This window comes from Variovorax beijingensis, assembly GCF_007828835.1.
GTDB classification, from domain to species: domain Bacteria; phylum Pseudomonadota; class Gammaproteobacteria; order Burkholderiales; family Burkholderiaceae_C; genus Variovorax; species Variovorax beijingensis_A.
Genome location: NZ_VIVL01000012.1, coordinates 108,483 through 157,958, shown reverse-complemented (window position 1 = coordinate 157,958; position 49,476 = coordinate 108,483). Strand labels below are relative to the sequence as shown.

Annotated in this window: 46 protein-coding genes and 1 other annotated feature (1 of these 47 cut by a window edge); of the genes, 22 read left to right on the top strand and 24 right to left on the bottom strand. The window is 67.3% G+C overall.

Annotation, left to right across the window (positions count from 1 at the left end; genetic code table 11):
• The first annotated feature begins 131 nt into the window (after positions 1–131).
• The gene (locus FB547_RS27880) at positions 132–998 is read left to right on the top strand and encodes an IS3 family transposase (protein ID WP_145746872.1); all 867 of its coding nucleotides are present in this window, start codon (positions 132–134) and stop codon (positions 996–998) included.
• Positions 411–503 (top strand) — a sequence feature (AL1L pseudoknot). (Overlaps the previous gene by 93 nt.)
• Here the strand turns inward: FB547_RS27880 and FB547_RS33400 are convergent.
• Positions 965–1,111 (bottom strand): hypothetical protein, encoded by a 147-nt coding sequence (locus FB547_RS33400; protein WP_186454263.1) that lies wholly within the window; start codon positions 1,109–1,111, stop codon positions 965–967. The two genes, FB547_RS27880 and FB547_RS33400, sit on opposite strands and share 34 nt — an antisense overlap.
• 189 nt (positions 1,112–1,300) lie before the next feature.
• Between FB547_RS33400 and FB547_RS33695 the strand changes: the two genes are divergently transcribed.
• Positions 1,301–1,606: an SDR family NAD(P)-dependent oxidoreductase gene (locus tag FB547_RS33695; RefSeq protein ID WP_261380422.1), complete on the top strand. Its 306-nt coding sequence runs from the start codon at positions 1,301–1,303 to the stop codon at positions 1,604–1,606.
• A gap of 16 nt (positions 1,607–1,622) precedes the next feature.
• On the opposite strand, the gene FB547_RS27865 is transcribed toward FB547_RS33695, so the two are convergent.
• The gene (locus tag FB547_RS27865) at positions 1,623–2,891 is read right to left on the bottom strand and encodes a hypothetical protein (RefSeq protein ID WP_145746871.1); all 1,269 of its coding nucleotides are present in this window, start codon (positions 2,889–2,891) and stop codon (positions 1,623–1,625) included.
• A gap of 142 nt (positions 2,892–3,033) precedes the next feature.
• A complete protein-coding gene (locus tag FB547_RS27860; protein ID WP_145746870.1) occupies positions 3,034–5,256 on the bottom strand; it encodes a LamG-like jellyroll fold domain-containing protein in 2,223 nt (740 codons plus the stop codon).
• Between the two features lie 318 nt (positions 5,257–5,574).
• Here FB547_RS27860 and FB547_RS27855 point away from each other — a divergent pair, with 318 nt between their 5' ends.
• The 11 genes from FB547_RS27855 (at position 5,575) to FB547_RS27800 (ending at position 15,886) form a co-directional block, all read left to right on the top strand.
• Entirely contained in the window at positions 5,575–6,078 is a 504-nt protein-coding gene (locus tag FB547_RS27855) for a MarR family winged helix-turn-helix transcriptional regulator (RefSeq protein ID WP_261380419.1), read from the top strand.
• Positions 6,079–6,087: 9 nt separating this feature from the next.
• Positions 6,088–6,957 carry a sterol desaturase family protein gene (locus tag FB547_RS27850; protein WP_145746882.1) on the top strand — a complete coding sequence of 290 codons (870 nt, stop codon included), beginning with the start codon at positions 6,088–6,090 and terminating at the stop codon, positions 6,955–6,957.
• A gap of 338 nt (positions 6,958–7,295) precedes the next feature.
• Positions 7,296–8,210, top strand: coding sequence for a LysR family transcriptional regulator (locus FB547_RS27840; RefSeq protein WP_145746869.1), 915 nt, complete (start codon positions 7,296–7,298; stop codon positions 8,208–8,210).
• Positions 8,211–8,369: 159 nt separating this feature from the next.
• The gene (locus tag FB547_RS27835) at positions 8,370–9,743 is read left to right on the top strand and encodes an SLC13 family permease (RefSeq protein WP_145746868.1); all 1,374 of its coding nucleotides are present in this window, start codon (positions 8,370–8,372) and stop codon (positions 9,741–9,743) included.
• A 45-nt stretch (positions 9,744–9,788) separates the two neighbouring features.
• Positions 9,789–11,471 carry a malonate decarboxylase subunit alpha gene (mdcA, locus tag FB547_RS27830; RefSeq protein ID WP_145746867.1) on the top strand — a complete coding sequence of 561 codons (1,683 nt, stop codon included), beginning with the start codon at positions 9,789–9,791 and terminating at the stop codon, positions 11,469–11,471.
• 14 nt (positions 11,472–11,485) lie between these two features.
• Positions 11,486–11,818 (top strand): malonate decarboxylase acyl carrier protein, encoded by a 333-nt coding sequence (mdcC, locus tag FB547_RS27825; protein WP_145746866.1) that lies wholly within the window; start codon positions 11,486–11,488, stop codon positions 11,816–11,818.
• Positions 11,815–12,696 (top strand): biotin-independent malonate decarboxylase subunit beta, encoded by an 882-nt coding sequence (locus FB547_RS27820; protein ID WP_145746865.1) that lies wholly within the window; start codon positions 11,815–11,817, stop codon positions 12,694–12,696. The genes mdcC and FB547_RS27820 overlap by 4 nt, the downstream gene beginning before the upstream one ends.
• Positions 12,697–12,710: 14 nt before the next feature.
• Positions 12,711–13,412 (top strand): biotin-independent malonate decarboxylase subunit gamma, encoded by a 702-nt coding sequence (gene mdcE, locus FB547_RS27815; RefSeq protein WP_145746864.1) that lies wholly within the window; start codon positions 12,711–12,713, stop codon positions 13,410–13,412.
• A 16-nt stretch (positions 13,413–13,428) separates the two neighbouring features.
• Entirely contained in the window at positions 13,429–14,121 is a 693-nt protein-coding gene (mdcG, locus tag FB547_RS27810; protein WP_145746863.1) for a malonate decarboxylase holo-[acyl-carrier-protein] synthase, read from the top strand.
• Positions 14,118–14,981 (top strand): triphosphoribosyl-dephospho-CoA synthase MdcB, encoded by an 864-nt coding sequence (mdcB, locus tag FB547_RS27805; RefSeq protein WP_145746862.1) that lies wholly within the window; start codon positions 14,118–14,120, stop codon positions 14,979–14,981. Before mdcG ends, mdcB begins: the two co-directional genes overlap by 4 nt.
• Complete coding sequence (locus FB547_RS27800) at positions 14,978–15,886, top strand: acyltransferase domain-containing protein (RefSeq protein WP_145746861.1); 909 nt, start codon at positions 14,978–14,980, stop codon at positions 15,884–15,886. Before mdcB ends, FB547_RS27800 begins: the two co-directional genes overlap by 4 nt.
• Before the next feature lie 83 nt (positions 15,887–15,969).
• Here FB547_RS27800 and FB547_RS27795 read toward each other — a convergent pair whose 3' ends face one another.
• The 5 genes from FB547_RS27795 to FB547_RS27775 form a co-directional block, all read right to left on the bottom strand.
• A complete protein-coding gene (locus tag FB547_RS27795) occupies positions 15,970–16,899 on the bottom strand; it encodes a LysR family transcriptional regulator (protein ID WP_145746860.1) in 930 nt (309 codons plus the stop codon).
• Positions 16,900–16,933: 34 nt separating this feature from the next.
• Entirely contained in the window at positions 16,934–17,746 is an 813-nt protein-coding gene (locus FB547_RS27790) for an oxidoreductase (protein ID WP_145746859.1), read from the bottom strand.
• Between the two features lie 39 nt (positions 17,747–17,785).
• Positions 17,786–20,863 carry an efflux RND transporter permease subunit gene (locus FB547_RS27785; RefSeq protein ID WP_145746858.1) on the bottom strand — a complete coding sequence of 1,026 codons (3,078 nt, stop codon included), beginning with the start codon at positions 20,861–20,863 and terminating at the stop codon, positions 17,786–17,788.
• Entirely contained in the window at positions 20,860–21,975 is a 1,116-nt protein-coding gene (locus FB547_RS27780; protein WP_145746857.1) for an efflux RND transporter periplasmic adaptor subunit, read from the bottom strand. The genes FB547_RS27785 and FB547_RS27780 overlap by 4 nt, the downstream gene beginning before the upstream one ends.
• Positions 21,976–22,058: 83 nt before the next feature.
• The gene (locus FB547_RS27775; protein ID WP_145746856.1) at positions 22,059–22,676 is read right to left on the bottom strand and encodes a TetR/AcrR family transcriptional regulator; all 618 of its coding nucleotides are present in this window, start codon (positions 22,674–22,676) and stop codon (positions 22,059–22,061) included.
• A gap of 104 nt (positions 22,677–22,780) precedes the next feature.
• Between FB547_RS27775 and FB547_RS27770 the strand changes: the two genes are divergently transcribed.
• On the top strand, positions 22,781–24,250 hold the full coding sequence (locus tag FB547_RS27770; protein WP_145746855.1) for an efflux transporter outer membrane subunit: 1,470 nt from the start codon (positions 22,781–22,783) through the stop codon (positions 24,248–24,250).
• Between the two features lie 6 nt (positions 24,251–24,256).
• Here FB547_RS27770 and FB547_RS27765 read toward each other — a convergent pair whose 3' ends face one another.
• Together FB547_RS27765 and FB547_RS27760 are read right to left on the bottom strand one after the other, a co-directional pair.
• Entirely contained in the window at positions 24,257–24,769 is a 513-nt protein-coding gene (locus FB547_RS27765; RefSeq protein ID WP_261380417.1) for a MarR family winged helix-turn-helix transcriptional regulator, read from the bottom strand.
• Positions 24,770–24,781: 12 nt separating this feature from the next.
• Positions 24,782–25,372 carry a TetR/AcrR family transcriptional regulator gene (locus tag FB547_RS27760; protein ID WP_145746854.1) on the bottom strand — a complete coding sequence of 197 codons (591 nt, stop codon included), beginning with the start codon at positions 25,370–25,372 and terminating at the stop codon, positions 24,782–24,784.
• 300 nt (positions 25,373–25,672) lie between these two features.
• Between FB547_RS27760 and FB547_RS27755 the strand changes: the two genes are divergently transcribed.
• Positions 25,673–26,857 (top strand): acetyl-CoA C-acyltransferase, encoded by a 1,185-nt coding sequence (locus tag FB547_RS27755; protein WP_145746853.1) that lies wholly within the window; start codon positions 25,673–25,675, stop codon positions 26,855–26,857.
• 17 nt (positions 26,858–26,874) lie between these two features.
• Complete coding sequence (locus FB547_RS27750) at positions 26,875–28,653, top strand: acyl-CoA dehydrogenase C-terminal domain-containing protein (RefSeq protein ID WP_145746852.1); 1,779 nt, start codon at positions 26,875–26,877, stop codon at positions 28,651–28,653.
• A 49-nt stretch (positions 28,654–28,702) separates the two neighbouring features.
• Here the strand turns inward: FB547_RS27750 and FB547_RS27745 are convergent, their stop codons facing one another.
• Both FB547_RS27745 and FB547_RS27740 read right to left on the bottom strand, forming a co-directional pair.
• Entirely contained in the window at positions 28,703–29,689 is a 987-nt protein-coding gene (locus FB547_RS27745) for an NAD(P)H-dependent flavin oxidoreductase (RefSeq protein ID WP_145746851.1), read from the bottom strand.
• 7 nt (positions 29,690–29,696) lie between these two features.
• A complete protein-coding gene (locus FB547_RS27740; RefSeq protein ID WP_145746850.1) occupies positions 29,697–30,437 on the bottom strand; it encodes an SDR family oxidoreductase in 741 nt (246 codons plus the stop codon).
• A gap of 160 nt (positions 30,438–30,597) precedes the next feature.
• Here FB547_RS27740 and FB547_RS27735 point away from each other — a divergent pair, with 160 nt between their 5' ends.
• Both FB547_RS27735 and FB547_RS27730 read left to right on the top strand, forming a co-directional pair.
• A complete protein-coding gene (locus FB547_RS27735) occupies positions 30,598–31,188 on the top strand; it encodes a 2-hydroxychromene-2-carboxylate isomerase (RefSeq protein ID WP_145746849.1) in 591 nt (196 codons plus the stop codon).
• Between the two features lie 25 nt (positions 31,189–31,213).
• Positions 31,214–32,854, top strand: coding sequence for an AMP-binding protein (locus tag FB547_RS27730; protein ID WP_145746848.1), 1,641 nt, complete (start codon positions 31,214–31,216; stop codon positions 32,852–32,854).
• Positions 32,855–32,870: 16 nt separating this feature from the next.
• On the opposite strand, the gene FB547_RS27725 is transcribed toward FB547_RS27730, so the two are convergent.
• Together FB547_RS27725 and FB547_RS27720 are read right to left on the bottom strand one after the other, a co-directional pair.
• The gene (locus FB547_RS27725) at positions 32,871–33,581 is read right to left on the bottom strand and encodes a gamma-glutamylcyclotransferase (protein WP_145746847.1); all 711 of its coding nucleotides are present in this window, start codon (positions 33,579–33,581) and stop codon (positions 32,871–32,873) included.
• Positions 33,582–33,668: 87 nt separating this feature from the next.
• Positions 33,669–34,583, bottom strand: coding sequence for a LysR family transcriptional regulator (locus FB547_RS27720; RefSeq protein ID WP_145746846.1), 915 nt, complete (start codon positions 34,581–34,583; stop codon positions 33,669–33,671).
• Positions 34,584–34,711: 128 nt separating this feature from the next.
• Between FB547_RS27720 and FB547_RS27715 the strand changes: the two genes are divergently transcribed.
• Genes FB547_RS27715 through FB547_RS27700 form a run of 4 tightly spaced genes read left to right on the top strand, consistent with a single transcriptional unit; the run spans position 34,712 to position 37,997 of the window.
• The gene (locus FB547_RS27715; RefSeq protein ID WP_145746845.1) at positions 34,712–35,977 is read left to right on the top strand and encodes an aromatic ring-hydroxylating dioxygenase subunit alpha; all 1,266 of its coding nucleotides are present in this window, start codon (positions 34,712–34,714) and stop codon (positions 35,975–35,977) included.
• 1 nt (position 35,978) lies between these two features.
• Positions 35,979–36,449, top strand: coding sequence for an aromatic-ring-hydroxylating dioxygenase subunit beta (locus FB547_RS27710; protein WP_145746844.1), 471 nt, complete (start codon positions 35,979–35,981; stop codon positions 36,447–36,449).
• 8 nt (positions 36,450–36,457) lie between these two features.
• Positions 36,458–36,775: a non-heme iron oxygenase ferredoxin subunit gene (locus FB547_RS27705; protein WP_145746843.1), complete on the top strand. Its 318-nt coding sequence runs from the start codon at positions 36,458–36,460 to the stop codon at positions 36,773–36,775.
• Between the two features lie 4 nt (positions 36,776–36,779).
• On the top strand, positions 36,780–37,997 hold the full coding sequence (locus tag FB547_RS27700) for an NAD(P)/FAD-dependent oxidoreductase (protein WP_145746842.1): 1,218 nt from the start codon (positions 36,780–36,782) through the stop codon (positions 37,995–37,997).
• 57 nt (positions 37,998–38,054) lie between these two features.
• On the opposite strand, the gene FB547_RS27695 is transcribed toward FB547_RS27700, so the two are convergent.
• The 10 genes from FB547_RS27695 to FB547_RS27650 form a co-directional block, all read right to left on the bottom strand.
• Entirely contained in the window at positions 38,055–39,422 is a 1,368-nt protein-coding gene (locus FB547_RS27695) for a sigma-54-dependent transcriptional regulator (protein ID WP_145746841.1), read from the bottom strand.
• Positions 39,419–41,254, bottom strand: a complete 1,836-nt coding sequence (locus FB547_RS27690; protein WP_145746840.1) for an ATP-binding protein — start codon at positions 41,252–41,254, stop codon at positions 39,419–39,421. The genes FB547_RS27695 and FB547_RS27690 overlap by 4 nt, the downstream gene beginning before the upstream one ends.
• Before the next feature lie 110 nt (positions 41,255–41,364).
• Positions 41,365–42,120: an acetoacetyl-CoA reductase gene (gene phbB / locus FB547_RS27685; RefSeq protein ID WP_145746839.1), complete on the bottom strand. Its 756-nt coding sequence runs from the start codon at positions 42,118–42,120 to the stop codon at positions 41,365–41,367.
• Positions 42,121–42,189: 69 nt separating this feature from the next.
• Positions 42,190–43,575 (bottom strand): dicarboxylate/amino acid:cation symporter, encoded by a 1,386-nt coding sequence (locus FB547_RS27680; protein ID WP_261380421.1) that lies wholly within the window; start codon positions 43,573–43,575, stop codon positions 42,190–42,192.
• 400 nt (positions 43,576–43,975) lie between these two features.
• Positions 43,976–45,013 (bottom strand): L-idonate 5-dehydrogenase, encoded by a 1,038-nt coding sequence (locus FB547_RS27675; protein ID WP_145746837.1) that lies wholly within the window; start codon positions 45,011–45,013, stop codon positions 43,976–43,978.
• A 21-nt stretch (positions 45,014–45,034) separates the two neighbouring features.
• Entirely contained in the window at positions 45,035–46,315 is a 1,281-nt protein-coding gene (locus FB547_RS27670; protein WP_145746836.1) for a TRAP transporter large permease, read from the bottom strand.
• Positions 46,312–46,893 carry a TRAP transporter small permease gene (locus tag FB547_RS27665; RefSeq protein ID WP_145746835.1) on the bottom strand — a complete coding sequence of 194 codons (582 nt, stop codon included), beginning with the start codon at positions 46,891–46,893 and terminating at the stop codon, positions 46,312–46,314. Before FB547_RS27665 ends, FB547_RS27670 begins: the two co-directional genes overlap by 4 nt.
• Before the next feature lie 35 nt (positions 46,894–46,928).
• A complete protein-coding gene (locus FB547_RS27660) occupies positions 46,929–47,957 on the bottom strand; it encodes a TRAP transporter substrate-binding protein (RefSeq protein ID WP_145746834.1) in 1,029 nt (342 codons plus the stop codon).
• 49 nt (positions 47,958–48,006) lie between these two features.
• Positions 48,007–49,155: a galactonate dehydratase gene (gene dgoD / locus FB547_RS27655; protein ID WP_145746833.1), complete on the bottom strand. Its 1,149-nt coding sequence runs from the start codon at positions 49,153–49,155 to the stop codon at positions 48,007–48,009.
• Positions 49,156–49,163: 8 nt separating this feature from the next.
• A protein-coding gene (locus FB547_RS27650) for an enolase C-terminal domain-like protein (RefSeq protein WP_145746832.1) crosses the window boundary here: on the bottom strand, positions 49,164–49,476 show its 3' end. The gene runs 935 nt beyond the window's last position; only the last 313 of its 1,248 coding nucleotides appear in the window; its start codon lies beyond the right edge, outside the window; it ends in the stop codon at positions 49,164–49,166.

The window sequence follows — 49,476 nt, the reverse complement described above, 5'->3', positions numbered from 1 at the left end:
TCGGATTGCAGGGACTCAGCCCGGTCGACTACCGGCTGAGAAGCACCGCCTGATCGGCGGAATCGTGACCGTCCAACTTCTGGGGGTCAGTTCAATCTTGTGGAGGCTCAACACTCTGAGAGGATTGAGCCATGAAGGAGTCGAACAAGTTCTCACCCGGGGTGCGTGAGCGCGCGGTGAGGATGGTGCAAGAGCACCGTGGGGAGTACCCGTCGCTGTGGGCGGCGATCGAGTCGATTGCACCGAAGATCGGCTGTGTGCCGCAGACGCTGATCGAATGGGTCAGGCGCGACGAGGTCGACAACGGCGTTCGAGAGGGCATGACGACCAGCGAGGCCCAGCGGATGAAGGGACTCGAACGCGAGGTCAAGGAACTGCGCCGAGCCAACGAGATACCTGAAGCTGGCGAGCGCGTTTTTCGCCCAGGCGGAGCTCGACCGCCGGCTGAAGTCCTGAGGGATTTCATCGACAAGCATCGTGCCACCTTCGGGGGCGGGCTACCGGCGGCACGCGGCGCTGCGACCTGGCAGGGCTGGCTGTACGTCGCCTTCGTGATCGATGTGTTCGCCCGACGCATCGTGGGCTGGCGGGTCAGCAGTTCAATGCGCACGGACTTCGTGCTCGATGCGTTGGAGCAAGCGCTGTACGACCGTCAACCCGAACGCGACGGCAGCTTGATTTGTCACTCGGATCGCGGGTCGCAATACGTCAGCATCCGGTACACCGAACGGCTGGGCGAGGCTGGCATTGAGCCATCAGTAGGCAGCAAAGGCAATTCCTATGACAACGCCCTGGCCGAGACGATCAACGGCCTCTACAAGGCCGATCTGATCCATCGCCGGGCACCGTGGAAGACCAAGGAGGCGGTGGAGTTCGCGACGCTCGAATGGGTGTCCTGGTTCAACCACCATCGCCTGCTCGAACCCATCGGCTACATCCCGCCCGCAGAAGCTGAGGCAAACTATTACCGGCAACTCGCCTCGGTCCGGTCGGTGTAGCCGCACACCACGAACTCCTGGCGCTGCTTGCACTTGAGCTTGAGCCAGGTCTCCGATCGCCTGGACACGTAGGGCGCGTCCAAGCGCTTGGCGATCACGTCCTCGAGGTTCATCTGGCAAGCCGAGCTGAGGATGGGGACCGGGTCGGATTCGAAATCGGCGCTGTACCGGATGTGTTCCGTCTTCTGCGTGAAGTCCGCTTGGCGCTTCGTACGCTGCGCGCGGCAGCTCGCCACATGAAGCCGCGCCGGCAGGGACGCATCGCCGCGACCACGTCGATCGCGGGGCTGCGCTCGGAGTAGCTGTGGGGGTATGCCTACGTCACGTCCAAGGCAGCGGCAAACAACTTATTCAGGCAGGCCGCCATCGAGCTGGCGCCCCACAACGTGCTGGTGAACGCCATTGCGCGCGGCCCCTTCGCCGCGAACATCAGCGGCGGCCGACTGCACGTTCCGGAGTCAGCCGAGCGGATGCGCACCCACGTCCCCCTGGGCCGGGTGGCCCAGGTCGACGAGGTCAAGGGACCGGCGCTGCTGCTGGCCTCGCCCGCTTCCAGCTGCATGACCGGCGCGATCATCCCGGTCGATGGCGGGGCCACCGCGCGGTAGCGAAGACAGCAGGCCGCTATTTCAGTGCGGCGCCGCCGCGCGCGAGGTACTGTGCCGACAGCCGCGCGAACTGGCCGCCATCCGTGGCAATGGAGGTCTGGTGGCTGCCGCCTGCGCTGAAGATGATCGCGAAGGTTTGCATGTCGCCGTACTCCTGCGTGTTGCGCAGCATGTAGTCGACGTGGTTGTCGCGGTAGTGCTGGTCGGTGCCGCCGGGCGTGTCCGAAGGCACGCCCATCGGCGTCTGCCACCACAGGATCGGCAGGCCGTTGCCCAGCGCCGCGCGGTAGTCCGAATACTGCTTCTGCGAATCGTGGAAGTTCGGGCTGGTCTTGTTGCTCGCGTCCCAGTAGAACGGAGCGCTTCCGTTCTGGCATTCGGCAGGCCGCGATGCAGCTTCCCTGCAGCCCGCGTCGCGGTCGCTGGTCTGGGCGACGATGAAGTCGGCCTGATTCGCGCCGGCCGTGCGCATCTGAGCAGCGATCTCCGCAGGGGTGCCGTTCCAGAAGGCAGGAGGGAACCCGAGCAGCGCCTTGGGCGCGACCTTCCTGCCCATCTGAACGAAACACTGGCCAAGGCCCGCGACGGTGTTCGGCAGTGTGCTGCATTCCGGCTGGCCGCTCACGGCAGCGGCCATCTTCGTCAGATCGCGACCGGGTGCCTGCGACGCGGCGAATCCCCAGAAGTCCGGCTCCAGATTGATCAGAACGGGCGTGCCCAGCTCCGCAATGCGCTGGTACATCAACCGGACCTGGCCCCAGTACTTGTCCATGAAGGTCTTGTCGCTGATGCCGCTCAGGTTGCCCTCGCCGTTCGCCGTCATCTGGTAGAGCGTGAACATGGGAACCGCACCGTAGGCCTGGGCGGCCTGCGCGGTGAAGGTGACGTAGGCCCCATCGGGACTGTTCCACGTGGGCCAGGAACCCGGCCCGACACCCACCAGATAGCGCTCGACGATGTCGGGTTGGATGTCCTGGCTCTTCATGTCGTCGATGGAAGTGGCGCCCAGGCCGAGCAGCACCCGGGCGGGCTTGCCGAGCCTGCTGGCCAAGGCGACCGTGGCCGCGACGGGCGCGGTGCCGCCCCCGCCCTGGATGCCACCGCCGCCTTGAACATCACCACCACCCGAAGCGCCGCCGGTGCCTTGGCCGCCACTGCTCGGGCCGGCATTGGAGGAAGCGCCGCTGCCGGACTGGCCGGTCGGGCTCCCCACCAGCGCAAGGCCGGCCCCACCGCCGCCCCCACCTCCTCCGCCGCCGCAGCCGAAAAGCAGCAGCGAAGTCATCAGTGCGGAAACGCATCGTCGAGAAGCAAAGTTCATGAGAAAAGTCTGTTTGGATCGAAGAAAGCCCCGGCGCGTCCTGGAAGGCGCACGCGGGTCGGTTGAAGGTCAGGGTCGGTTGCGCCGCGCAGCTATCCGTCGGCCGTCAGCGCGCGAGGTTCGCGATGAAGGCCGCGTCCTGCGCACCGCCGTAGATGCGGAAGTCCTGCATGCGGCCCTTGAAGAACGGATCGCCGCCGTACTGCGAACGGCCCAACCAGGTCTGCGTGGTGCGGCCCAGCTGGAAGGGATTGATCCAGATGCCGTTCCCGGTGGCGACCTGCGCGCCATCCATGTAGAGCGTGCCCACGGTGCCCGAGAGCGTGAACGCCACGTGCACCCAACGCCCCGTGGGCAACAGGCCGGTGGTCACAGACTCCTCGTTCCAGAACTGATTGCGCGAGGCCGAAAAACGCAGCTGGTCCTTGCCATCGCGCGGGATCAGCGACATGTAGGCCACGTCGTTGGAGCCGAAGTCGAAGATGCGCGTATTGACGGCTGTCGCATCCCAATAGACCCACACCGCGATCGTGAAATCGCCCAGGGACGACACGGCCCCGTCGGGCAGCGCAACGTGACCGCTGCGGCCGTCGAGCTGCACAGCACTTCCGCCGGCGCGTCCTTCGCCCCAGCTCGTACCGCCCTTCAACTGCGCATGCAGGCCGTGGCCGCTGGCGTCATTGGCATCGCCGTTGAGCGGCAGGTGCAGCCACAGCTCGCCGGGCACGGCCACGCGCAGGGTGTCCGCGCCGGCGAGTTGGCCCGTGTCGGTCACGGCGTCGATCCGGTAGTACCAGGTGCCCTGGGCCGGGGCATCGGTGTAGGTGCGCGGGTCGGTGACTGTCGAAAGGGTCGTGAACAGACCGTCGGGCGAAGCCGCTCGCTGCACGAGGTAGTGGGAGGCGCCTGCGCTGCCCCACCAGGACAGCTGCACCTTCCCATCGTTGAGCAATGCACTCAGTCCGCTGGGCTTTGCGGCGGGGACCGGATCGCGCGCATAGAGCAGCGTGCCCAGCCCCGGCTGGTCGCCGCCATCGGCTCGCTCCGGCCGTACCTTGTCGACGACTGCCTTGGTCCATGGTGCCGATAGGCCCTTGCGGTTCACGTAGTGGTTGTAGATGAGTTCCCAGCAAGGCCGCAGGCTGCCCGTGCCCGCCGCCTGGGTGCCCGTTCCGAAGACGCCCGTGTAAGGAGCGAACGGCATCGTGAACAGGGCGTTGCCGCTGGCGTCCGCCAGGTTCGTCTTGGCGACATACTCCGCGCCGGCCAGCAGCCGGTTGTTCCAGTATCCGTAGAGATCCTCGCCCTGGTTCCAGGCCATCTCGCACAGTGCACCGGCCAGGGAGATGCCAAGGGTCGAATGGCCCTGGTCGCGATGGCTTTCCTGCCATTGCCCCAGATAACCGGGATGCACGTAGTAGACGTTGTTGGCGCTCGCGCCGTTGCCCCGGCCGGTCTTGTAGTAGCTGATCGCCTCGGCGGTCAGATCGGGCCGGTCGCAGAACACGCCGATCGCGTAGACGGAGCAGATGTTGCACAGGTCCCAGTTGGCCCAGTAGTGGGTGACCTTTCTTGTCTCGGTTCCGTTGTGATTGACCAGGAAGTCGTGGCACAACGGATAGAACACCTTCAGCAGCATGTCCTGAAAGCGGGCGAGGTCCTCCTTCGCCCATCCGGAATAGGTCCGCATCAGTTCCGCGGCGTTGGCCCACTGGAAGCCATAGAGCCCCGAGGCGAGGAAGACGTTCGAATTGCCGTCGAGCTTGGTCAGGGTCGAAGACCAGGCGTTGAGGAACTCCACCGACTTCTTCGCATAGTTCTCGTCGTTCGTGATCTTCCAGCGCAGCGCGAGATGGAGCGCGCGCTGCATATCCACGATCATCACGCCGAAGTTCTGGCCGTCCACGCCACGGATCACCGTCGCCAGCGGGAACGGCCTGGTGTCGAGGTTGGCCCGCCCGCCATTGAGCAGCATGCCCCAGCCACCAACCCACGGCTGCGCGCTGGCTGCGAGCTTGTCACGGATGCGCTGCAGGTCGGTCTCCGTGACGAGCAGGCCCGGATGCGCAATCTTGCGTGCTTCCGGCGCGGGGGGCGTCGTCTCGGGCGTCGAGGCTGCAGGGTTGTCTGCGGCACCGGGAGCCGCACCCGATGTCTGCTGTTGCGGCGTCTGCTGCGCGGCGGCGCCACCCATGGGCGAGAAGCTGCTGCCCCCGCTTCCTCCACCGCAAGCCGTCGTTCCCAGTGCCAGGGCACTTGCAGTACCGATAAAGAAAGTGCGGCGATCCAGCAGCGAGGCGCTCTTGTCGTCGTTCGTGGGATGTGTCATCTATCTTGAATGTGCAAAGAAGAGACTCTGCAATCTGCGTGCCACTCGCCCTGATCGCTCGATACGGAGAAATTCGGTAAAACCGATGGATGCATTGCACGTGCTGCAAGGGAAACGCACCGGCAAGAAGTGACAATCGTTGTCACCCGAGGCGTCCGGCGAAGCCATCGAATGTCAGCAGCCTTGCGATCCCATGCGGGATCGAGAGGAACCACCGACGCATCGACATGCGCGCGCCGGACGCAGGCCCGCACGCTGGCCCGTGCGTTGACATTTTAGTAAGACTGTTCTTACAATAAATCTAGTAAGCAACGTCTTATGAAAACCATGGCAAAAAATCGAAATGACGCTCAGGCATGTGCCAGCCAACTGCGGCGTGCTGTCACCCTGCTCTCACGCCCCTTGCGGCCCAAGCTTCAAACTGAGGGCATTGGCGCGGCCAAATTGAGTGTGATCGGTCAGCTCCGCCTTGCAGGCCCCATGACACCTACTGAACTAGCCATGCGAGAGGGCGTCAAGGTCCAATCCTTAACCCGTCTGCTGGCTGAATTGGAGGCCGAAAACTGGGTGAAACGCGAACCGCATGCCACCGACGGCCGGCAATCGGTACTCACGCTGACCAGATCGGGTTTGACATTGCTGGGCAGCGCTGCCAAACGCGTGGAGATTTCACTGGCACAGGTCATTGCCTCCGAACTGACGTCCACGGAGTGCGCGCAGTTGCAAAGTGCTTGCGTACTGCTGGAGCGGATTGCACAGGCTCTTCCGACAGTTGCTGCCGACCCAACCGCTGCCAACGCACGGCCAATCGATCAGGAGTAAGCCATGAGCATGAACAAATTCCTGGTCTTGGTGGTGCTCCCCATTCTTGTGCTGGCCTCGCTGCTGGAAGCCGCCGTTCTGGCGCGCAGGCAAGGCTACGACTGGAAAGCCCTGGGCGTTTCTCTGACCAATGTGGTGGCGCGCCATGTGTTCGCCATTGCGATTCCGTTCTCCCTGGCCGCCCCCGTTTTCGATTGGGCGTGGACTCATCGCTTGACCACTGTCACGATCGATTCGTGGCAGGCGATCGCCGTGTTGTTCCTGGGTCAGGAGTTTTGCTACTACTGGTACCACCGCGCCTCGCACCGTGTGCGCTGGTTTTGGGCCAGCCACTCGGTGCACCACACACCCAACCAATTGACCCTGGCAGCCGCCTACCGCGTTTCCATGGTGGGCAAGCTCACCGGCAGCGTGGTCTTTTTCGTGCCTTTGGTCTGGCTGGGATTTCACCCGCAACTGGTGTTGGCGACCTTGGCGCTGAATCTGGCCTACCAATTCTGGATCCACGCCGCGTGGATTCCCAAACTGGGCTGGCTGGAATACGTGCTCAATACCCCCTCCAGCCACCGCGTGCATCACGCCGCCAACCTGGAGTATCTGGATGGGAACTACGGCGGTGTGTTGATTGTGTTTGACCGTCTGTTCGGTACCTATATTGCGGAGCGCGCAGACACTCCCTGCCGCTATGGTTTGGTCAAACCTCAAACCAGCTACAACCCCTTACGGGTGGAATTTGATCAGTGGCTTTCGCTGGCGAGAGATGTCGTTGCGGTGCGTGGCTTCAAGGCCAAACTGGCCCATGTTGTGATGCCACCAGGGTGGAGTGCCATAGGACCCGGCGAGACGACCGAAGAACTGCGCCAGCGTGCGGGCAAATAGCTTTCCCGCCGGATGGCCTCAGGGGCATCAGCTCTCCAGCCAGGCGCGCCTGAGAAGGCCAGCAGACGCACATGCCGCGCCGGACGTCTGCGTTGACATGATGGCGCTTGCAGGCGGTCATTGCGAACGTGGGCATCACGGCCGTGCCGAAGCCTGCTTCCACCATCGAGATCAAGGTGCCGAAGAAGCTCACCGACCGACTTTCGGGTGCCACGCGCGCACGCCATCGCTCCAGTTGCCCGCTCGGAGTCGTCGCGCCAGGCGGCGGCGGCCACGCCCACGCGCAGGCGCGGCAGATGAGTGCAGGGTTACGATCGGGCCTCATCCGCAGGCCCTCCATGCTCCTCCACGTCGACGAAGAGATCACCTTCCGCAAGCTCGAGATCCTGCTGGCCTTCATGGAGACCGGCAACCTGGCCCGCGCGGCGGAAAAGCTCGAGATCAGCGCCGTCAGCGTGCATCGGGCCCTGCATTCGCTGGAAACCGGGCTGCGCTGCGCGCTGTTCCGGCATGAAGGCCGCAACCTGCACCCGACCGAAGCCGCACATGCGCTGGCGGAGGTGGCGCGCGAGGTGCTTCGCACCATGGCCCAGGGCATCCGCGCCACGCGGGAGGTCGCTGGCTACTCGTCCGACCGCATCCGCATCGGCTCCCTCTATTCGCTGACGAGCCGCACTGTGCCGCAGCTGATCATGGGCATGAAGCTGCGCAAGCCCGACCTGCACACCGAGCTCGTGCTCGGCTCCAATGCGCACCTGCTGCAGAAGCTGCGCGATGGCGCGATCGATGCCGCGCTCATGGCCATTCCCGAGGATGTTTCCGATGTCGAATCGGAGCCCCTGTTCGAGGACGACATCCAGTTTGCTGCGCCGGTGGGCTCCCCCTACGCCGCGCTGAAGGAAATCGACCTGAGCAGCTGCGCCGGCGAACGCTTCGTGAGCCTGAGCGAAGGTTTCGCCACCTACCGGGGGTTCGTGGAGACCTTCCGCATCGCCGGCTTCACGCCCAACGTGGTGATGAAGACCGACGACATCTTCTCGCTCATGAACCTGGTCAGCGGCGGCGTCGGCTACACGCTGCTGCCGGGGCGGGTGCGCGGCGTCATGCCGCAGAAGGTGCAGTTGATCCCGCTGCAGCCCAGGTACCTGATGCGCCAGACCATCGCGCTCAACTTCCTGCGCACCCGCGAGCGCGATCCCAACCTGCTTGCGCTGCTGTCGGTGTGCCGCCTGGCCAAGGCCGAACTCGGCTGAGCGCGCGGTACCGGCCCGATTCGGGTTAACCCTCGATCGTTTCGCAAGGCGTAAGGGTCGGCCACGCCGCTTCATTGATCGTCCCGGAGGGGGTCCGTACCGTACGGACCCAGGCGCACGGTGCATGTGCGCCGTACCCAAAACACCGGAGACGCCTCGATGAGTTCACATTGGATTTCGATCTACGCACTGGTCGGCATGTTCGTGCTGGCCACGGTGCTGCCCATCAACATGGGTGTGATCGCCTTCGTCGGTGCCTTCCTGGTCGGCACGCTGGTGGCCGGCATGAACGCGAAGGGGATCATGGGCGGCTTTCCCGCCGACCTGTTTCTCACGCTGGTGGGCATCACCTACCTGTTTGCGCTGGCGCAGAACAACGGCACCATCGACTGGCTCGTCAGGCTGGCGGTGCGCGCCGTGCGCGGGCGCATCGCCGCCATCCCGTGGATCATGTTCCTGATCGCCGCGCTGCTCACGGCGGTGGGCGCGGTCAGCCCGGCGGCGGTGGCCATCATCGCGCCGATCGCGCTCGGCTTTGCCGCCAGGTACGGCATCAATCCGCTGCTCATGGGGCTCATGGTCGTGCACGGTGCGCAGGGCGGCGGCTTCTCGCCGATCAGCATCTACGGCGGCATCACCAACAAGATCGTTGCCAAGGCCGGCCTGCCGCTCAACGAGATCGCCACCATGCTGGCGAGCCTCGGCGTCAACCTGTCGGTGTCGCTGCTGCTGTTCTTCCTGATGGGCGGAATGAAGCTGATGCGCCAGCGAGCGAATGCCGATGGCAGTGCGCCGGTCGTGCCGCGCGCCTTGCATGGACAGAGCGGCGCGCAGGTGTATGGCGATGCCGAGGGCGAATCGTTCCCCGAGGAGCGGCGTACCGCGGCGCGGGCGGAGAACTCGCTGATGGAATCGGCGCCCGCCGGGGCCGCGAACCCAGGCTCGCGTGGCTACCAGATCGCAACCGTGGCCGGCCTGCTGGCGCTGGCCGTGCTGACGCTGTTCTTCAAGCAGGACATCGGCTTCGTCTCGATCACCATCGGCCTCGTGCTGACGCTGATGGCGCCCAACCTGCAAAAGCGCGCGCTGGGCCAGGTGTCGTGGCCGGAGATCATGCTGATCGTGGGCGTCAGCACCTACGTGGGCGTGATGGAAAAGATGGGCACGATCGACTTCGTCGGCCACAGCGTGGCCGGGCTCACCTCGCCGATGGTCGCGGCGCTGCTGCTGTGCTTCGTGGGCGCCGTGGTCTCGGCCTTCGCCTCGTCGACCGCCGTGCTCGGTTCGCTGATCCCGCTGGCGGTGCCGTTCCTGCAGGGCGGCAGCGGCGTGAGCGCCATCGGCTTCATCGCGGCGATGGCCGTGTCCTCGACCATCGTCGACGTCAGCCCGTTCTCCACCAACGGCGCGCTGGTGCTCGCCAACGCCAAGGGCGTGGACCGCGACCTGTTCTTCCGGCAGCTGATGGTGTATGGCGCCATCGTGACGCTGGTGGCTCCCGTGGTGGTGTGGCTGCTCTTCGTGGTGCTCTGAGGCGCTTCCCCCGATTCGATCGACTTTCAACCCCCTCCTCCTCTCATGACCCCCAGTTCCTGGACCTCCAAGGCCGACGACCGCAATGCCCGGCTCGCGCGCGCGGCCGATGCGCTCGGGACGCGGCTCGCCGGCAAGCGTGTCGAGACCGAAGCCATTGCCACCCTGCTCGAAGCCGTGCTCTCGCCCGGCGACCGTGTCTGCCTCGAAGGCAACAACCAGAAGCAGGCCGACTTCCTGGCGCAGGCCCTGGTGCAGGTCGATCCGCAGCGCATCCACGGCCTGCACATGGTGCAGTCGGTGCTGGCGCTGCCGGAGCACCTGGACGTGTTCGAGAACGGCGTGGCGGCCCGGCTGGACTTCAGCTTCTCGGGGCCGCAGGGCGCGCGGCTGGCCAAGCTGGTATCGGCGGGGCGCATCGAGATCGGCGCGATCCACACCTACCTCGAACTGTTCGCGCGCTATTTCGTCGACCTGACGCCCAAGGTCGCGCTGGTCGCCGCGCAGGCAGCGGATGCCGAAGGCAATCTCTACACCGGCCCCAATACCGAGGACACGCCCGCCATCGTCGAGGCCACGGCGTTCTCGGGCGGCATCGTGATCGCGCAGGTCAACGAAATGGTCGACGGCAGGACCACCACACTGCCGCGCATCGACATCCCCGCCGACTGGGTGAGCTTCGTCGTCAAGGCGCCGCGCCCGAACTTCATCGAGCCGCTGTTCACGCGCGACCCGGCGCAGATCAGCGAGGTCCAGATCCTGATGGCGATGATGGCGATCAAGGGCATCTATGCCGAATACGGCGTGCAGCGCCTGAACCACGGCATCGGCTTCGACACGGCGGCCATCGAACTGCTGCTGCCGACCTATGGCGAGTCGCTCGGCCTCAGGGGCAAGATCGGCAAGCATTGGGCGCTGAACCCGCATCCGGCGCTGATACCCGCCATCGAAGCGGGCTGGGTGGAGTCCGTGCATTCCTTCGGTTCCGAGCTGGGCATGGAGGACTACATCCGCGCGCGCTCCGACGTGTTCTTCACCGGTCCCGACGGCAGCCTGCGCAGCAACCGCGCCTTCTGCCAGGCGGCGGGCCACTACGCCTGCGACATGTTCATCGGCTCGACCCTGCAGATCGACCTCGACGGCAACAGTTCCACCGCCACGCTGGGCCGCATCGCCGGCTTCGGCGGCGCGCCCAACATGGGCGCCGATGCGCGCGGCCGCCGCCATGCGAGCCCGGCCTGGCTCAAGGCCGGGCGCGAGGCGCGTGCCGGCCGCACGGGCGCCGCCGGCACGCCGCGCGGGCAGAAGCTGGTGGTGCAGATGGTCGAGACTTTCCGCGAGCACATGCAGCCGGCCTTCGTCGACCGGCTCGACGCCTGGACGCTGCAGGAGCAGGCCGGCATGGACCTGCCGCCGATCATGATCTACGGCGACGACGTCTCGCACATCCTCACCGAGGAAGGCATCGCCAACCTGCTGCTGTGCCGCAGCGACGCGGAGCGCGAACAGGCCATCCGCGGCGTGGCCGGCTACACCGCGGTGGGCCTGGCACGCGACAGGCGCGCGGTGGAGAACCTGCGCGACCGCGGCGTGATCCGCCGGCCGCAGGACCTTGGCATCGACCCCCGCCAGGCCACGCGCAACCTGCTGGCCGCACGCAGCATGCGCGACCTGGTGCGCGCCTCCGGCGGGCTGTACCAGCCGCCCAAGCGCTTCAGAAACTGGTAGCAGGAGATCCGACAATGAGCGACGTTCCCGCAGGGCTCGAAACCCTGGACTTTTCCTTTTCCGGCGGCCGGCCGGCCGGGGCCTTTGCGCCGGTGCTGGTCGGCGTGGTCGGCTCCGGCAACCTCGAGGTGCTGCTCGAGCCGGCCGGCGGCAACGACTGCGCTGTGCGCGTCGAAACCTCGGCGCGCGGCTTCGGGCCGATCTGGCAGGCCGTGATGAACGACTTCCACGCGCGCCATCCGCTGGCCGGCGTGCGCGTGTCGATCAACGACATGGGGGCCACGCCCGCGGTGGTGAGCCTGCGCCTGGACCAGGCGGTGGCCGAAATCACCGGAGGCCGGCCATGATCAGCTATGCCGAATGCTCGGCGCGCGAGCGGCTGGCGCTGCTGCTGGACGCCGGCAGTTTCCACGAATGGCTGCCGCCCAGCGAGCGGGTCATGAGCCCGCACCTGGCACAGCTCGGCGTGCCCTCGGCCTTCGACGACGGCGTGGCGGTCGGCCGCGCGATGCTCGATGGCCGTGAGGTGTTCGTGGCTGCCCAGGAAGGCGCGTTCATGGGCGGCGGCGTCGGCGAGGTGCATGGCGCCAAGCTGGTCGGCCTGCTGCAGCGGGCGCTGCGCGACCGGCCGGCGGCGGTGCTGCTGCTGGCCGAATCGGGCGGCGTGCGATTGCACGAGGCCAATGCCGGGTTGATTGCGGTATCGGAAGTGATGCGCGCCCTGCTCGACGTGCGCGCCGCGGGCATCCCGGTGCTCGTGCTGATCGGCGGCGCCAATGGCTGCTTCGGCGGCATGGGCATCGTGGCGCGCTGTGCCGACCACATCGTGATGAGCGATGTCGGCCGGCTGGCGATGTCGGGCCCCGAAGTGATCGAGGCATCCCATGGCGTGGATGAGTTCGACTCGCGCGACCGGGCGCTGGTCTGGCGCACGACCGGCGGCAAGCACCGCTGGCTGACCGGCGATTGCGATGCGCTGGTCGAAGACGACGTTGCCGCCTTCCGCGCGGCGGCCATCGCGGCGATCGGTGCATCGAAGCCGTTCACGCTCGCGGCACTGGAGCAGGAGCACGCGCTGCTCACGCAACGCCTGCACGCCCTGGACACCACCGACATCACGGACCGCGACGAGGCGGAGTTGCTCTGGAGCGCGCTCGGCATTGCCGATGCGGCGCAGGTCGGCGAGCTTTCGGTCGACGCCGTGCGCGCGCTTCGCACCATCTGAACGAGGAGCATCACATGCAATGGAGTTCTCTGGTCACCCAGCTCTTCGGCCCCTACCACGGCATGCGCGAAGACGAAGATTTTCTGCAAGGCGAAGTCATCTTCGACGGTGAGCCGGTGGCGGTGATTGGCACCACCAACCACGCGCCAATCGGTGTCCGGCTCGCGCTGGCGCAGGCCCGCGTGGTGCTCGACACCATCGCACGGCATCCGGGCCGGCCGATCCTGCTGTTGATCGACACCCAGGGCCAGCAATTGCGCCGGCGCGACGAACTGCTCGGCATCAACCGGGCGATGGCGCACCTGGGCGCCAGCATCGACCTGGCGCGGCGCCGCGGCCACCGCGTGCTCGGCCTGGTGTACGACCAGGCGCTGTCCGGCGGCTTCATCACCTCGGGGTTGATCGCCGACGCCTGCTATGCGCTGCCCGACGCCGAGATCCGCGTGATGCGCATCCCCGCGATGGCGCGCGTGACCAAATTGCCCGAAGAGAAGCTCACGGCGCTGTCCCAGTCCAACCCGGTGTTCGCACCCGGCGTGCAGAACTACGTGGCGATGGGCGGCGTGCGTTCGCTCTGGAAAGGTGACCTGCAGGCCTGCCTGCGCGAGGCGCTGGCCCACGCGCCGACCGAGGACCAGCGCGCACGGGACGGCGCCGAACGGGGTGGCCGCCGGCTCGCCGCCTCGGTCGTGCAGCGCGTGCTGGACGCCGCTTGAATTCCGCCTGAATGTGATGACCGCCATGGTTCCGCTGCGCCGCCACCAGCTCGCCAGGCTCTCCACGAGCGGATGGGCCGCCGTGCTCGGCCGGCCGTGGGATGCGCAGGCGCGCGACTGCCTCGCGCATTGGGCTTCGCATCAACTGCCGCTGGTCGTGACGCGCCAGCCGGCGGACGCCACGGCCGATGGATGGATCGCGCTCGGCTTGCCTGCGCCTGCGCGCTGGGACAGGCGCCGGATTGCGCTGCAGGTGCCGCACGCCGCGGTGCACGGCCTCGGCGAATTCCCGCGGCTCGACGACATGCAGAAGCTGCTGCCCCCGCCGGCGCGTGGCGCAGTGCGTGAACTGCTCGGCAGGCTCGACGCAAGCCATGCGACCGCTCGCGTGTTCGGCAGCTTCGGCTGGCAGGCGATCAGCGGTCTCGATCACGTACGGGACGATTCCGATCTCGACCTGTCGATCCCCATCGACGACGCGGCACATGCGGATGCCGTGGTTCGTGCGCTCGGGTCCTTCGAGGCGGAACGGCCCCGGCTGGATGGCGAGCTCATGTTCGCGGACGGCGCGGCCGTGGCTTGGCGTGAATGGCGCGAGTGGCGCGCCGGACGTGCGCGGGCGGTGATGGTCAAGCGCCTGGACGGCGTGTGCCTTCAGCGGGATACCACTTGGTGCGGGCAAGCCGAGATCATGGAGCCGGTCGCATGAGGAACGCCGCGCTCTCGCTGGCCCCGGAGTCACGGCCGACACTGACAGCGATCGGTCGCGCCGCCACGCTCGCGCTGTACGACGAACTGTCGCTGTCGCCCAAGCCCGGCCTGGTCACGCTGATCGACAGCGGCAGCCACGACGACATGGACGCGCACACCTTCATGCGCAGCCTGTTCTCGCTGCGCGGCTACTTCGTCCGGATCGCCGAGGCCGGGTCGGCCGGTGCGGATTTCGCCGTGCTGGAGCAGCATGGCATTGCGGCCGAGGCGCGCATGCTGGCTGCCACCGGCGGCATCAACACGCATCGCGGCGCGATCTTCATGCTCGGCCTGCTGTGCGCGGCGGCGGGCGCGGCACTGCGCGAGCAAGACGGTCCACTGCACCCGGCAGCGCTGCGCGATGCGCTGCGCCGGCACTGGGGCGACGCACTCGCCAGGCGGAGCCAACGGCCGTCCGCCCTCCCCGGCGGCATCGCTGCACGGCGCCACGGCCTGCGCAGCGCATCCGAAGAGGCGGCCCTGGCGTTTCCGGTGCTGTTCGAGACGGCGCTTCCGGCACTGAGGAAGGCATTGGCCCGGGGCCTCGCGCCCCGCCTGGCCCGGCTCGATACCTTGTTCCACATCATCGCCGTGCTGGACGACAGCAATCTCGCGCACCGCGGCGGCCTGGCCGGTTTGCGCGACGCCCGGCACGCAGCGCAAGGCTTTCTCGATCGAGGCGGCATCGCGCGGCCCGAAGGGCTCCAGGAGGCGCAGGCCATCGCAGACGATTTCGTGCGGCAGCGCTTGTCGCCCGGCGGCGCGGCAGACACGCTGGCCGCCGCCTGCTGGCTCCAGCGCGTGTGCCCAGGCCCATGAGCTTCGCGCTGCTTTTCTCCGGCCAGGGCACCCAGCATCCCGCGATGCTGCCCTGGCTCGCGGACGATGCACTCGTGTACGGCATGTGCGTGCGGCTGGGGGTCGCCGACTGGCGCCGCGCCCTCGCAGACCCGCACTGGGCCGAACGCAACGACAACGCGCAGACGCTGTTGACCGGCCTTGCCCTGGCGGCCTGGGCACAACTCGCGCCCATGGTTCCGCCGCCCGCCGCGGTCGCCGGTTACAGCGTCGGCGAACTGGCGGCCTTCAGCGGGGCCGGCGTGATCGATGCGGGCGCGGCCGCAGCACTCGCGCCACTGCGGGCCGAGGCCATGGACCGCTGCGCCGCCCGTGCGCCCGGCGGCCTCCTGGCCGTCAGCGGGTTGCCCGGGCAGAAGCTGGAGCAATTGCGCATCGGCGCGGGGCTCGAACTCGCGATTCGCAACGGCAGCGCCAGCGTGGTCCTCGGCGGCCCGATTGCTGCATTGGACGATGCCGAGCGCATCGCCCTGGCCGCCGGTGCGCAGTGCACGCGCCTGCGGGTCAGCGTTGCGTCCCACACGCCCTGGATGCGCGAAGCGGCGGTGAGCTTTTCACTGGCGCTGGCGCAGGTGCCGTTCCAGGCGCCCCGCGTCGTGCTGTTCAGCAATGCAGGGGACCGCGTCCGCGATGCGGGGTCTGCCCGCGCGGCGTTGGCCGCCCAGATTGCACAGACGGTCCGCTGGGACGAATGCATGGAAAACATCATGGCGCGGCAGGTGCACTGCGTGCTGGAGGTCGGGCCGGGCCAGGCGCTCTCGCGCATGTGGAACCAGCGCCATCCCGGCGTTCCCGCGCGCGCCTGCGACGACTTCCGCAGCGCCGCAGCGGTTGCAGCGTGGCTGAACAGCCATGCGGATCCGTGAAGCCCGGCAGGCCCTTTGACGCACCGAATCGAACCATCAGGCGATCCATCGTGAGCAGCTGCTGGTCACGCCTGAACTCGCGCTCAAGGGCGCGGCGGATCTGAACGGTCCGTCCTGCCCTCCTTGCCTGCAGGCTTGAGCCGCACCGCCAGGAAATCCAGGAATGCACGCTGCACCGCGGTGCTGTGCCGGCGTTGCAGATAGACAGCCGACAGCCACATGTCGCTGCGAACGAATGTGGACAGCACGGGCACCAGCCGCCCGCTCTCGATGTAGGGCTCGAGCATCACCGACGGCAGGTAGACCACGCCTGCGCCCAGAAGCGCCGCCTGGATCAGCGGGCCGGTTTCCGTTGCGTCCAGCCTGCCGCGGACCGCCACCTCGATCGGCTGGCGGTCGGCTTCGAAGCGCCACTTCGGCAGCGGATGGAGCTGGGTGCTGATCAACGCGGTGTGGTGCGCAAGCTCGGCGGGATGGACAGGCACGCCGTGCTTGCGCCAGTACATGGGCGCGGCGCAGACGCTGAGCGCCATCGGCACCAGTTTTCGAACGATCAGGTTCTCGTTGGCCGAGGGGCCGAAGCGAAGCGCGATGTCCACCCCCTCCTCCGAGAGGTCGACCAGGCGGTTCGAGAGCACGAGGCTGATGCTGACCTCCGGATAGTGGCCGAGGAAGTCGTTGATCAGTGCCGGCAGCTGCGTCAGGTCCATGCCGTGCGGTGCCGAGATGCGCAGGCGCCCGCTCGGGATGCGCGCGCGGTCCTGCAGTTCGGCGCGCGTCACGTCGGCCAGTTCCAGTATCGGCCTGCTCCTGTCGAGCAGCAGGAGGCCTGCGTCCGTGAGGCTGACGGCGCGGTTGGTCCGGTTCAGCAGCCGCACGCCGAAGCGGTGCTCGAGGGCCGCGATGTACTTGCTGACGGTCCCCCGCGACAGCGCGAGATGCTTGGCAGTGCGGGAGAAGCTTCCTGAAGAGGCCACCTCGCTGAAGGTGCGCAGGAGATCCAGGCTGTCCATGATGTTCTCCTTCGCTGCCGGACGGGGCGCGCGCTCAGAAGGAACCGAGTCCGAGTTTTTTTCTCAGGCTCGCGTCCACCGGTCCCGCAGGCATGAAGCGGCGCAGCTTCGTCAGCAAGGACGCCTCCCCCGGCGGCGTGCAGCGCATGCGCCACGGGCCGAGCGCCGCCTCGACGATGGTGCTCGCCACGCCGTGCGGCCCGGGCGCACCGCCGACGCTGTCGGCCACGGAGAGCGCCACCTGGTCGCGTTCGCGGTCATAGTCCGCGATCCGTGCCTTGGCACGCGGTGCGTTGGCATCGAGGTTGGTCCGCGTGAAGGCCGGCTGCACCAGCGTCGCGCGAATGCCGAACTGGCGCACCTCGTGGTCCAGCGATTCCGACAGCCCTTCCACCGCGTGCTTGGTGGCCGCATAGAGCCCCATGTACGGGGCCGGAAGCACGCCGAGCACCGAACTCACGTTGACGATCCGCCCGCGGCGCTGCTGGCGCATGTACGGCAGCACGGCGCGCGTCGTGCGAAGCAGGCCGAAGACGTTGGTGTCGAACAGTTCCGCGGCCTCGGCCGTCGCGGTTTCCTCGACCGCGCCGATCATCATCATTCCCGCGTTGTTGACCAGCACGTCGATGCGCATGGCCCGCTCGATGATGGATTCGATGCCTGCCTGGACCGAGCCCTCTTCGCGAACGTCCATCTCGACGAACTCGACACCGGGCAGCGCAGGTGCCTTGCGCAGGTCGCGCGCGGTGCCGAACACCCGGCAGCCCCGCGCCACGAACATTTCCGCAGCGGCGCGCCCGATGCCCGAGGACGCGCCCGTCACGACAACGACTGATGAACTCGACATGGCAATTCCTTCGATCTTGATGGATGGTGATGAGGCGCGTCAGTGCGCGGGTTGGGTCGCGTTGCCGGGTTTGATCCTGAACCAGATCGAATACATCGCCGGCAGGAACACCAGCGTGAGGATCGTTCCCGCGAAAGTACCGCCGATCAGCGTGTACGCCAATGCGCCCCAGAACACCGAATGCGTCAGCGGAATGAACGCGAGGATCGCCGCCAGCGCCGTGAGGATCACGGGCCGCGCACGCTGCACGGTCGCCTCGACGACCGCATGGAACGGATCGAGCCCCTCCTGCTGGTTGTGGTGGATCTGGCCGAGCAGGATCAGCGTGTTGCGCATCAGGATGCCCGACAGCGCGACGAGCCCGACGAGCGCATTGATGCCGAAGGGCTGCTGGAACAGCAGCAGGGTCGGCACCACGCCGATCAGCCCGAGCGGGCTCGTGAGGAACACCATGACCATCGCGGAGATCGAGCGCACCTGGAAGATGATGATGAGCAGCGTGGCCGCCAGCATGATCGGGAAGAGCGGCAGCATCGCCGCGGTTGCCTTCTCCGATTCCTCGATGGAGCCGGCCTCGGCGATGCGGTAGCCGGCCGGCAGCTTCTGCATCAGCGGCTGCAGCTTCGCGGTGATCGCCTTCGACACGTCGGGGGGCTGCAGCCCTTCGGCGATGTCGCCCTGCACCGTGATCGTGGGCATGCGGTCGCGCCGCCGCATCACGGGCTCTTCCATGCGTACCTCGACCTCGCCGACCTGCGACAGCGGAATGCGCTGGCCGCCGGCACCGGCGAGCGTGAAGTCCGCGAGCCTGGCGGGATCGAGCCGGGTGCTGCCGGCCGAGCGGGCCACCACCTGCACGGTGCGGATGTCCTCGCGCACGGTGGTCACCGGCGCGCCGCTCAGGAGGAACTGCAGTTGCTGCGCCACCGCGCTGGAGCTCAGCCCCACGGCCTGCAGGCGGTCCTGCTTCAGGGTGAAGTGCAGCGTGGGCGTGCGGGTGCCCCAATCGGTGTTGACGGTGCGCATCATCGGGCTGGCATCCATCACCTGCCGCACCTCGGCTGCGATCCTGCGCAGCTCGTTCGCATCGGGTCCGCTGACGCGGTAGGCCACGGGAAACGGCGAGTACGGCCCGAACACGAGCTGCGTCACGCGCACCCGCGCCTCGGACGCAAGGCCGTCGGCGACGGCCTCGCGCAACCGGTGCTTCAGCGCTTCGCGCTCCTCCTGGCTGGCGGTGCGTACCACGATCTTCGCGAACGACGGGTCGGGCAGTTCCGGGCCCATCGCGAAGTAGAAGCGGGGCGCGCCCTGCCCGATGTAGGAGGTGACGATCTGGGCCTCCCGCTGCGCCGACAGCCAGGCCTCGATCTTGGCCGTGGCATCGCTGGTCTGGGTGATCGCGCTGCCGTAGGGCATCTGCACTTCGACCAGGACCTCGGGGCGGTCGGAGATCGGAAAGAACTGCTTCTTGACCACGCCCATGCCGAGGATCGACACCACGAAGAGGCCGACGACCGCGCCCGCCACCAGCCACTTGCGCGCGATGACGCGCGCCAGCACGCCGCGCAGCCGGTTGTAGCGCGGCGTGCCGTAGATCGCGGCATGGCCGCCCTCGATCTTCTTGAAGTTGGGCAGCAGCTTGACGCCCAGGTACGGTGTGAACACCACGGCGACCACCCAGGAGGCGATCAGCGCAATGCCGACGATCCAGAACATGTTGCTCGTGTACTCGCCCGCGGTCGACGGTGCGAAGCCGTTGGGCATGAAGCCGACGGCGGTGACCAGCGTGCCCGAGAGCATCGGCGCCGCCGTGTGGCTCCAGGCATAGGCGGATGCGGCCACATGGCTGTAGCCCTCCTCGATCTTCACCACCATCATCTCGATGGCGATGATGGCGTCGTCCACCAGCAGGCCGAGCGCGAGGATCAGCGAGCCGAGCGTGATGCGGTCGAAGTTCTTGGCCGTAGCGGCCATCACCACGAACACCACGGCCAGCGTCAGCGGCACCGCGGCAGCCACCACCAGGCCCGCGCGCCAGCCCATGCTCAGGAAGCTCACGAGCATGACGACCAGCAGGGCCGCGAAGAACTTGACCATGAATTCGTCGACCGACGCACTGATGTTCACCGACTGGTCGGTGACCTTGGCGAAGCTCAGGCCCAGCGGCAGCTCGGCGTTGATGGCGCGGGCTTCCACGTCCAGCGCCTTGCCCAGGTCGAGCCCGTTCCAGCCCTCCCGCATCACGACGCCCACCAGCAGCGCCGGCTCGCCGCCGTTGCGGATCATGAAGGTGGCGGGGTCTTCGTAGCCGCGCCTGACCGTGGCCACGTCCGACAGCTTCAGGGTGCGGCCCTGCGCGACCACGGGCGTGTCGCGGATCTTCTGCAGGGTGTCGAATGCGCCGTCCAGCCGAATGAAGACCTGCGGGCCGCGGGTTTCCACGGAGCCGGCCGGACTCAGCGCGTTCTGGCTGTTGAGCGCCGCGAACACGTCCTGCGGCCCGATGCCCAGGGTGGCCAGCCGGTCGTGCGCGAACTCGACGTAGATGCGCTCCGACTGCTCACCCGCGATGTTGACCTTCTTCACGCCGGGGACATGCAAGAGGCGCTGGCGCAGCGTCTCGGCATCGCGCACCAGCACGCGCTGCGCTTCTCCCCTGGCCTTGAGCGCGAACAGGGCAAAGGTGACGTCCGCGTATTCGTCGTTGATCATCGGCCCGATCACGCCGGCCGGCAGGCTGCCCGCTTCGTCGCCGAGCTTCTTGCGCGCCTGGTAGAACTGTTCCTGCACCTGTGCCGGCGGCGTGCTGTCGAGCAGCGTCAGCGTCGTGAACGCCAGCCCGGGCCGCGTGTAGGTCTCGGTGCGGTCGTAGTAGCGCAGCTCCTGCAGGCGCTTCTCGAGTTTTTCGGCGACCTGGTCCTGCATCTCCTGCGCCGTGGCGCCGGGCCAGGCGGTGATGACCGTCATCACCTTCACGGTGAAGGCCGGATCTTCCGCGCGCCCGAGCTTGAAGAACGCGACCAGCCCCGCAAGCGAGATCAGGCCGATGAGGAACAGCGTGATGGATCGCTCGCGTACCGCCAGCGCCGACAGGTTGAAGCGGCCTTCGCTCATGGGCGGGCTCCGCCCACTGCGGCGGTCGCGGCCGAGGCCGCCACACGCACCTTCTCGCCTTCGCGCAGCAGGTGTGCGCCAAGCGCGACCACCTGGTCTCCCTGCTTGAGCTGCCCGTCCACCAGCGCACGCTCGCCGTCGAGGCGCTCGACGGCCACCGGCTGCCAGCGCACCGTCGACGGATCGCCGCCGATGACCCAGACGCCCGTGGCCTTGCCCGTATCGAACAAGGCGCCGATGGGCACCTGGACGCCTCCTGCCCGGGCCGGCTTGCCGTCCGAGATGTCGATCGTCACGGTGGCGCCCAGCGGCGCGTTGGCGAGTTCGCCCTCAAGCACGTAGCGCGCCTCGAAGGTGCGCGTGAGCTTGTCGGCCGCATCGGAGAGCTGCCTGAGTTTGACGGGTACGGCAACGCCTTCCCTGCCGAACAGCGTGGCCTGCCCCGCGGAGCCGATGACAGGGCGGAGCGTCTCGGGCAGTTGCACCACCGCCTCCCTGCGGCCGGCCTGCGCCACGCGAACCACCGGCTGCCCGGCGCTGACGACCTGGCCGGGCTCGGCCAGCGTTTCGAGCACCGTGCCGTCCGCATCGGCAACGAGTTCCGAATAGCGATTCGAATTGCGTGCGACTTCCGATTGCGCTTCTGCTGCCGCGAGCTGGGCCTGCGCGGCATCCGCCGCCGCCTTGGCCTGGTCGTACGCCGAGGCGGAAATGGCGCCGGTCCCACGCAGATCGCGGTAACGCGCTTCCTCGTCGCCGGCCTGCTTCGCACGCGCCCGCGCGGCGCTGACGGCCTCCTGCTGCGCACGCGCGGCCAACCTCAGGTCGATCGGGTCGATGCGCATGAGCACCTGGCCGCGCTTGACCGTCTGGCCCGCGTCGACCAGGCGCTCCAGCACCTTTCCGGAGACGCGGAAGCCCAGGTCGCTTTGGACCCGCGCGGCGACGGTGCCGGTGAACGAGCGCGATGCGGACGCGGCGGCCTGGACCGTGGCGGCGCGCACCAGCGGCGCCTGGGTGCGCGGATCGGGCGGGGCCTTGTCGTCGCAGGCGGCCAGCGCGAACGGCAAGGCGCAGGCCAAGGCGGATGTGAGGAAGCGGCGCGAGTGCATGAGGGGCCCATTGACGAATCGATAGAGCCCCGATTCTGATAATAGTGACTAATTTAGTCAATAGTCACTGAGAATTTATTCGGCTACGGCGACAAGCTGCGCAGCACTAGACCCGACAGCTGGGCCGGCGCCTGGTCCGTGTAGTTGGAGCTGAGCTGCAGGATCACGGGGTTGATGTACGGGTGCATGACCAGGTAGATGGCTGCTGCCGTCTCGTCGATGGGCGTCTTGCGCTCGAAGTCGCCGGACTCGCGCCCCTGCTTCAGCAATTCGAGCAGCATCTGCCGGATGCACGCCTCGTGGGCGATGGCCGACGGCCAGTGCTCGCTGGCTGCCGAGATCGCGATCTCATAGAGCTTGCGGTCGTGCAGGAACAGCCGAAGGCCCGAATCGACAATGGCCTTGAACATGCGGCGCAGCTTTTCCGGCGGGCTGCCGGCCGCGTCGACCGCTGCGCGGATGTCTGCCTGCATCTCGCGCAGGCAGTTCGAACAGATCATTTCGCCGATTGCCTGCTTGGACTCGAAGAACTTGTAGATGTAGGCCTTGGAGAAGCCGATGGCCTTGGCAAGGTCGGAAACCGTGGTCTTCTCGTAGCCGTACTGGCTGAAGTGCTCGGTGGCCGCCGCGACGATCTGCGCGCGCACGTCGTGGTCGGCCGGCCCCCGCGGGGTTGGCGCAGAAGAAGTTGGGTTGTTCATGCTGGGAGCTTAGCGCCTCGGCAAACAAACAACAACAAGTGACCAAATTGAATTATAGTCACTCACTTCTTTGGCCTTTTCCGTCCATCGCCCGGAGCAATCCCATGTCCCCACGCACGCTTGCCCTGCCCCTGCTGTTCAGCCTCCTCGCAGGCTGCGCCGTGGGGCCTGACTATGTCCGGCCTGTCCCGGCCCTGCCCGACCACTTCATCGGCGAGGCGGCGCTCGCCCAGCGATCCGGCGCCGCCAACGCCGAGCTGGTGGCGTGGTGGACCGGCTTCGGCGATGCGCAGCTGGCCGGCTATGTCGAACAGGCGCTGAAGCAGAACCTCGATCTTGCGCAGGCCGCCGCCCGCGTGTCACAGGCCCGGGCGGGGCTTGGTGCGGCGAATGCGGCGCTGCTGCCTTCGGGCAATCTGGGCGCGCAGGCGGCCAGGGCCTACCAGTCGGTGGAGACGCCGCTGGGCCAGGTGCTGAACGCGCAGCCGGGTTTCGATCGCCACGGCAGCGCCTACGAAGCGAACCTCGGCGCCAGCTGGGAGCTGGACATCTTCGGCGGCCTGCGCCGGGGACGCGAGGCCGCGCTGGCCGACTACCAGGCATCGGAGGCCGGCGCGGCCGCCACGCGCCTGGCCGTGGCCGCGCAGACCGCCGACATCTACATCACCCTGCGCGGCCTGCAGGCCCGCCTGGACATTGCACGCCGGCAAGCCGCAATGCAGCAGGACCTGCTCGCGAAGATCGGCCTGCTCCACGGCAAGGGGCTCGCCACCGAGCTCCAGCTGCACCAGGCCGAAGGCGCGCTGGCGCAGGTTCGCGCGTCGGTGCCGGCGCTCGAGGCGGGCGAGGCCGCGGCCATGAACGCGCTCGACGTGATGCTGGGGACGGCGCCAGGCGCGCACCGCGCCGAACTGGCTGCGCCAGCGGCCATTCCCGTTGCGCCTGGCATCGGTGCCGCCGGATCGCCCGCCGAGCTGCTGCGGCGCCGCCCCGACCTGATCGCCGCCGAGCGGCGCCTTGCGGCATCGAACGCCCGCATCGGCGTGGCCGTGGCCGAGTACTACCCCAAACTGTCGCTCGCGGGAACGATCGGCAGCGCCACGTCGGTGGCCAGCGGCAACCTGTTCAGCGCCGGCGCGAGCCAGGCCGCGGCCCTGCTCGGGCTGCGCTGGCGGCTGTTCGACTTCGGCCGCATCGATGCGCAGATCGAGCTCGCCAAGGGGCAGGACGCGGAGCTGCTCGCGGCCTACCGGCTCGCCGCGCTGCGTGCCACCGAAGACGTGGAGAACGCCTTCTCGGCCCTGGTCAAGCGCGAAGAGCAGGCCGCGCTGCTCGCGCAGGGAGAAGCATCGCTCGGCCGCGCGCGAGGGGCATCGTTCGCGGCCTATCAGCGCGGTGTGGTCAGCCTGATCGAAGTGCTGCAGGCCGACGAGGGCATGCTGCGCGTGGCCGATGCCAGAGCGCAGGCGCAAACGGAGTCGGCGCGCGCGGCAGTCAATGCATTCAAGGCGCTCGGCGGCGGCTGGCAGGCCGAGCCCGTCCGGGCGGCAGCCATCGGGCCGCACCGAGATTGACCGCGTTCATTCGGCCGCTGCCGACATGCTCGTCAAGCATTGGCCAACGAGCGCGTGCAACGCGCCGACCTGCCGGCTCCCCATCAACCGATGCACCCTGGCCTGCGCCATGCTCCAGCGAGGCAGGCCTTCGGCACACTTGCTGCAGCCCGCAGCGGTGATGCACACACTGCGGGTGCGTCCGTCCATCCCGGGTCCAAGATCGACCCATCCCGCCGCGATCAGGGGCTTGAGATTGCGCGTCAGCGTCGACGGAGAAAGCGACATGCTCTCCGCCAGGTCGCAGGGGCGCACCGGCCCGTGCGCAAGGATTTCCACCAGCAGCCGGTACTGCGTGGCCCTGAGGCCGATCGCGCCCAGTTCCGCGTCGTAGTGCTGCCTGACGAGGCGGGCGAGCTGATGCGCCGTGGTGTAGGTGCAGGCCGACCGCTCGGGGCCGGCGGCATCAACCGCCAGCGTCCGCGGTGCAGGGCGCGCTGGCATCAGCGCACGTACAGCAGTGGCGCGCCGGGGCAGCATCGGCCGCGGCCGTCAGGTGGCCTTGGAGGGCTTCGCGGGCGCCGCGTCCAGCGCATGCGTCTGGTCGATGAAGCGCCGGCTCGAGGCCAGGATTTCCTTGCGCGTGCGCTCGGATTCCACCGCGCGGGACAACACCAGCGCGCCCACGCACTGGGCAATCAGCGCCCATGCCGCATCGGGGTCGCCGATGCGCGAACTCCAGCTCTTCTGCAGCCGCTTCAGGCCCTCCTCGACCGAGGCACGCACCTCGGGCCCGGCCCTGGCGATCTCGGGCCCGAGCGCCGGCAGCACGCAGCCGGTTTCCGGATGCAGCGCGTGGTACGAACTCAGGTAGCTGCGCAGCCGCTTGGCGACGTGGTCGGGCGGCGAGTCGCGGTCTCCGGCCAGCATGTCGGTGCTGTTGGAGATTTCGTGTTCGAGCAGTTCGGCGAACAGCGCCTCCTTGGACGGGAAGTGTCCATAGAAGGCGCCCCCGGTCAGGCCGATGCTCGCCATCAATTCATCGACGCCGGTGGTGCCGAAGCCGCCCTTCTTGGCGATGGCACGGGCATTCGCGAGCAGCTTCTTGCGGGTTTCCTCTTTGTGGGTGGACGGATAGCGCATGAGTGGGCCTCTGCAGATCGTGGAGGTGTCCATCATAGCATGTCACTCGTTTGATAAACGATCGTGATTCCATCGCGACCCCTGGGCTCCACATCAAGGGTTTCCCCCTGCCGCAAACCCGCTCCAGCGTGTTGACGCTGCCCTCGCCGCAAACCTATAGTGCACCATCGTTTATCAAACGATCGTTATTTAAAGCGGGGCGGACGAAGCGATGGCGATGAGGAACTCTCGCCCGCCCTGCGCCTGAAACGCGGCGAGCCGCTGCGCCAACCTGTCTAGCCAACCCCCTGGAGTCTGACCATGAGAGAAGCCGTCATCGTTTCCACCGCACGAACGGGCATCGGCCGCGCGTTTCGCGGCGCATTGAACAACACCAAGTCGCCCACGCTGACGGGCCACGCGATCCAGCACGCCGTGCAGCGGGCCGGCATCGATCCCGGGGAAGTGGAGGACGTGGTGATCGGCAGCGCCATGGCTGCCGGCACCGCGGGCATGAACATCGGACGCCTCGCGGCACTCGCGGCGGGACTGCCGCAATCGGTGCCGGGACAGACGATGGACCGGCAATGCGCGTCCGGGCTGATGGCCATCGCGACGGCGGCCAAGCAGATCATCGTCGACGGCATGGACGTGACCGTGGGCGGGGGCCAGGAGAACATCTCCGCCGTGCAGAACCCCTTCGTCAAGTGGGTGGGCGAAGAGGCCGACCCGCTGCTCGTTGCGCGCGTGCAGCACGCCTACATCCCGATGCTGAACACGGCCGAAATCGTCGCGAAGAAGTACGGCATCTCGCGCGAGGCGCAGGACGCGTATTCCGCGGAGGCGCAGCGCCGCACCGCCCTGGCGCAGGAGCGCCATCTGTTCGACGACGAGATCGTGCCGATCACGGCGCGCATGGCCGTGGCCGACAAACAGACGGGTGCGGTCAGCTACCGCGAGGTCACGCTCGACCGCGACGAGGGCAACCGCCCCGACACGACGCTCGAAGGCCTTGCCAGTCTCAAGCCGGTGATCGAAGGCGGCGTCATCACCGCAGGCAACTCGAGCCAGCTGTCGGATGGCGCATCGGCCTGCGTGCTGGTGGAACGCGCGGTTGCGGAGCGCCGCGGGCTCAAACCGCTGGGCATCTACCGCGGCATCGCGGTGGCCGGGCTCGCGCCGGAAGAAATGGGCATCGGCCCGGTCCTCGCAGTGCCCAAGCTGCTGAAGATCCATGGGCTCCAGGTCGGTGACATCGGCCTGTGGGAATTGAACGAGGCCTTCGCTTGCCAGGTGCTGTATTCGCGCGACCGGCTGGGCATCGATCCCGAGAGGCTGAACGTCAACGGTGGAGGCATCACCATTGGGCACCCCTATGGCATGACCGGCTCGCGGCTGGTGGGGCATGCGCTCATCGAGGGCAAGCGGCGCGGCGCGCGCTTCGTCGTCGTGACGATGTGCATCGGCGGCGGCATGGGTGCCGCCGGCCTGTTCGAAGTGGCCTGAGGCAAGGAGCTATCACCATGACTTACCAAAGCCCGATGCGCGACATCCAGTTCGTCTTGCACGAGCTGCTCCAGGTGCCGGCCATGCTGCAGGACTGCGGCCAGCCTGAACTGGACGCGGAAACCATCGACCAGGTGCTCGCTGCGGCCGGCCAGTTCGCCTCCGAGGTGATTGCGCCGCTCAACGCAGCGGGGGACGAACACGGCTGCAGCATGCCCTCGCCCGGGGTGGTGCAGACGCCGCCCGGCTTCAAGAAGGCGTACGACGAGTTCACCAAGAACGGCTGGCCCAGCCTGGCGTGCAGCCCCGACTTCGGCGGCCAGGGCTTTCCTTCGGTCGTGGCCAATGCGGTCTATGAAGTCTTCGGTGGCGCGAACATGGCGTGGGCGTCCTACCCCGGCATGTCGCATGCCACCTACGTGAACGTGTCGGCCAACGGGTCGCAGGCGCAGAAGGCGCTCTACCTGCCCAAGATCGCCTCGGGCGAATGGGCCGGCACCATGTGCCTGACCGAGCCCAACGCAGGCACCGACCTGGGCCTGATGCGCACCCGGGCCGTGGCGCAGGCCGATGGCAGCTACCGCATCACCGGCAGCAAGATCTTCATCTCGGGCGGCGAGCAGGACCTGACCGGCAACATCATGCACCTGGTGCTCGCGCGCATGCCGGATGCGCCGCCGGGCGTGAAGGGCATTTCTCTCTTCATCGTCCCGAAATTCATCCCCGATGCAAGCGGCGCGGCCGGCGCGCGCAATGCGGTGGTCTGCGGCTCGATCGAGCACAAGCTGGGCATCCACGGCAACTCGACCTGCACCATCAACTTCGACGGTGCCACCGGCTGGCTGCTGGGCGCGCCGAACAAGGGGTTGGCGGGCATGTTCGTGCAGATGAACCACATGCGCGTGCTGGTCGGCATGATCGCCATCGGCCTCATGGAAGCGGCCTACCAGAAGGCCCTGGCCTATGCCAAGGAGCGCCTGCAGGGACGCGCGAGCGGTGCAAGATCGTCTGGCGAAGCGGCCGATCCGATCATCGGGCACGCCGACGTGCGCCGCATGCTGCTCACGCAGAAGGCGAACATCGAGGGCGCGCGCGCCCTGGCGCTGTGGACCGCGCAGCTGAGCGACCTGCAGCGCCTTCATCCCGATGCGGCCAGGCGCAGTGAGACGGCCGAACTGCTGGGGCTTTTGACCCCGCTCGTGAAGGCGCTGTCGAGCGACCTTGCGGTGGAATGCACGCTGCTCGCAATGCAGGTGTTCGGCGGGCACGGCTACATCCGCGAGAACGGCGTCGAGCAGCACCTGCGCGACGTGCGCATCGTGGGCCTCTACGAGGGCACGAACGGCGTGCAGGCCATGGACCTGCTCGGCCGCAAGGTGCTGGCGGACCAGGGCCGGCAGATGGGTGTCTTTCTCGACATGGCCGGCGCATTCGCCGAAACCTGCAGCCCGCGCGAGGCGATGCGCGAGTTCGCGCAGCCGCTGGCCGAACTGGCCGACGAGATCAGGCAGCTCACGGGCGAGCTGGTGGCCGCGTCGGCCCGGGACCCGCATGCCGCAGGTGCGGCCGCCGTGCCCTACCTGCGCCTGGTCGGACACCTGGCGCTGGCCTGGACCTGGGCGCGCATGGCCGAGGTGGCGTTCAGGAATGCCGGATCGAGCGACCCGATCTATGCATCGAAGATTGCCACGGCCCGCTTCTACTTCCAGCGGCTGCTGCCGCAGGCGGCAGGGCTCAGCCGGGAGATCCGGGCCGGGTCGTCCGCACTGATGGAGCCGGCCGTCGATCTCTTCTAGTGGCTGGTGGCCAGTGGCGGCGCTGGAGCAGCGCCGCCACAACGCCAGGCTAGGCCAGCGCAGGCTCCAGCAAACCGGCGAGCCGCTGAACGATCAGCTGCTCCGCCTCTTCCATGATGCGATCGATCAGCTCCTGCACCGTCGGAATGTCGTTGATCAGGCCGACCACCATGCCGCAGCTCCAGGCGCCGGCATCCATCTCGCCTTGCAGCATCACGCGCGGGTAGACCCCAGCGACCTGGTCGATGATGTCCTCGAACTTGAGGTCGGCTCCTTTTTCCTTCTCGATCCGGATCAGCTGCTCGACCGATGAATTGGTCAGCACGCGTTCCGTGTTGCGCAGGCCGCGCATCACCAGCCGCGTGTCCAGCTCGGTGGCCGCCACGATGGCGTCCTTCACGTTCTGGTGGATCGGCGCCTCCTGCGTGGCCACGAAGCGCGTGCCCATGTTCATGCCTTCCGCACCCAGCGCCAGCGCCGCCACCAGGCTGCGCGCATCGGCCATGCCGCCGGAGGCGACGAACGGGATCTTCAGCTCCTCGGCCGCACGCGGCAGTAGGATCATGTTCGGCAGGTCGTCCTCGCCCGGGTGGCCGCCGCACTCGAAACCGTCCACGCTCACGGCATCGCAGCCGATCGCTTCGGCCTTCAGCGCGTGCCGCACCGAGGTGCACTTGTGGATGACCTTGATGCCGGCCTTCTTGAGCGCGGGCATGTAGGCCTCGGGACTGCGCCCCGCCGTTTCGACGATGCGCACGCCGCCTTCGGCAATGGCCGCGATGTACTCGGGGTATGGCGGCGAGGACAGGGTCGGCAGGAACGTGAGGTTCACGCCGAAGGGCTGGTCCGTCATCTCGCGGCAGCGGCTGATTTCCTTGGCCAGGAGCTCGGGCGTCCGTTGCGTGAGGCCCGTGATGAGCCCGAGCCCGCCGGCGTTGGACACGGCCGCAGCAAGCTCGGCAAAGCCGACGTAGTGCATGCCGCCCTGGATGATCGGGTGGCGGATGCCGAAGAGTTCAGTGATGCGTGTTTTCATGTGTCTTTCACCAGGTTTCCATGTAGGGACGAAGGTCCATCTCGAAGGTCCATGCGTCCCGGGGCTGGGTGTGCAGGTACCAGTAGTTCTCCGCGATGTGTTCGGGATTCAGGATGCCGCCCTGCTCTTTCAGCGCGTAGCGTTCGGGGAAGTTGCTGCGGATGAACTCCGTGTCGATCGCGCCGTCGACCACGATGTGCGCCACGTGGATGCCGCGCGGGCCGAGCTCGCGCGCCATGCTCTGGGCCAGGGCGCGCAGCGCATGCTTGGCGCCGGCAAAGGCCGCGAACTTCGCCGAGCCGCGGATGCCGGCCGTCGCGCCGGTGAAGAGAATGGTGCCGCGCCCGCGCTCGACCATCCTGCGGGCGACCTCGCGCGCATTCAGGAAGGCGCTGAAGGCGGCCATCTCCCAGATCTTCATGTACTTGCGCCCGGTCTCCTCCAGGATGCTGCTGGGCACGTTGGCGCCGATGTTGAACACCATCACTTCGATCGGGCCGCGCTCCTTCTCGATCTGGTCGATGAGGGCCACGACCTCTTCCTCCTTGCGCGCATCGCTGCCGTAGCCGAACGCCTGGCCGCCGGCCGCGCGGATGCGCTCGACGGCCGGCTCCAGCTTGTCGGCCGAGCGCCGCGTCAGGCACGCGACGTAGCCCTCTCGGGCGAAGCGCGCGCCGATCGCGCTGCCGGTGGCGTCGCCCGCGCCGATGACGAGAGCCACGCCGCGGTGGTTGGCTGATGGGTCCATACGGTCTCCTTTAAAAAACGTTCGTTAGGTCATTGCACGTTAATCAATGAACGTTCGTTTGTCAATCAAGGGCAAAGCCCAAGGAAACCCCGTTGACGAAGCTCGTTCAATCACATAGCTTCCGTTTACCAAACGTTCGTTAATTTAAAGGAGTCCATCAATGCGCAAGTCAGTCGATTTCTTCTTCGATGTGGGAAGCCCGTCGTCCTACCTGGCGTGGACGCAGCTGCCCGCCCTGTGCGCGAGCCACGGTGCCGACCTCGTCTACCGGCCGATGTTGCTGGGCGGTGTCTACCAGGCCACCGGCAATGCCTCGCCGGCCACCATCCCCGCCAAGGGGCGCTATACGCAGATGGACTACGAGCGCCATGCGCGCCGCTATGGCGTGCCGTTCCGGGGCAACCCGCACTTCCCCGTCATCACGCTGTTCCTCATGCGTGCGGTCACCGGCATTCAACTGCGCCGCCCCGAGCAGCTGCAGCAGCTGCTGGGCTGCGTGTTCAAGGCGCTGTGGATCGATGCGCTCAACCTCAACGATGCGCAGCTCACGGCGCGCACGCTGGTCGAAGGCGGATTCGACCCCGCCGAGATCGAGCGCCTGGCGCAGGACGCCGAGACCAAGGCCGCACTGAAGGCAACGACGCAGGAGGCGGTCGAGCGCGGCGTGTTCGGCGCACCCACGCTCTTCGTCGGCGGCCAGATGTTCTTCGGCCAGGACCGGATGGACTTCGTTCGCGAAGCGCTGTCCTGAGCAAAGCAAAAAAAAAGGAGACAACGTGGATCAAAGAATCTGGCATGCGTCCTACCCGGCAGGACTGCCCCGCGACCTCGTCTACGGCGAACACGAGACCCTTGCCACCCTGCTCGAAGGCGCCTTCGCTCGAAACGCCGGCCGGCCGGCCGTGACGTGCAACGGCGAATCACTGACCTTCGCCGAGCTCGAACAGGCATCGGCTCGCTTTGCGGCATTCCTGCAGGCGGCAGGGCTGCAGCCCGGCGACCGCGTGGCGCTGCTGCTGCCGAACCACCTCCTCTATCCCGTTGCCTTGGCCGCGATCGCACGCGCAGGCTTCGTGGGAGTGACCATGAACCCGCTCTACACGGCCCGCGAAGTGGCGTACCAGCTGGCGGATTCCGGCGCAGCGGCGCTGGTGGTTGCCGATCCGTTCGCGGGACTCGCGGCCGAGGCCATCGAGCGAACGGAAGTGCGGTACGTCGTCACCGCGCCGATGCAGGACCTGAGGCGATCGCTGCTCGCGCCCGCCGGCGATCGGCCGATGTCGGCACGCGGCTCCGACGTGCATCTCGTCCCGCTGCACACTGCCATCGCATCGGTGCAGGATGCAGGCTTCAGCGCCGCACAGGTGCGCCCCTCGGATCTCGCGTTCCTGCAATACACGGGCGGCACGACCGGTGTATCGAAGGGCGCCTGCCTCACGCATCGCAACGTCCTGGCGAGTGTGCTGCAGATGCAGTCCTGGCTGCGGCTGAATCTCGAGATCCAGAACTTCGAGCTGGTCACGCCGCTGCCCCTGTACCACATCTTCCCGCTCGGCATGGCGCTGATGGCGCTGGCGAGCGGCGGACACAACCGGCTCGTCATGAATCCGCGCGACACCAAGGCCCTGTGCGACGAGTTGCGCCGGGCGCCTTTCGACGTGCTGATCGGCGTCAACACCATGTTCAACGGCATGGTGAACCTGCCCGAACTGTCGTCGGTCGACTTTTCGCGCTGCGGCATGGTCATCGGCGCCGGCGCCTCGATCCAGGCGGCGGTCGCGCGCAAGTGGGAGGCGGCGGGCGGGCCGCCGATCACCGAGGCCTATGGGCTCACGGAGACATCGCCCAGCGCCACCTTCAATGCGCCGGGCTGCAACGGCACCATCGGCGTTCCGGTGCCCTCCACCGATGTGATGATCGTCGACGACGCGGGCGAGCCGGTGGCGCCGGGCGCGCCCGGCGAGCTGCTCATCAAGGGCCCGCAGGTGTTCGCCGGCTACTGGAAGCGCGAGGAAGAAACGCGCATGGCATTCACCGGCGATGGCTGGTTCCGCACGGGCGATGTCGTCACCATGGATGCGCAGGGGCTGATGACCATCGTCGACCGCAAGAAGGACATGATCCTGGTGTCCGGATTCAACGTCTATCCGAACGAGATCGAGGGCGTGGTCGCGCTGCATCCGGAGGTGCTGGAGTGCGCCTGCGTCGGCGTGCCCGACGAGCGCTCCGGTGAAGTCCCCCACCTGTTCGTCGTACGCCGCTCGCCGGGCCTGCAGGCGGACCAGGTCGAATCGCATTGCCGCGAGCTCCTGGCGCCTTACAAGGTGCCTCGCCACATCACCTTTCTCGAGGCCTTGCCCAAATCGACCGTGGGCAAGATCCTGCGCAAGGAGCTGCGCGCACCGGCAGCGGCCTGATGGCGCGGATGGGGCTTCAGCCCACGGCGCTGCGCAGCCGCTCCATCCCCACGTCGCGTATGCCGAGCGCCTCGAGCTTTTGAAGCGTGGCGTCGAAGTACTCGCGGCAGCTGCCGAGGCTGCCCGCTCCCGTGTTGATCATCCGGGCCATCTCGTGCAGGGAGAGCGCCTTCGTGTAGCGTGGATGGGATCGGTCGACCGCAAAGGTGATTGCGCGCACCGGCCGGCCCTCCGCATGGGCGGTCACCCACCGGGCCTGGTACACCTCGGTCAGCATCTCCCTTCGCCAGAGCACCCGCAGCTCCTCACGCACCTTGCGCGGCTCGATCTGCAACAGCAATCCCTGGCACGCGCCGCCCCGGTCGAGTGCGAGCATCAGTCCGGGGTGCTCCTGCGAGCCTCGCCCGACGATCGAGCGCAGGCAGAAGGAGCGGTGCCAACCGTGGACTTTCGCCGGATGCACGCCGGTGTGCTCCACCGCGGGGTTCCACATCAGCGATCCATATCCGAACACATGAACGGCTGCATTGCCATCGTGCCGCGACAGCACGCCTTCGATGGACGCTTCCAGTTCCTCCGCGGTGCGCAGCCGCACGCCCACCGGGAGCTGCGCATAGACCTGCGCCATGAAGGCGTCATCGAGGAGCCCTTCGCGGGTGACCCGCACGGGCTCGATCGCTGCCTTCGATCCATCTCGGTCGTTCTCGCGCGGGCCGGGATAACGCATGGGCGAGCCTCCAGGGAGTCCTGTGGGAAGGGTCCGATGATAGCATCGGAGTCGTTTAGTGAACGTACGTACATTCAATGGAACGCTTCAGCCGGGAACACCCTCCGCGTGAAGCCGCACGATCAAGGCGCGCAGCCACGCCACGGCGGGGTCCCGGTGATACCGGCCGTGCCAGAACAGGCTGATCGCAATCTCGGGCAGCCTGGCCGGATGGCGCACATAGGACAGGCCGAACGGACCGGCCAGGGCCTGGGCGAGCCGCTCGGGCACCGTCGCCACGAGGTCGGAGCCGTGCAGGATATGGCCGACCGCCACATAGTGCGGCACCGTCAGGACGACCTTGCGCACGATCTTCTTGCGGCTGAGAAGCTCATCCGCCTTGCCGTGGCCGGTTCCCTCCGAGACCACGACCACGTGATCGGCCTTCGAGAACTCGGCCAGCGAGATCTGGCGCTTGTCGAGCGCATGGCCCCGGCGGAACATGCAGACGTAGTGCTGCTTGAACAGCCGCCGCTGGAAATAGCCGCTCTTGAGCTGCGGCAGCAAGCCGATGGCCAGGGTGACGTGGCCGGATTCCATCTCGTCCTGGAGATTGACCGCCGTGTTGCGAACGGTGCTGATCGAGAGCCCCGGCGCCACGCGCGCCAGCTCCTTCATCAGCTTGGGCAGGAAATAGATCTCCCCGATGTCGGTCATGCCGATGGTGAAGGCGCGCGTCGACGTGGCCGGCTCGAACGAGCTCCGCTGGTTGATGGCGGCATGGATCGTCTGCAGGGCGCTCGCGGTCGGCGCGGCCAGCTGCTCGGCGAAGGGCGTGGGTTCCATGCCCTTGGGCGTTCGAAGAAACAGCGGGTCGTCGGTGAGCTTGCGCAGGCGCGCCAGCGCGTTGCTCACGCCCGGCTGCGAGAGGCCCAGACTCGCCGCCGCCTTCGACACCCGTCGGTCGATCAGCAGCTGGTTGAACACCACCAGCAGGTTGAGGTCGATGTCCTTGAGCTCCACCGCGTCTCCATTCGCGAAATCTATATGAATTATTCGGCACATTCTATTGAACGATAGGCTCGAACTGCCGATCATGGGGAACCACGAGACGAGCGGCCCGGGCGACGCGGCCGCACAGGAGACAAGACATGGACGACACATCGGCCGTTTTCCCGCAGCAGATCCGCTGGGAAGACGAGGGCACGAGCCGCATTCCCTTCATGGCCTACACCGACACCGGCCAGCACCGGCGCGAGCTCGAACGCCTTTTCTACCGGGGCCACTGGTGCTATGTGGGCCTGGAAGCCGAGGTTCCCGAGGTCGGCGACTTCAAGCGCACGGTGATCGGCGAGCGCTCGGTGATCATGGTCCGGGATGCGGAAGGCTCCATCAGCGTGGTGGAAAACGTATGCGCGCACCGGGGCATGCAGTTCTGCCGCGAGCGCCATGGCAACCGCAAGGCCGGCGGGTTCACCTGTCCCTATCACCAGTGGAACTACTCGCTCGGCGGCGACCTGCAGGGCGTGCCCTTTCGCCGCGGCGTGAAGCAGGACGGCAAGGTCAATGGCGGAATGCCGGCCGACTTCAAGCCGGCCGAGCACGGCCTCAACAAGCTCAAGGTCGCCACGCGCGGCGGCGTCGTGTTCGCGTCCTTCGATGCACAGGTGGAATCGCTCGAGGACTTCATGGGCCCGGAAATCCTGGGCTACTTCGACCGGCTGTTCAACGGCCGCAAGCTCACGATCCTCGGCTACAACCGCCAGCGCATTCCCGGCAACTGGAAGCTGATGCAGGAGAACATCAAGGACCCGTACCACCCGGGCCTGCTGCACACCTGGTTCGTCACCTTCGGGCTCTGGCGCGCCGACAACAAGTCGGAGCTGAAGATGGACCGCCATCACCGCCACGCCGCGATGATCTCGACCCGCGGCGCGAGCGGCAAGGCCGACCAGGTCACACAGGTGTCGAGCTTCAAGGAAAGCATGAAGCTCAACGACGACCGCTTCCTGGACATCGTGCCCGAGCCGTGGTGGCGCGGCCCGACGGCGGTGATGATGACGCTGTTCCCGAGCGTGATCTTCCAGCAGCAGGTCAACAGCGTCTCGACCCGGCATATCCAGCCGAGCGGCCCGGGCGCCTTCGATTTCGTCTGGACACACTTCGGCTTCGAGGACGACGACGACGCGATGACCTTGCGGCGCCTGCGCCAGGCCAATCTCTTCGGACCGGCGGGCTTCGTTTCGGCCGACGACGGGGAGGTGATCGAGCTCTCGCAGAAAGGCTTCGAGCAGAAGCCCTTCCACCGCACGCTCGCCGAACTCGGCGGACGCGAAGTCGGCGACACGGACCACATGGTCACCGAGACCCTGATCCGGGGCATGTACGAATACTGGCGCAAGGTCATGGAGGCTTGAGATGAACTTCCAGGACTACTTCGAGCTGACCCAGCTCTACGCCCGCTACGCCCAGGCGGTGAGTTCCGGCCAATGGGAACTCTGGCCGGAATTCTTCACGGACGACTGCAGCTACCGCCTGCAGCCGCGCGAGAACCACGAGCGCGGCTTTCCGCTGGCCACGCTGTCGTTCGAAAGCAAGGGCATGCTGAAGGACCGCGTCTACGGCATCCGCGAGACCCTGTTCCACGACCCCTACTACCAGCGCCACGTGGTCGGGACGCCGCTCGTGCTGAAGGCCGAGGCGGACCGCTTCGAGTGCGAGGCCAACTACGCGGTGTTCCGCACCAAGCTGTCCGAACTCTCGAGCGTCTTCAGCGTGGGCCGCTACATCGATGTGGTCGTGCGTACCGCCGAGGGGCTGAAGTTTGCCTCGCGCCAGGTCATCTACGACAGCGAAATGATCCCCAACTCCGTCATCTATCCCCTCTGAGGCCAGCCATGAGCGATTCCCAATGGACCGAGGCCGCAGCGGTCGACGAAGTACCCGCCGACGATGTCGTCGGCATGCAGGTCGGCGGGCGCGACATTGCGCTGTACAACGTGGACGGCCAGATCTACGCGACCGACAACGTGTGCACCCACGGCCATGCGCGCCTGTGCGAGGGCTTCCTCGAAGGCCACGAGATCGAGTGCCCGCTGCACCAGGGCAAGTTCGACGTGCGCAATGGAAAGCCGACCTGCGCGCCCGTGACCGAGGCGATCCGCGCGTACCCGGTGAAGATCGATGCGGGCCGGGTGTTTCTCTCGCTCGGTTGAACTCATGAATACCGAAACCATCGCCATCGTGGGCGCCGGCCAGGCCGGCGGCTGGGCCGCGCAGACGCTGCGCAGCGAAGGTTTCGCGGGGTGCGTGGTGCTGGTCGGCGACGAGCCGCATCGTCCCTACGAACGCCCGCCGCTGTCCAAGGCGGTGCTCGCCGGGGACGCGCATGCGGACACGACCCACCTGCTGAAACCGGAAGCCTTCGATGCGCTTCGCATCGACTGGCGGCCGAACGTCGGCGCGACCTTCATCGACCGGGCCGCGAAGCAGCTCCACCTGACGCGTGGAGCGCATGTTTCCTACGACAAGCTGATTCTCTGCAGCGGCGGCCGGGCGCGCCGCCTGGATATCCCGGGCGCGGACCTGCCCGGCGTCTTCAGCTTGCGCAGCATCGAGGATGCGGCGGCGCTCGGTGCCGCGCTGTCGGCCGGCAGGCGGCTGCTCGTCGTCGGGGGTGGCTGGATCGGACTCGAAGTGGCCGCCACGGCCCGCAAGAAAGGCATGGAGGTAACCGTCGTGGAAGCGATGGGCCGGCTGTGCGAGCGCACCGTTCCGCCGGAAATCTCCGGCTACCTGCTGCAGCTCCACATCGCACATGGCGTCGATGTCCGGCTCGGCACCGGCATCGAACGCCTGGCGCAGAACGCGCGGGGCGGTCTCACGGCGTCATTCACCGATGGGCGCGAGATCGAATGCGACGCGGTCCTTGTCGGCGTCGGCCTGGTCCCCAACGACGAGCTCGCGCGCGAGGCTGGCCTGGCATGCGATGGCGGCGTGCTGGTCGATTCGCAGTGCCGCTCGTCCGATCCCGACATCCTGGCCGCGGGCGACGTGGCTGCATGGCAGTGCGAATGGGCGGGGCGCCGGATGCGGCTCGAATCGTGGCAGAACGCCCAGGAGCAGGGCATTGCCGCTGCGCGCGCGGCGCTCGGCATCGCGGTGAACCACCAGCCGCTGCCCTGGTTCTGGTCGGACCAGTACGAGGTCAACCTGCAGATCTTCGGCATGCCCACGCCGGCACACGATGTGGTCGTGCGCGGCGACCGCAATTCCGGCAGCTTCGTGATGTTCTTCCTGGATGCCGGCAAGGTCGTTGCGGCGCTGGGGCCCAATGCCGCGCGCGACCTGCGCTTTGCGCGGCGGCTGATCGAGCGGCGCACCCGCGTCGATGCGGCGCAGCTCGCCGACCTGCAGGTGCCGCTCGCCAAGCTTTGAGACCGCGGTCCTGGTCTCTGTGCCGGGCGATCGCCAAGGCCCGAGCCGCCCCGCCGGTTACGGGGACTTGAACTCTTCCGCCGCGATGCCGAGCTTGCGCAGCTTGTCGTGCAGCGTCTGCCGTGCGATGGCGAGCGAGGCCGCCGTGGCCGGCTGGTCGCCCTGGTGCTTGCGCAGCGCCTCGACGATCACCGCGCGCTCGAAGGATTCCACCTGCTGCGGCAGCGCGCGCGGCAGCGCCGGCAAGCCCTCGCCGGTGCCGCGGGTCTGCGTCAGGCGCTCGCCGAGCAGGCCCAGGACGAAGCGGTCGGCCACGTTGCGCAGCTCGCGCACGTTGCCCGGCCACGCGTAGGCCATCAGGTCGGCCAGCTGGGCGTTGGTGGGCAGCGGCGCCGCACGCCCGTAGCGGCTCGCGGCCAGCAGCGTGAAGTGCTCGAACAGCAGGGGAATGTCTTCGCGCCGCTCGCGCAGCGGCGGCAGCTCGATGAAGGCGACGCCGAGCCGGTAGTACAGGTCGGCCCTGAACTTCTGGCGGTCGCTCATGTCCTTCAGGTCCTCCTTGCTTGCGGCCACCACGCGGCAGTCGAAGGCAATGGCCTTGTTGGAGCCGATGCGCTCGATGCTGCGCTCCTGCAGCGCGCGCAGCAGCTTGATCTGCACGGCCATCGGCATGCTCTCGATCTCGTCGAGGAAGAGCGTGCCGCCGTTGGCATATTCGAACTTGCCCACGCGCACGCGGTTGGCGCTGGTGAAGGCGCCGGCCTCGTGGCCGAACAGCTCGCTCTCGGCCAGCGCCTCGGGCAGGCCGCCGCAGTTGAGCGGAACGAAATGCTGGCGGCGGCGTTCGCTGTGCTCGTGCAGGCAGCGCGCGACGAGTTCCTTGCCGGTGCCGGTTTCGCCGTAGACCAGCACGTCGGCCGAGGTTTCGGCGAGCGTCATCACGGTGCGGCGCACCAGCTGCATCTGGGCCGACCGTCCGATCAGCACCGACTGGATGCCGTTCCAGTTCTCCAGCGCATCGCGCAGCGCGCGCACCTGCAGCGAAAGCTGCCGGCGCTCGATGGCGTGGCGCACGATGGCCACCAGCCGCTCGGAGCTGAAGGGCTTCTCGATGAAGTCGTAGGCACCCTCGCGCATGGCCTGCACCGCCATCGCGATATGGCCGTGGCCGGTGACCAGGATCACGGGCAGCTCGGCATCGATGCCGTGCAGCTCGGGCAGCCATTCGGCGCCGCTCAGGCCTGGCAGGCGCACGTCGCAGACCACGATGGCCGGCACGCCGAAGCTGATGTGGCTGCGCGCGCGTTCGACGCTCGCAAAGGATTCGACCTCGAAACCGGCCAGGGTCAGCACCTGGGTCGTGCTGATGCGGACGTCTTCGTCGTCCTCGACCAGCATCACCCGGATGGCAGGGGCTTCGCTCACTTGTTGATCACTCCTGTGGGGGTGGGAATAAGAACGGCCTGTACGGCGGCCGGAAGGTCGGCGATGAAGGAGGCGCCGCCTTCCGGCAGGTTGGCCGCACGCAGCGTGCCGTCCATGGCGCGCACCAATTGTGCCGAGATCGCGAGCCCGAGCCCGAGGCCCGTGCCGGCCGGCTTGCTGCTGACGAAGGGCTCGAACAGGCGCGGCAGGATGTGGGATGGAATGCCCGGTCCGGTGTCGTTCACCCGCAGCAGCACCCGGCCCTCTTGCGGCCGCGCCTCGAGCCGCAGCCTGCGCCGGGGCGAAGCCTGCATGGCGTCGATGGCGTTGCGCATCAGGTTGACGAGCACGCTGCCCAGCGCGGCCTCTTCGGCCATCACGCTCAGCGCCGCGGGCTGCACGTCGACTTCGATGGCGACGCCGTTCTTCTTGATGGCCTCGGCCACGATGGCCTGCGCGTCGGCCACGGCTCGCGCCACCGGCACCGCCGCGAGCGGAAGTTCGCTCTTGTGCGCGAAGGTCTTGAGCTGCGAGGTCAGGCGCGCCAGGCGGTCGACCATGTCCCGGATGCGCTGCAGGTTGCCACGCACGTCGTCCAGGCGGTTCTTGTCGAGCAGGATGGCGGCGCTCTCCGAGAGCGTGCGCATCGCGGTGAGCGGCTGGTTCAGTTCGTGCACCACGCCGGCCGACATCTGGCCCAGCGCCGCCATCTTGCCGGCATGCACCAGCTCGCCCTGGGCGGCGCGCAGCTGTGCGGTGCGCGCCACCACGGTCGACTCGAGCGTGTCGTGCGCCGCCTGCAGCGCCGCCTGGTTGGCCAGTTTCTGCCGCACGGCGCGGCGGCGCTGCCACAGCGTCACGGCCACCAGCAGCAGCACCGCCATTGCAAGGCTCGCGGTGATGGCGGCGTTGCGCGCGCCCACGCGCACCGGCGCCAGGTCGTCGAGCGCCATCAGATGCCACGGCGCACCGCGCAGCGAGCGCGTGGAGGCCAGCTGGTCGATGCCGTCGAGCGCGATGACCCTCACATCGCGCGCCAGCGTCTCCTTCAGCGTCCATTGCAGCGGCTGCAGGCCGGCCTCGCCGTAGGGGCGCGAGCGCTGCACCTCGGCCCGCTGCTGGGCGTCGAGCGGCAGCATCGGCCGGAACTTGAGGTCTTCGCGGGTGGCGAGGATCACCACGCCGCGCTGGTCGATCAGCGCCACGTCGCCCGGCAGCTTGCGCCAGGCGCGTTCGGATTCCTCCAGGTTCACCTTCACGGCGACCACGCCGCGCGAGGGCTGGTCGCGGCGCAAGGCATACGAGAGGTAGTAGCCGGGCTTGCGGCTGGTGATGCCGACGCCGTAGAAGCGGCCCTTGCCCTGCCCCAGCGCATCGATCACGTAGGGCCGGAACGACAGGTCCTGGCCAACGGTGGTGCCGGGCCGGTTCCAGTCGGAAGCGGCCAGCGAGGTGCCGGCCGCGTCCAGCACGTAGAGCATTTCTGCGCCGGCGGCGGCGTTGACGCCGTCGAGGTAGCGGTTGACCGCATCGCGCAGCGGTGCATCCGAGGGCGTGCCGAGCAGTGCGGGGACGATGGGCGTCATCTCCAGCAGCGCTGGCAGATACTCGAAACGGGCCAGGTCGGCATCGAGCCCTGTGGCAAGCATGTCGAGCCGGTGGTCGGCCGCCTCGCTCAGCCGCGCGAGGCCGTTCTGCATGGCGAAGTGATGCCCCGCAAAGGCGGCCGCGGCCACCAGCGCCAGTGCGCCGCACCAGCGCGGCAGGCCGCGCCACCGTCTCGGGCTGTGGGAAGGCAAGTCGAAGTGCAGTGCCGGCTGCCGTGGAATCATGAACCCGTTATTGCACAAGGCCGTGAACGCCGCATCAGTGGCTGCCCGGTGGCGGGTGTCACGGACGGTTTCATCCAGGCCCAGGGCGGGTTCGGGCACGGCGTCATCGGTCACTGCATGTGCTGGCCGCCGTTGATGGCAATGTTGGCACCGGTCACGAAAGCCGCCTCCTCCGATGCGAGATAGATGATCAGCCCCGCCACTTCCTCGGGCTTGCCGAGGCGCCCCACCGGGATGTGCGGCAGGATCTTGCTGTCGAGCACTTCCTTTGGAATGGCAGTGACCATCTTGGTGCCGATGTAGCCGGGCGATATGGTGTTCACCGTCACGCCCTTCTTCGCCACTTCGAGTGCCAGCGCCTTGGTGAACCCGTGCACGCCGGCCTTGGCGGCCGAGTAGTTGGTCTGGCCGAACGCGCCCTTCGAGCCGTTCACCGACGACACGTTGATGATGCGGCCCCAGCCCCGCTCCACCATGCCGTCGGCCACCTGCTTGCTCATGTTGAACAGGCTGTCGAGGTTGGTGCGCAGCACGGCGTTCCAGTTGATCTGGTCCATCTTCTTGAAGGTCATGTCGCGCGTGATGCCGGCGTTGTTGACCAGCACGTCGACCGGGCCCAGGGCCTCCTGTACCTGGCCCACCGCCCGTGCACACGAGTCGTAGTCGGCCACGTCGCAGGGAACGGCCAGGATCTGGTAGCCGCGCGACGCCATCTGGGCCACCCATTCGGCGTGCGACTTGTTGCCCGGCGAGTAAGTCACCGCGAGCTTGTAGCCCGCATCGACCATCTTGGTGGAGATCGTCTCGCCCAGGCCGCCCATGCCGCCGGTGACCAGGACCACGTGTTGCTGCTTGCTCTCGCTCATCTGCTTTCTCCTTGGTGCGTTGTGTGACAAGAAACCCGTTCAGGCGCGTTCCACCGCGAGCGCCACGCCTCAGCGCGGCTGGGCCACCGGCATGTGGGTCTCGACCTGGTCCAGCACCGCTTCGGGCGCGTCGGCCTCGGCCGGGGTCTCGTTGTCCAGCATGCGCTTCATGCGGACGGTGTCCAGGTCATTGGTCCACTTGGCGACCACCACCGTGGCCACGCCGTTGCCGATCAGGTTGGTCAGCGCGCGGGCTTCCGACATGAAGCGGTCGATGCCCAGGATCAACGCCAGGCCCGCCACCGGCACGTGGCCGACGGCCGAGAGCGTGGCCGCCAGCACGATGAAGCCGCTGCCCGTGACGCCCGCCGCACCCTTCGAGGTGAGCAGCAGCACGGCCAGCAGCGTGAGCTGCTGCGTGAGCGTCATGTCGGTGTTGGTCGCCTGCGCGATGAACACCGCCGCCATCGTCAGGTAGATCGAGGTGCCGTCCAGGTTGAACGAGTAGCCCGTGGGCACCACCAGCCCGACCACCGACTTCTTCGCGCCCAGATTCTCCAGCTTGGCCATCATGCGCGGCAGCACCGACTCCGAGGACGACGTGCCCAGCACGATCAGCAGTTCTTCCTTGATGTACTTGATGAACTTCCAGATGCTGAAGCCGTGCGCCCGCGCAATGAGCCCCAGCACCACGAAGATGAAGAACAGGCAGGTGGCATAGAAGGTGGCCATCAGCTGGCCCAGCTGCAGCAGCGAACTCACCCCGTACTTGCCGATGGTGAAGGCCATGGCACCAAAGGCGCCGATGGGCGCGACCTTCATGATGTAGCCCACGATCACGAAGAGCACATGCGAGCCCTTCTCGATCACGTCGAACACCAGCGTGCCGCGTCCGCCGAACTTGTGCAGCGCGAAACCGAACATCACCGCGATCAGCAGCACCTGCAGGATCTCGCCCTTGGCGAAGGCGTCGACCACCGTGCTGGGGATGACGTTGAGCAGGAAGTCGGTGGTGCTCTGCATCTTTCCGGGACCGGTGTAGGCCGCGATGCTCTTGGCGTCGAGCTGGCTCACGTCGACGTTCATGCCGGCGCCAGGACGCACGATGTTGATGATGACCAGCCCCACCACCAGCGCGATGCTGCTCACGATCTCGAAGTACAGGAGCGCCAGCCCGCCGGTCTTGCCGACCTTCTTCATGTCTTCCATGCCGGCGATGCCCACTACCACCGTGCAGAAGATGATCGGCGCGATGATCATCTTGATGAGCTTGATGAAGCCGTCGCCCAGCGGCTTCATCGATGCCCCGGTGTCGGGATAGAAGTGCCCCAGCAACACCCCGAGCACGATGGCGGTGATGACCTGGAAGTAGAGCGATTTGTAGAAGGGCTTGGGGGCGGCGGATGGTTGGTCCACGGGAGTCTCCTGGAAAATTTCAGACGCTGGCGGCGTCATGGTGTCGTTCATGGCCGCATCCTCGTCAGGCCGCATTGCGGTGCGAGTTGGCATCGACGTTGGGCGTGAGCGCGTCAACCCATTCGCCGGTGTCCGGGGGGTCAAGGTCACCCATGGTGCTCATCGGTTTGTCTCCTGTGTCATGTCCGGGACCTGCATCGGGCGATGCGGCCGGCCCTGGTACAGAGCAATCGATGTGCCACGCGGCGCGCGGCGCGCGGGGCCCGCTAAGTCGTTGATTTCAAGGGGAACGAGGCGGGAATGAAACGGAGGGCCTGACGACGATCCGGATGCGCGGCGACGAGGCTGTCCGAATCGCCGGACCGGTGATTGGGGTAAACCCTGAAGCCGTCCCGGCGGAACGGTTCATCTCAGGGCGGCAGGTTCTGCGGGCTGCCGCTCAGTCGAAGTTCAGCAGCACCTTCATTGCCTGCGAGCGATCCGCCGCCAGCGCGAAGGCGCGTGCGGAGTCGCGGTACGACAGCGTGGCCGAGATCAACGGCTTCACATCGACCAGCCCCTTGTTCAGCAGTTCGACTGCCGTGGCGAACTCCTGGTGGAAGCGGAACACGCCGCGCAGGTCGAACTCCTTGGCCACGATGGTGTTGATCGGCAGCGTCATCTCGCCGCCGGCGAGGCCCAACTGCACGATGATGCCGCGCGGCCGAAGCACCTCGAAGGCGCCGCGCAGCGCGCGCTCGTTGCCGCTGGCCTCAAAGAGCACGTCGAACTGGCCCTTGTCGGCCGCGAAGCGTGCGAGACCTCCCGGCTCTTCGGCGATATTGATGACCTCGTCGGCACCGACCTTCAGTGCTTTGCTCAAGGGATGCGCACCCATGTCCGTGGCCACGATGTGCGCCGCGCCGGCACGCCGGGCGGCGATGATCGCGAGTGCGCCGATCGGCCCGCATCCGGTCACGAGCACCTTGCGGCCGAGCAGCGGCCCGGCGCGCTGAACGCCGTGCAGCGCCACCGACAGCGGCTCGGCCATGGCGCCCTCCCCGTCGCTCAGATGGTCGGCCAGCAGATGGGCCTGGTGGGTGTCGATCACGATCTGCTGCCGGAACGCGCCCTGCACGTGCGGATTGCGCATGGCGCTGCCGTAGTAGCGCATCTCCAGGCAGTGGTTCTGCAGACCCTCCTGGCAGAAGCGGCACAGACCGCAGGGACGGCTCGGGCTGACGGCAATGCGCTGGCCGGCTGAAAAGCCGCTCACACCGGGCCCGACGGCCTCGATCGCGCCGGCCACTTCGTGCCCAAGCACCATCGGCTCCTGGATGCGCACGGTACCGAAGCCGCCGTGCTGGTAGTAGTGCAGGTCGGAGCCGCAGATGCCGCCGCAGCGCACGCGCACGCGCAACTGCCCCGCGCCGAGTTCGGGTGTCGGAATCTCTTCGACGCGCAGGTCGCCGGGGGCGTGAATGACAAGGGCTTCCATCTCGATTTTCCTTTCAGCGATTCAGCGGGTCATCATCTTCAGCGGCCACATCACGATCTGTGGGAAGACGACCAGCAGGAACATGACGAGGGTCTGCGCGATCATGAAGGGCATGACGCCTCGGATCGCGCCGCTCATCGGGATCTTGGCGACGCCGCAGACGACATTGAGCACGGTGCCCACGGGCGGCGTGACCAGGCCAATGGCGTTGTTCATGATGAACAGCACGCCGAAGTACACCGGGTCGATGCCGGCCTGCTTGAGCACCGGCATCAGTACCGGCGTCATGATGAGCACCGTGGGCGTGAAGTCCAATGCCGTGCCGACCACGAGCACCAGCAGCATCAGCACGAAGGTCAGCAGCATCTTGTTGCCCATCAGGGGTTCGACGAGATCGGCAAGCTGCTGCGGAATGTTGGCCGTGGTGATGAGCCAGGCCGAGACGCCGGCCGCCGACACCAGGAACATGATGATCGCCGTGGTTTCCGCGGCGCGATAGAAGAGCCGGAACAGCGCCGCCGGCTTGATCTCGCGGTAGACCACGAGGCCCACGAACAGCGAATACACCGCCGCAATCACAGCCGCCTCGGTGGGGGTGAAGAGGCCGACCTTGAGTCCGCCGACGATCACGATCGGCAGCACCAGCGCCCAGAGCGCGTCGCGCGTGGCGGTCCGGCGCTCGGCCATCGTGCGCTTTGGCTCGACCTTCACCGTGTCGCGCTGGATCGACCAGCGCCAGGCCAGCATGATGGCCAAGCCCATCATCACGCCGGGCACGATCCCGGCGATGAAGAGCTTGGTGATCGACACGCCGCCGGTGACGCCGAACAGGATCATCGCGATCGAAGGCGGGATGACCGGCGCGATGATGCCGCCGCAGGCGATCAGGCCGCAGGAGCGGTTGACGTCGTAGCCGGCGTTGCGCATGAGCGGCACCAGCACCGCGGCCAGTGCTGCGGTATCGGCCACCGCCGAACCCGACAGCGACGCCATGATGATCGCCGCCACGACCGCGACATAGCCCAGCCCGCCCCGGACGTGGCCCACCCACGACATTGCCATCACCACGATGCGCCGCGTCATGCCGCCTGCGTTCATGAACTCGCCGGCCAGCATGAAGAAGGGCACCGCGAGCAACGGGAAGCTGTTCGCGCCGTCCCACATGTTCTGGATCACGATCTGCGGATCGGTGAACCCCGTGTAGTACATCATGGCCAATCCGCAGCCGATCAACGCGAACGCGATCGGCATTCCCAGCGCCATGAACCCCAGCAGCGAGCCGATGAAGACGAGGATGGTCATGGCCTGGCTCCCGAACGCGCCTGCTGCCCGACCATCTCGCGCTCGGCTTCGAGCGCCTCGCTCATGCCCTCCTCGTGGACGTCGATCAACTCGCCTTCTTCGACCTTGCCGGCCACGAGCCGCACCAGGTTCGACAGGCAGATCAGGCCGATGGCGCCGCCGGTCAGGTAGCTCACGCCGAACACCCACAGCGTGCTGATCTGCGCAACGGGCGAGGAAGTTCCCGCAATGATGTCGTGCTGCAGCCAGGTGCCGTAGACGATATAGCCGCAGCACACCAGCATCACCGCCTGGCTGATGCCCCAGCAGATTCGCCGTCCGAGCGCGGGCAGCGCCCGCACCAGCATGTCCACGCCCAGGTGCGCGCGGCGCCGCATGCCCACGATCGCGCCGAGGAAGGTCATCCAGACGAACGCGTAGCGCGGAATCTCTTCCGAAAGGTCGATGCCACTGTTGAAGAAGAGCCTGAGGATGACGTTGCCGAACACCATCGCGAGCATCACGACCATGCACAGGACCATCACGATTTCGAGGCCGCGCGTGAGCGCGTCGGCGATTGCCTTGAGGGGTTTTGCCATTGTCGGCTCCGTAGGGGGTGCTCGGAAGAGCCGGCTTACTTCGCGGCGGCGCGTGCCTTGGCGATCTCGTCGTAGAAGCCCTTGACGAAGTCCTCGCCGATGGCCGCCGAATACTTGGCGACGACCGGCTTCACCTTCTCCTGGAGGCGGGCGAGTTCGGCCGGGCTCATCACGTTGACGGTGACCCCTTCGCTCTTGAACTTGGCGATCACGTCGGCGTTGCCTTCATCGAGCAGCTTGCGCTGGTAGAGGCCGGCTTCGGCGGCGGCTTTCCTGACACCTTCCTTGTCGGCGGGCGGCAAGGTGTCCCAGAACTTCTTCGAAGCCACCAGCGCCACCGGCGTATAGACGTGGTTGGTCACCGAGATGTACTTCTGCACTTCCTGCATCTTGTTGGCATACATGTGCAGCAGCGGGTTCTCCTGGCCGTCCAGCGCCTTGATTTCCAGCGCCGGAAAGACCTCGGCGAAGGCCATCGGCACCGCGTTGGCGCCGATGGTCTTCCAGGTGTCGAGTGCGACGGGGTTGGCCATGACGCGCACCTTCAGCCCGCTGACGTCTTCGAGCTTGTTGACGCTGTGCTTGCTGTTGGAAAGATTGCGAAAGCCCATCCCCGTCCAGGTCAGGCCCACGAGGCCGGCCGGCTCGACCTTCTCGAAGATCTTCTTCGACGAAGGGCCGTCGAGCAGTGCGTACGCCTCGCGGTCGTTCTGGAACATGAAGGGCAGGTCCCAGACCTGCACTTCCTTGATGCGCGTGGACAGCGGTGCGAGCGTGCCGATGTAGAACTCCTGCGTGCCGGCCTGCACGGCCTGCAGTTCCTTCTCGTCGCTGCCCAGCACGCCGCTCGAGTAGGTCTGGATCTTGACGTTGCCCTTGGTGTAGGTGCCCGCGAGCTCCGCGAACTTCTTCATTGCGACCGCCTGTGGATGGCTGTCGGGCATGGCATGGCCGAGCTTGGCCTTGATCTCCGCGAACGCGCCCGTCGAGGCGAGCGAGAGCGCCGCGATCGCCGCCACGGCGAGGCTGCGGCGGGTCGGCAGGGAAATGCGTAGGATGTTCATGCTGTGTCTCCGCTTGTCGGTGGGTGTTGTCGAATCGGGTTGTCGGGCGCTACCACTCGGCCACGCTCCCGTCGGCGTGCCGCCATACCGGGTTGTGCCAGTCGGGCGGGTTGCGGCTTGCGTGGACGACGCGCTCCTCGTCGACTTCCACGCCGAGGCCCGGCTTGGGCAGGGCGTGGATGAAGCCCGCATCGATCCGGAAGTCGTCCTTGTTGATCACGTAGTCGAGCAACTCGGCGCCGCGGTTGTAGTGGATGCCCATGCTCTGCTCCTGCAGCACCGCGTTGTGGGCCACGAAGTCGACCTGCAGGCAGGCCGCGAGCGCCACCGGGCCGAGCGGGCAATGCGGCGCAAAGGCGACGTCGTAGGCCTCGGCCATCGCGGCGATCCTGTGGCATTCGGTGATGCCGCCGGCATGCGAGAGGTCGGGCTGCAGGATGGCGATGCCGCCCTCCTCCAGCACCCGCTTGAACTCGAAGCGCGAGTACATGCGCTCGCCGGCCGCGAGCGGAATCGAAGTGCTCGCGGCCAGGCGCGGATAGTGCTCGGCCTGCTCGGCCAGCACGGGCTCCTCGACGAAGAGCGGGCGCAGCGGCTCGAGGGCGCGCAACAGCGGCTTGGCCATCGGCGCGGCCACGCGGCCATGGAAGTCGAGCCCGAAGTCCACCCGCATGCCCAGCGCGTCGCGCACCGCGGCCACCTTGGCGACCGCGGTATCGACGGCACGCGGCGAATCGAGCAATGCCATCTCCTCGCAGCCGTTCAGCTTGAAGGTGTCGATGCCGCCTTCGAGCAGGCGCTGCATGTCCTGCACGATGTCGGCCGGCCGGTCGCCGCCGACCCAGCTGTAGACCTTCATGCGGTCGCGCACCCTGCCGCCGAGCAGCTCGTGGACCGGCACGCCGAGCGCCTTGCCCTTGATGTCCCACAGCGCCTGGTCGATGCCGGCGATCGCGCTCATGAGGATCGCGCCGCCGCGGTAGAAGTTGCCGCGGTACATCGTCTGCCAGAGGTCGTTGATGCGCGCCGGGTCCTTGCCGATCAGCATCTCGCCGAACTCGTGCACGGCGGCCTCGACGGTGCGGGCGCGGCCTTCGATGACCGGCTCGCCCCAGCCGCTGATGCCCTCGTCGGTCTCGATTTTCAGGAACATCCAGCGCGGCGCGACGCGGTAGGTGTGAAGCCGGGTGATCTTCATGGGCGCGCCTACGGCGTCTGCAGCGTGCCGTCGATGAGGCGCGTCTGGGTCCAGGTCGTGACCGTGTTCTCGCACGGGTACTTCTTCGCCTCGGCTTCGTCGAGTTCCACGCCGAGGCCGGGCTTGTCGTTTGCGTAGACGTAGCCGTTGCTGAACTCCGGCAGGCCGGGGAATACGTCGAGCAAGGCGCCGCGCGGGCCTTTGAGATCCTGGATCACGAAGTTCGGCGGTTCGATGCCCGACCATTCCTGTACGCCGAAGTTGCGTGCCGCCAGGTCGATGTGGATGTTGGCGGCATGCCCCAGCGGCGACATGTCGCCG

Coding starts and splice junctions, on each gene's coding strand:
- FB547_RS27880 (WP_145746872.1), top strand. CDS start 132: ATGAAGGAGTCGAACAAGTTCTCACCCGGGGTGCGTGAGCGCGCGGTG.
- FB547_RS33400 (WP_186454263.1), bottom strand. CDS start 1,111: ATGAACCTCGAGGACGTGATCGCCAAGCGCTTGGACGCGCCCTACGTG.
- FB547_RS27865 (WP_145746871.1), bottom strand. CDS start 2,891: ATGACTTCGCTGCTGCTTTTCGGCTGCGGCGGCGGAGGAGGTGGGGGC.
- FB547_RS27860 (WP_145746870.1), bottom strand. CDS start 5,256: ATGACACATCCCACGAACGACGACAAGAGCGCCTCGCTGCTGGATCGC.
- FB547_RS27855 (WP_261380419.1), top strand. CDS start 5,575: ATGAAAACCATGGCAAAAAATCGAAATGACGCTCAGGCATGTGCCAGC.
- FB547_RS27850 (WP_145746882.1), top strand. CDS start 6,088: ATGAACAAATTCCTGGTCTTGGTGGTGCTCCCCATTCTTGTGCTGGCC.
- FB547_RS27840 (WP_145746869.1), top strand. CDS start 7,296: ATGCTCCTCCACGTCGACGAAGAGATCACCTTCCGCAAGCTCGAGATC.
- FB547_RS27835 (WP_145746868.1), top strand. CDS start 8,370: ATGAGTTCACATTGGATTTCGATCTACGCACTGGTCGGCATGTTCGTG.
- mdcA (WP_145746867.1), top strand. CDS start 9,789: ATGACCCCCAGTTCCTGGACCTCCAAGGCCGACGACCGCAATGCCCGG.
- mdcC (WP_145746866.1), top strand. CDS start 11,486: ATGAGCGACGTTCCCGCAGGGCTCGAAACCCTGGACTTTTCCTTTTCC.
- FB547_RS27820 (WP_145746865.1), top strand. CDS start 11,815: ATGATCAGCTATGCCGAATGCTCGGCGCGCGAGCGGCTGGCGCTGCTG.
- mdcE (WP_145746864.1), top strand. CDS start 12,711: ATGCAATGGAGTTCTCTGGTCACCCAGCTCTTCGGCCCCTACCACGGC.
- mdcG (WP_145746863.1), top strand. CDS start 13,429: ATGACCGCCATGGTTCCGCTGCGCCGCCACCAGCTCGCCAGGCTCTCC.
- mdcB (WP_145746862.1), top strand. CDS start 14,118: ATGAGGAACGCCGCGCTCTCGCTGGCCCCGGAGTCACGGCCGACACTG.
- FB547_RS27800 (WP_145746861.1), top strand. CDS start 14,978: ATGAGCTTCGCGCTGCTTTTCTCCGGCCAGGGCACCCAGCATCCCGCG.
- FB547_RS27795 (WP_145746860.1), bottom strand. CDS start 16,899: ATGGACAGCCTGGATCTCCTGCGCACCTTCAGCGAGGTGGCCTCTTCA.
- FB547_RS27790 (WP_145746859.1), bottom strand. CDS start 17,746: ATGTCGAGTTCATCAGTCGTTGTCGTGACGGGCGCGTCCTCGGGCATC.
- FB547_RS27785 (WP_145746858.1), bottom strand. CDS start 20,863: ATGAGCGAAGGCCGCTTCAACCTGTCGGCGCTGGCGGTACGCGAGCGA.
- FB547_RS27780 (WP_145746857.1), bottom strand. CDS start 21,975: ATGCACTCGCGCCGCTTCCTCACATCCGCCTTGGCCTGCGCCTTGCCG.
- FB547_RS27775 (WP_145746856.1), bottom strand. CDS start 22,676: ATGAACAACCCAACTTCTTCTGCGCCAACCCCGCGGGGGCCGGCCGAC.
- FB547_RS27770 (WP_145746855.1), top strand. CDS start 22,781: ATGTCCCCACGCACGCTTGCCCTGCCCCTGCTGTTCAGCCTCCTCGCA.
- FB547_RS27765 (WP_261380417.1), bottom strand. CDS start 24,769: ATGCTGCCCCGGCGCGCCACTGCTGTACGTGCGCTGATGCCAGCGCGC.
- FB547_RS27760 (WP_145746854.1), bottom strand. CDS start 25,372: ATGCGCTATCCGTCCACCCACAAAGAGGAAACCCGCAAGAAGCTGCTC.
- FB547_RS27755 (WP_145746853.1), top strand. CDS start 25,673: ATGAGAGAAGCCGTCATCGTTTCCACCGCACGAACGGGCATCGGCCGC.
- FB547_RS27750 (WP_145746852.1), top strand. CDS start 26,875: ATGACTTACCAAAGCCCGATGCGCGACATCCAGTTCGTCTTGCACGAG.
- FB547_RS27745 (WP_145746851.1), bottom strand. CDS start 29,689: ATGAAAACACGCATCACTGAACTCTTCGGCATCCGCCACCCGATCATC.
- FB547_RS27740 (WP_145746850.1), bottom strand. CDS start 30,437: ATGGACCCATCAGCCAACCACCGCGGCGTGGCTCTCGTCATCGGCGCG.
- FB547_RS27735 (WP_145746849.1), top strand. CDS start 30,598: ATGCGCAAGTCAGTCGATTTCTTCTTCGATGTGGGAAGCCCGTCGTCC.
- FB547_RS27725 (WP_145746847.1), bottom strand. CDS start 33,581: ATGCGTTATCCCGGCCCGCGCGAGAACGACCGAGATGGATCGAAGGCA.
- FB547_RS27715 (WP_145746845.1), top strand. CDS start 34,712: ATGGACGACACATCGGCCGTTTTCCCGCAGCAGATCCGCTGGGAAGAC.
- FB547_RS27710 (WP_145746844.1), top strand. CDS start 35,979: ATGAACTTCCAGGACTACTTCGAGCTGACCCAGCTCTACGCCCGCTAC.
- FB547_RS27705 (WP_145746843.1), top strand. CDS start 36,458: ATGAGCGATTCCCAATGGACCGAGGCCGCAGCGGTCGACGAAGTACCC.
- FB547_RS27700 (WP_145746842.1), top strand. CDS start 36,780: ATGAATACCGAAACCATCGCCATCGTGGGCGCCGGCCAGGCCGGCGGC.
- FB547_RS27690 (WP_145746840.1), bottom strand. CDS start 41,254: ATGATTCCACGGCAGCCGGCACTGCACTTCGACTTGCCTTCCCACAGC.
- phbB (WP_145746839.1), bottom strand. CDS start 42,120: ATGAGCGAGAGCAAGCAGCAACACGTGGTCCTGGTCACCGGCGGCATG.
- FB547_RS27680 (WP_261380421.1), bottom strand. CDS start 43,575: ATGACGCCGCCAGCGTCTGAAATTTTCCAGGAGACTCCCGTGGACCAA.
- FB547_RS27675 (WP_145746837.1), bottom strand. CDS start 45,013: ATGGAAGCCCTTGTCATTCACGCCCCCGGCGACCTGCGCGTCGAAGAG.
- FB547_RS27670 (WP_145746836.1), bottom strand. CDS start 46,315: ATGACCATCCTCGTCTTCATCGGCTCGCTGCTGGGGTTCATGGCGCTG.
- FB547_RS27665 (WP_145746835.1), bottom strand. CDS start 46,893: ATGGCAAAACCCCTCAAGGCAATCGCCGACGCGCTCACGCGCGGCCTC.
- FB547_RS27660 (WP_145746834.1), bottom strand. CDS start 47,957: ATGAACATCCTACGCATTTCCCTGCCGACCCGCCGCAGCCTCGCCGTG.
- dgoD (WP_145746833.1), bottom strand. CDS start 49,155: ATGAAGATCACCCGGCTTCACACCTACCGCGTCGCGCCGCGCTGGATG.